Genomic DNA, 42601 nt, shown 5'->3' with positions numbered 1-42601 from the left:
GGTTCCCGAGGCCCGCCGGAAGGCACCGCGGCTCATGAGCGGTGCGGTCGAGGGGCCGTCAGCACCAGCGGACGGCGCTGCGGCTGTGCACGTAGTGGGCGGAGACATAGCCCTTCTGGTGGGTCAGCCGGTACCAGCGGTGGTTGCCCCGGACGCCGGAACCGCGCACCTTGCAGGTGACGGCCACCCGGGCGCCGGCCGGCCGCGAGCCGACGACGCGGTATCCGGTGCCCGGCCCCGACCGGACGTTCAGCCGCAGACCGCGCGTGGCGACGTTGCCCCAGGTGTGCGTCGCGACGATGTACCGGAGGCCGTGGAGGTGCCGGAGGTGGCGCTGGTGGCGGGCGCGGGTGGCCGTGTGGTGGCGCCGGGCGTGCTTCTTCAGGTGGGTGTGCTTCCGCAGGTGCCGGCCGTGCGGCTTCGCGTGCTGCCGACCGCAGTGCTTCGGCCGGGCGGGCGGCGTGGACGGCGTGCCGGACGGCTGCCACGGCACGGAGATGTGCGGGGGAGTGGAGTTCCAGGCGTGGGCCGAGGCGACCGGCCCGGCATCGGCGACGGCCGCCACCGGGAAGACGGCGACGACCGCGAACGCGGCCAGGAGACCACCGCGCAGTGTGCGTCGAATCATGGGATGTCCCTCCGAGCTGACCTGCGAATCACGGGCTGTGATCCAGTCAGCACGGAGCGTTTCCGGCGAACTTCACAAAGATGCCGTCCCACCCGTTCCTGGGACGAAGTGGGACGGCATCCAGGAGTTCACCGACGTCGTACGGCGCTGTCGTACGACGTCCCGGGACGCTGGGCCGGCCCGGGGCCCCGCACCGAGATCGTCGTGAGGTCGGCGCGGGCGCCGGCCGTCCGGCGTTCCCGAAGGCGCTACGCCAGCCCCGGGCCCCGCACCGGGATGCTGGTGAACGTCGGCTGGGGCGCGGGATCCTGGAAGAAGTCGTTGCCCTTGTCGTCCACCACGATGAACGCCGGGAAGTCCTCGACCTCGATCTTCCAGACCGCCTCCATGCCGAGTTCCTCGTACTCGACGACCTCGACCTTCTTGATGCAGTCCTGGGCGAGACGGGCGGCCGGGCCGCCGATGGAGCCGAGGTAGAAGCCGCCGTGCGTGTCGCACGCGTCCGTGACCTGCTTGCTGCGGTTGCCCTTGGCGAGCATCACCTTGGAGCCGCCGGCGGCCTGGAACTGCTCGACATAGGAGTCCATACGGCCCGCGGTCGTGGGACCGAAGGAACCGGAGGCGTACCCCTCGGGCGTCTTCGCCGGGCCCGCGTAGTAGACCGGGTGGTCCTTCAGGTACTGCGGCATCTCCTCGCCCGCGTCGAGCCGCTCCTTGATCTTGGCGTGCGCGATGTCACGGGCCACGACCAGCGGACCGGTGAGGGAGAGACGGGTCTTGACCGGGTACTTGGTCAGCTCGGCGAGGATGTCGTCCATCGGCTGGTTCAGGTCGATCTCGACCACGTCGGAGGCCTCGTCGAGGTGCTCGTCCGTCGTCTCCGGCAGGAAGCGCGCCGGGTCCGTCTCCAGCTGCTCCAGGAAGACGCCCTCCGGCGTGATCTTCGCGAGCGCCTGCCGGTCGGCGGAGCAGGACACGGCGATGGCGACCGGGCAGGACGCGCCGTGCCGCGGCAGCCGGACGACCCGCACGTCGTGGCAGAAGTACTTGCCGCCGAACTGCGCCCCGATCCCGATCTTCTGCGTCAGCTCGAAGACCTTCTGCTCCAGCTCCTTGTCCCGGAAGCCGTGCCCCAGCTCGGAACCCTCGGCCGGGATCTCGTCCAGGTAGTGCGCGGAGGCGTACTTGGCGGTCTTCAGCGCGTACTCGGCGGACGTGCCGCCGACGACGATCGCCAGGTGGTACGGCGGGCAGGCGGCCGTACCGAGCGAACGGATCTTCTCCTCCAGGAACTTCATCATGGAGGCCTCGTTCAGGACGGCCTTCGTCTCCTGGTACAGGAACGACTTGTTGGCGGAGCCGCCGCCCTTGGCCATGAAGAGGAACTTGTAGGCGCCGCCGTCGGTGGCGTACAGCTCGATCTGGGCCGGCAGGTTCGACCCGGTGTTCTTCTCGTCCCACATGGTCAGCGGGGCCATCTGCGAGTACCGCAGGTTGAGGTTCAGATAGGCGTCGTAGATGCCACGGCTGAGAGCCGCCTCGTCGCCGCCCTCGGTGAGCACGTTCTGCCCGCGCTTGCCCATGACGATCGCCGTACCGGTGTCCTGGCACATGGGCAGCACACCGGCCGCCGCGATGTTCGCGTTCTTCAGGAGGTCCAGGGCCACGAACTTGTCGTTGTTCGACGCCTCGGGGTCGTCGATGATGCGGCGCAGCTGCGCGAGGTGGGCGGGCCGCAGATAGTGCTGGATGTCGTGGATCGCCTCGGCCGCGAGCTTCCGCAGCGCCTCCGGCTCCACCTTGAGGAACGTCCGCCCGTCGGCCTCGAAGGTGGAGACACCCTCGGAGGTCACCAGCCGGTACGGGGTGGTGTCCTCTCCCATGGGGAGCAGATCGGTGTACGCGAACTCAGGCATCGCAGCCCATTCCTCACTCGACAGACGGCCGCCCGCCGACACTGGCGGGCGCTCACCAGCGTAGAACCTGCTTCGGACAACGAGCTTGTGAGGTTGTCCTCAGTTGCCCGGCAGCCGATCCCCGCTGTGGGGTAGTCGCGATCTATCGCGTTTCGCTACGCTGTCGTCGTGGACCTTCAGAAGCAACAGCAGGACACAGCAGCGCACGCATCCGAACTGCGTGCCTCGGACGCCGACCGTGACCGTATCGCCGACATCCTGCGCGAGGCCCTCGCCGAGGGCCGGCTGACCGCCGACGAGCACGCCGAGCGGGTGGAGGGCGTGCTCGCCGCCAAGACGGTCGGCGAGCTGGAGGTCTTCATCCGGGACCTGCCCGCCGCCCACCAGCGCCGCGCGGCCCCTTCGTTCGCCGCGGCGCCGAACAGGCCCCCGCTGGGCACCATTCCGGTCGACCCGGACGACAACGTGATCGCGGTGTTCAGCAGCGCCATGCGCAAGGGCCGCTGGCGCGCCGGTCGCCGGATCCATGCGTACGCGATCTTCGGCAGTGTCGAGATAGACCTCAGCGAGGCCCTCTTCGAGTACCAGCAGGTCGTCATCAAGGCGATCTCGGTCTTCGGCAACGTCGAGGTGCGCGTCCCGGAGAACGTGTCGCTGCGCGGCACCGGCGGCGGTGTGCTGGGCAACTTCGAGGTGGCGCCGCTGGACTCGCCCGACCCGGACGCCCCGGTGGTCTACGTCGACGGCTGGGCGGTCCTGGGCAACGTGGAGGCGAAACCGAAACGGGGCAAGCTCGTCGCAGACATTCTCGATCGTGTGCAGCACAAGGTCGATAAACATTTGCGCAAACACCTGGATCGTTGACGGTTGTGAACCTCGCGGCTTCGGAACTCAGTGCATAGGCACGCGCACAGCGGGTAGGCCTTGCTGCATCGTCGCTCGCTCGCGAAGCCGTCGTCAGGAGTAGACCGTGCTGCAACCGCCGCATTCGTCCCTGCAGGTAGCTGCCGTTCCGGCCCAGCGGGTGCCAGTGCCAGCCAGGGATCAGGACGCCCCTTGGCACACCGAGGCGGTGTGCCGCCGCGACGAGGCCGGCCTCTTCTTCGCCCCCTCCAAGGAACCCACGGCCGCCCGGCTCTCCCGCGAGGAGGCCGCGAAACGCGTCTGTGCCCGCTGCCCGGTCATGGTCGAGTGCCGCGAACACGCCCTGCTCCAGCCGGAGCCCTACGGCGTCTGGGGCGGCCTCACCGCGGCGGAACGCCGAGTCGTCCTGGCCCGACGCCGCCGTCGCGAGATGGAACTGAAGAAGACGGCACGGGCACAGGGCCGCATAGCGCAGGCGGGCTGACCCCGCTACGACGTGAAGTGGGCGCCCCCTACCGCACCAGGGGACGCCCATTTCTCGACGCCGGGCGAGGTGATGCCTTCAGTGGCGCGCGGCTGTGCCGCATGCGCGGCCACCGCCGCGTGGGCGCGACAAGGCCCCCGAGCTATTTGGCGCGATCAAAGTCAATCGCCGAGTAGGCCCGCAGCTTGCTGAGCCGGTGCTCGGACTCGATCCGCCGCACCGTCCCCGACTTCGAGCGCATCACGATCGAGTCGGTCGTCGCCGTCTCCGACCGGTACCGCACGCCCCGCAGCAGCTCCCCGTCGGTGATCCCGGTCGCGACGAAGAAGACGTTCTCCCCGGACACCAGGTCGTCGGTCATCAGCACGCGGTCCAGATCGTGCCCGGCGTCGACGGCCCGCGCCCGCTCCTCGTCGTCCTTCGGCCACAGCTTGCCCTGGATCGTCCCGCCGAGACACTTCACCGCGCAGGCCGAGATGATCCCCTCCGGCGTACCGCCGATGCCCAGCAGCATGTCGACGCCGGTGCCCTCGCGCAGCGCGTAGATGGACCCGGCCACGTCACCGTCGGAGATGAGCTTGATCCGTGCCCCGGCCTCCCGGATCTCTTTGATGATCCCCTCGTGCCGAGGCCGGTCCAGGATCACCACGGTCACGTCCTCCGGCGTGGACCGCTTGGCCTTGGCCACCCGCCGGATGTTCACGGAGACCGGCGCGTTGATGTCGACGAAGTCCGCGGCCTCGGGCCCGGTGACCAGCTTGTCCATGTAGAACACGGCGGACGGGTCGAACATCGACCCCCGGTCCGCGGCCGCCAGCACGGCGATCGCGTTCGGCATGCCCTTCGCCGTGAGCGTCGTCCCGTCGATCGGATCGACGGCGATGTCGCACTCCGGCCCGGTCCCGTCCCCGACCCGCTCTCCGTTGAAGAGCATCGGGGCCTCGTCCTTCTCGCCCTCGCCGATGACGACCACGCCGTTCATCGACACGGTGGAGACGAGGGTGCGCATGGCCCGCACCGCCGCACCGTCGGCGCCGTTCTTCTCGCCCCGCCCGACCCAGCGGCCCGCGGCCATCGCGGCGGCTTCGGTCACCCGGACGAGTTCCAGGGCGAGGTTGCGGTCGGGGGCTTCACTGGGAACTTCGAGTTCGGACGGCAAGTGATGATTCTCGGTCATCGAGGCGCACCTTTCTGATACGACGACGGCCGGATGAGGGTTCGACCCACGACTCTATCGTCAGTTCGACAAAATGAGCAGGGGACCCCACGGATGAGCGGACCGGGCACCTGCGACGATAGGGGATGTGGCAGGTTCGAACGGCAAGCAGAAGACGGTCCGGGACATGATTCTCTCCCTGGGCCTCATCGGGATCGCGGCGGCAGTCATCTACGTCTTCATCCCGCACGACGACTCGGCTCCGGATCTCAAGCGGGTCGACTACCGCGTCGAACTGCTCACGGCACGGCGCGCCGCGGCCTACCCCGTGGCCGCGCCGGAGGGTCTGCCCAGGACCTGGAAGGCGACGTCCGTCCGCTTCCAGGGCGACGACTTCGACTCCTGGCACCTGGGCTTCCAGACCCCCGACCGCCAGTACGTGCAGATCGAGCAGTCGACTCAGAAGCCGTCGGCCTTCATCGACGACGCCACCCAGGGCGCGGACGCGACGAAGGCCACCCAGCAGATCAACGGGCAGACCTGGACCCACTACACCGGCGGTCGCTACGACGCCCTGGTTTTGCCCGGCAAGCACGCGACGACGGTGGTCGCGGGCACGGGCTCGTTCAAGCAGCTGACGGAGATGGCCGAGGCACTGAAGACGTCGTAGCCGTACGTCACGCACGGGGGCCGCTCAGACGGTGGTGACGACCCGCTCGTAGACAGCCCGTGCCGCTGCCTACTCCCCTTCGTCCCCGCCCTGCCCCTCCCCGGCCGCTTCCTCTGCCTCCTCGGCGAGGGCCGCGTCCAGACGGGCCCGAGCCCCGTCCAGCCACCGCCGGCAGACCTTGGCCAGCTCCTCGCCCCGCTCCCACAGCGCCAGGGACTCCTCGAGTGTCGTGCCGCCCGCCTCCAGCCGCCGTACGACCTCGATCAGTTCGTCCCGCGCCTGCTCGTACCCGAGCGACTCTTCCGCCACCTTGCTGGTCATCCACTCACCCTATGCATCGACTCGTACGACCTTGACGGGGAACTCCCCCTCGGAAACCCGCGCCCGCAGCGTCTCGTCGGCAGAGACCTCGTCCGGGTCCCGCACCACGTGCCCGTCGGCCTTCTGCAGCACGGCGTACCCGCGCTTGAGGGTGGCGGCGGGGGAGAGGGCCACCACGCGTGCGTGCGTGTGCGTGAGCTCGGAGTCGGCGCGGTCCAGGAGATGCCCGAGCGTGCGCCGGGACCGCTCGACCAGCGAGGCCACGTGGGCGGCCCGCTCGTCGACCATCCGGTGCGGGTCCTCTATCGAGGGCCGCGCAAGGGCATGGGCCAGCCCACGCTCCTCCCGCGCGACGAGGGCCTCGACACACCGCCGCGCCCGGTCCCGAAGCAACCGCACCCGCTCGTACTCCTCCCCGACGTCCGGTACGACCTTCTTCGCGGCGTCGGTGGGTGTGGACGCCCGGAGATCGGCGACGTAGTCGAGCAGCGGGGTGTCGGGCTCGTGCCCGATGGCGGACACGACGGGCGTACGGCACTCGGCGACGGCCCGGACCAGCTGCTCGTCGGAGAAGGGCAGCAGATCCTCGACGCTCCCACCTCCCCGGGCGACGATGATCACATCCACGTCGCCCATCGCGTCCAGCTCCTTGACGGCCTGCACGACCTGCGGAACGGCGTGCACGCCCTGCACGGCGACGTTCCGCACCTCGAAACGAACAGCCGGCCACCGATGCCGGGCGTTCTCCAACACATCCCGCTCGGCCGCCGAGGCCCGCCCGCACACCAGCCCCACGAGCTGCGGCAGAAACGGCAACGCCTTCTTCCGCTCGGCCGCGAACAGCCCCTCGGCGGCGAGCGACTTCTTCAACTGCTCCAGCCGCGCGAGCAGTTCCCCGACACCGACGGGCTTTATCTCGGCGGCGCGAAGGGAGAGCTGGCCGCGGGGTGCGTACCACTCGGGCTTGGCGTGCACGACGACGCGGGCGCCCTCGGTGACGACGTCGGCAATGGCGTCGAACACCTGCCGATAGCACGTCACGCTGATGGAGATGTCGTACGAGGGATCACGCAACGTCAGAAACACGACCCCGGCACCGGGCCGCCGCGACAGCTGAGTGATCTGCCCCTCGACCCAGACGGCCCCCAGCCGGTCGATCCACCCCCCGATGAGCCGCGATACCTCACCGACGGGCAGGGGAGTTTCCGCGGACGTGTTGAGACCCATGCCGCGAGGGTAACGGCCACGACTGACAACGAGCCCGAGGCCGCTCGGTACCCTGCCGCGGGGGCCGTCGGTGGTCCGCGTCGCCGGGCGGCCGGTCTCCCCGTGGGCGCGATCTTCGACGCGCCCCACACGGCCTTACGATGGTTCGCATGACTGCTTCGCCTGGCCGCCGTGTCCTGCTCGCCGCTCCCCGTGGCTACTGCGCGGGTGTGGACCGCGCCGTGATCGCCGTCGAGAAAGCCCTGGAGCAGTACGGGGCTCCCGTCTATGTCCGGCACGAGATCGTGCACAACAAGTACGTCGTGCAGACGCTGGAGAAGAAGGGCGCCATCTTCGTCGAGCGGACGGAAGAGGTCCCCGAGGGGAACATCGTGATGTTCTCCGCCCATGGAGTCGCGCCCGTCGTCCACGAGGAGGCCGCGCGCGGACGGCTCGCCACCATCGACGCGACCTGCCCGCTGGTCACCAAGGTCCACAAGGAAGCCGTCCGCTTCGCCGACGAGGACTACGACATCCTCCTGATCGGGCACGAGGGCCACGAGGAGGTCATCGGCACCTCCGGCGAGGCGCCCGAACACATCCAGCTCGTGGACGGCCCCGGTGACGTCGCCAAGGTCGAGGTCCGCGACGATTCGAAGGTCGTCTGGCTGTCGCAGACCACGCTCTCCGTGGACGAGACCATGGAGACCGTCGACGCGCTCAAGGAGAAGTTCCCGCAGCTGATCTCCCCGCCGAGCGACGACATCTGCTACGCCACCCAGAACCGTCAGCTCGCGGTCAAGCAGATGGGCGCCGAGGCCGAGCTGGTGATCGTGGTCGGCTCCCGCAACTCCTCCAACTCCAAGCGGCTGGTGGAGGTCGCCAAACTGGCCGGCTCCCGCGAGGCCTACCTCGTGGACTTCGCGAGCGAGATCGACGAGGCCTGGCTGGAGGGCGTCGGCACGGTCGGCGTCACCTCCGGTGCCTCGGTGCCGGAGGTCCTGGTCGAGCAGGTCCTCGAGTGGCTGGCCGAGCGCGGCTTCGAGGACGTCGAGATCGTCAAGGCGGCCGAGGAGTCCATCACCTTCTCGCTGCCCAAGGAGCTCCGTCGAGACCTGCGAGAGGAGGCGGCGGCGCTGATCGCGGAGCGTAAGGGTACCTCCGCTGAGTGACTGTCAGTCGTCCGTCGTAACGTAGAGCCATGCAGATCTTCGGTGTGGACATCGGCGGTTCCGGGATCAAGGGCGCCCCTGTGGACCTAGACAGGGGCGACCTGGCCCAGGAGCGCTTCAAGGTGCTCACCCCGTATCCGGCGACGCCCGACGGCGTGGCCGACGGGGTGAAGCAGGTCGTCGACCACTTCGGGTGGTCGGGCCCGGTCGGGCTGACCTTCCCGGGCGTGGTCACGGACGGGTCGACGATCCGTTCGGCGGCCAACGTCGACAAGAGCTGGGTCGACACGGACGCGCGCGTGTTGTTCAGCGAGCGGCTCGGCGGCCTGCCGGTGACGGTGGTCAACGACGCGGACGCGGCGGGCGTCGCCGAGATGAACTTCGGCGCCGGCAAGGGCCGCAGAGGCACGGTCATCCTGCTGACCTTCGGCACGGGCATCGGCAGCGCCCTGTTCATCGACGGCGTCCTGGTGCCCAACACCGAGATGGGCCACCTGGAGCTGCACGGCAACGACGCGGAGAAGCGGGCCTCCAGCAAGGCCAAGGACGACGCCGGCCTGACGTGGGAGCACTGGGCCCGCCGCGTCACCAAGTACCTCGCCCATGTCGAGATGCTCTTCTCGCCCGACCTGTTCATCATCGGGGGCGGCGTGAGCCGCAAGTCCGAGAAGTTCCTGCCCTTCATCGAGGGCATCGAGGCGGAGATCGTCCCGGCCCAGCTGCAGAACAACGCGGGGATCGTGGGGGCGGCGATGCGGGCGGTCAAGGACGGCTGAGGAGCGTCGGGGGAGGGTCTGCAAGGCGGACGGGGCCGACGGGCGCCGCCGGTCCGTCGACCCGGGGCGCCACTTGACGGCTAGCGGGCGCTGGTCTTCCGTCGCGCGACCTGCTGGCGCATGAGCACGACCTTCCGTACGGTCACGATCACACCGGCGACCAGCGTGCCGCCGTAGAGCCAACCGGCCTGGGTGGCCAGTGCGGTCACCAGGCCCATCAGGCGGCCCAGGAGTCCGCCGCTGCTGTCGGTCACCGGGATCACGCCGACCGCGAAGGCGATCGGGACGACGACGGGGGCGGTCACCAGGTCGCCCTTGCGCACCCACACCGCGGTGAGCACGCACACCGGCAGGAACAGCACGCCGTACACCGTCAGCGAGCCGCCGAACAGCAGGTCGTCCAGGCAGCCGAGGACGAACATCACCGCCCCGCAGAACAGGCCGCCGCCCAGCCCGGTCAGCCGGGGGTTCGGCAGCCGTCGTACGGCCTCGACGAGCGGCGGACCGGGCTGCCGTACTGCCGAGGGGCGGGTGGCGGGGCGTTTCTGCACGGGCCTCTGCGCAGGTCGCGCACCACCGCCTGCCGTCCGGCCGCGGGCCGCCTGCGGGGGCAGCGGGGGTGTGCCTCGTCGCGTTCCGTTGTGCGGGGTTCGCGTCCTGTGTTGCTCCACTCGACCAACTTAGGTCGGTTTATGTGTCGAATCGCCCCTGGGACACGCCGTAGGGCGGACCTTGGCCATGCGTTCGATCGGTAGCCGGAGCGAGGTCGGGCACGCCGTAGACTGGTGGATCGGCCCAGCCCCTGAAGTGTCGCCTCCAGTCCTCCTCTCACGTACGGGAAGTCGCAACGTGTCGCTCACGATCGGAATCGTCGGTCTGCCGAATGTCGGCAAGTCGACCCTGTTCAACGCCCTGACCAAGAACGACGTGCTCGCGGCCAACTACCCGTTCGCCACGATCGAGCCGAACGTGGGCGTGGTCGGCGTCCCGGACGCGCGTCTGACGAAACTGGCCGAAATCTTCTCCTCGCAGCGCATCCTCCCGGCGACCGTGGACTTCGTCGACATCGCGGGCATCGTGAAGGGTGCCTCGGAGGGCGAGGGCCTGGGCAACAAGTTCCTGGCCAACATCCGCGAGTCCGACGCGATCTGCCAGGTCATCCGCGCCTTCAAGGACGAGAACGTCGTCCACGTCGACGGCAAGGTCTCGCCCAAGGACGACATCGAGACGATCAACACCGAGCTGATCCTCGCCGACCTCCAGACCATCGAGAAGGTCCTGCCGCGCCTCCAGAAGGAGTCGCGCATCAAGAAGGACGTGGCTCCGAAGGTGGCGGCCGTCGAGGCGGCGAAGGAGATCCTGGAGAGGGGCGACACCCTCTTCTCGGCAGGCATCGTCCAGGGCTCCGGCAACGAGGAACTCCTGCACGACCTGCACCTCCTGACGACCAAGCCCTTCCTCTACGTCTTCAACGTGGACGAGGACGAGTTGGTCGACGACGACTTCAAGGCCGAGCAGCGCGCTCTGGTCGCCCCTGCCGAGGCGATCTTCCTCAACGCCAAGCTGGAGGCGGACCTCGCCGAGCTGGACGAGGCCGACGCCATGGAGCTCCTGGAGTCGGTCGGCGCCGATGAGCCCGGCCTCGCCACCCTGGCCCGCGTCGGCTTCAACACCCTCGGCCTGCAGACCTACCTCACGGCCGGCCCCAAGGAATCCCGCGCCTGGACCATCAAGAGGGGCGCCACCGCCCCCGAGGCCGCCGGTGTCATCCACACCGACTTCCAGAAGGGCTTCATCAAGGCGGAGGTCATCTCCTTCGAGGACCTGGTGGAGACCGGCTCGGTGGCGGAGGCCCGCGCGAAGGGGAAGGCGCGGATGGAGGGCAAGGAGTATGTGATGCAGGACGGGGATGTGGTGGAGTTCCGGTTCAGTTCATGAACAACGCGGCTCGTCCGAGCGGGGGCAGCCCTGACCCCGGAGCGGCGACGCTGGAGGACCGAGGGCCTCGACTCCGACAAGCCGGTCGGGTCTGGGGAGTACGGCCGTGACCTGCCGGCTCTCGCTTCCGCGTGCTGATGTGTGTCGGCCACCCTGTCCGGGCCCGTCAGCCTGACGCGCTCGCGGTCGTGCTCGCTGCCCGTCGGTACGCCGACGGGGGCATGCCCGTCCACCTTCGTACGGCACGCGTGAACGCGGCCGGGGTGGCGAAGCCCATCCGCGCCGCGATGGCGGTCACCGGCAGTCCGGCGGGTTCTGGTTCCGCCAGCAGGGCCAGCGCCTGCTCTCGCTGCTCGGCGTCGACCAGGGCGGAGAAGGAGAACCCCTCCTCCTGGAGCCGCAACTGGAGTGTGCGCCGGCCGACCGCCATCGTTCGCGCCACGTCCGCGAGTCGCGGCGGACCGGCCGCGCCCGAACCCTGCTGCAGAACCGCCCGTACCTTCGAGGACCACGACGTGCGGTCCACCGAGAGCTGCCGCTGTGCATAGGGAGCGACCATCGCCAGCACCACCGGATCGGCGTGCCGTACCCGCGCGCGAAGCGCACTCGGCCCGAACACGCAGGCATCCGTCGGCTGCCCGAACGCCACCGGGCCCAGTGCACGGTGGTATGCCTGCGGCCGCGCCGGCTCGGGCCTTCTCAGCAGCACCCGGTCCGGCGCCACCCCCTCCCCGGCGAGCCGACGAGCGATGGCACACAGCATCGCGAAACAGGCGTCGACGGTCTCCGGGTGCGCCGCGCCACCGTCGATGTCCCGCAGACTCACCGAAACCGTGGCCGCCCCATCACGACTGGTGGACCGCCGGACGACCAGCTCGTTACGGCCGACGAGGGAGTGAAAGCGCCCGAGGCTGTCCAGCATCGCGCCGACGTCGGGGCTGTTGGCGAGGATCGGCGCCAGCACTCCGCCGAGCGCGGTGGCGTCGGACGATGCCGCGAACGCCAGCCCGGGGTGCTCCACACCGCCTTGTCCCAGGGCCTCCCACAGCGGTGCGAGCCACTCTCCCCGAGCATGGTCATCCGCCGGTGAAAGATCCGGATCGGCGCCCCGCCCGAGCGCGTACGCCCGCAGTTCCGTCTCCATCAGGGCGGTGCCTCCCGGACCTTGGGTGTCCTGGAGCGCGGATGCGCGAGAAGGCAAGAGGGGTACGCCCACGGGAAAGCCCGCCTCCCGGTTCGCTGCGACGTTGGCTGCATGGAACTGAAAACCCCGGCACGACCGGGTCTGACCTACGGTACCTACCCCGTGCTCGCGACAGTGACGGCCATCGTGGTCTGGGCCGCCGTCACCCGCCGTCTGGCGATATCGCAGGACGCCGTCCTCGCTCTGCTGACCATCGGCACCGTCGCCGTGGCCTTCACCGTGGAGCGCGTCAACCCGCTCCTGGATCGCTGGCGGATGACCCGGGACAGCCTCGTCGGCCGTGATCTGCCGTTCATCGGCCTGGCCTTCGTGGTCGAGCAGGTCGCGACGATGGGCGTTTCCCTGGTCGCGGCCCGCTTCGTCCCGGACGGGGGCTTCGGACCGGTCGCGCGCCTGCCGCTGCTCGTCCAGGCCCTGGTCGTGCTGCTCGCCCTCGACCTGCTCTGGTACGGCTACCATCGGGCCGCGCACACGCTCCCGCGGCTGTGGCGGGCCCACGGAGTGCACCACGCGCCGTCCCAGCTCTACGTACTCATGCACCCGGTCTTTCACCCGATCGACCTGCTGGTCTCCCGGTTCGTGATCTCCCTGCTGGTGTTCCGGTTCAGCGGCGCCAACCCCGATGCAGCGTTCCTGGCCCTGGTGGTGCTGAACCTTCAGCAGACGATCAGTCACATCAACTCCGATATCCGTACCGGACCGCTGAACTATCTCCTGATCGGCGCCGAGACCCACCGCTGGCACCACGGCGCGGGAGAGCGGGTCAACTACAGCTCGGTACTGGCGGTCTGGGACATCGCCTTCCGTACCTTCGTGTACCAGCCCGACCGGGTGCCTGAACGTCTCGGGCTCGACGACCCCGCCTCCTACCCCGACCCGCGCCGATTCCACGCCACCCTCGCCTGGCCGTTCCGCCGGGCACGGACCCCGCAGCCGGCCCCGGCCGAGTGACCTCCCCGTTTCGGCGCTCCGGGCGCACATGGCCCGGAGCGCCGGACCGCGCGAGATGCGCCGGGTTGCCCGGGACCCGGCCCTCCTCCTGACCTGCGACAGAGACGAACCGGGCTGGCCGACGCCTGGTGCGGACGTGGCGAAGCGGTCCGCGGGTCCGGGGCAGACATGAAACTCCTGCCCCGGCGACCCCGCCGCCCGCACCAGCCGGACACCCGCGATCCCGTACGGGTGGAGGCGGTGCTGACGGCGGTCGTACCGCGTGCGGTGATCGACGTGACGTGACTGGTGCACGTCGGCGGCGACGCCGTCTTCCCCGGCAGCCGTGTCCGCTACGACGGGACCGGCGCCCCGGACCCGATCACACCGGGCGGGCTGCGAAGGCGGCCGCCGAGACGGCTCTGCGGATCCTGTGTCCGTCGAAGGATCGCCGCTACCGGGTGACGGATCCCTCCCTGCGGTTCTGGCTGCACCTGCTCGGCCCCTCCATGGAGGAGATCGAGCGAGGGCGGGGCGATCTGACCTTGGCGCGGATCAGGGAGAACTGGACCAGCTGGCGTGGACGGGCCGTCGAGCCCCTCATCCGCGAGGCCCTGGCGCGGATACTGCCCGACGACCGGCTGCCTGCGGCCCCCGCGGCGGCTACTGGACCCGCACCAACGACGTCGAGATCGATATCGTCGGGGCGGACCGGACCCCCATTGCCAAGGAGCTGCTCTTCGTCGGCTCCGTCAAGTGGCTGGAGCAGTCGCCCTTCGACCGGCACGACCTGGCAGCTCTCCACCGCCACCGCGCTGCCCTCACCCACGAACCTCTTCCCGTCGTGGCGGTCTCGCGCAGCGGAGTCGACTGCCCGGGCCTCGATGCCGCCTACGGCCCAGGCGATTTGCTGACCGCTTGGCCGCTGTGAGCGGCGGATGCCGGGTGAGGCACGGGAGTCGGTGGGATCTCGGCCCGTGCGGGTGCCGTTGTGCAGCGTTGGCGGTCCCGAGCCTTCCCCTGTTCTGTCGCGCATCCCGTGCCGGCCGGAGAAGTCCCGGGGTCGCGCAGGCCGCTCCGGACGATGTCACCGACCGGTTCGTGCAAGGACGGACGACATTCTCCGGGTGACCACCGCCCACCCGGACGCCCCGCCCGTCGCCACCCTCGACGACGTGCGCGCACGGCTCCTGCTGGCCCGCGTCGGCGACGAACTCGGTCAGGAGCCACGCCTGAGACATCCCGGTGTCGCCGCCATGGTCGCTCATGACACCGAGAACGGCACGGACTTCGTCGTCTCGGTCCTCGCCTGGCTGGAAGCCGTGGGCAACGTCGCTGAGGCCGCGGCACGCCTGGGCGTGCACAAGAACACCCTCCGCTACCGCCTGCGCCGCAGCGCCGAGCTCTTCGACATGCCCCTGGAACAGCCCGACGACCGACTCTCGGTCTGGCTCCAACTGCGCCTTCTCCAGCGCTGAACGCGCACGGCTACGACAGCTACGAGGGATTCGCGTGCCCCGAAAAGTCACCCGGCAGACAGCAATGGGTGTGCGCAGAGCCGCTCGGCCGCGCGCGTGAAGTGCGGCTCCTCGGCGACCGCGACGAAGTACCGCAGGTCCCGCACTTGGACGTCCGTCGTAAGGACCATCGGTTGTCGGCGTGGGTCTTGGACGGGCGGCCGGTGCCCGGAGCAGGCTGGTCGATGACCGACCGAGGGAGGACACGTCTCATGAACAAGGTGTGGCTGATCACCGGAGCGAGCAGCGGGCTCGGGCGGGCGATCGCGGAGGCGGCCGTCGCCGCCGGTGACGTGGTGGTGGGCGCCGCCCGGCGGCCCGAGGGGCTGGACGACCTGGTGGCCGCCCACCCGGACCAGGTGGAGGCACTACGGCTGGACGTCGCCGACGTCACCGCCGCCGGGCCCGCGGTACGGGACGTGATCGCCCGGCACGGCCGGATCGACGTCCTGGTCAACAACGCGGGCCGAACCCACGTCGGCGCCTTCGAGGAGACCACCGACGCGGAGTTGCGCGACCTGTTCGACCTGCACGTGTTCGGACCGGCGGCCCTTGCGCGTGCGGTGCTGCCGCACATGCGCGAGCGGCGCTCGGGGGCGATCGTGCAGATGAGCAGCATGGGCGGACAGATGTCCTTCGCGGGCTTCTCCGCGTACAGCGGAACCAAGTTCGCGCTGGAGGGCCTGTCCGAAGGGCTCGCGGACGAGGTGCGGGACTTCGGCATCAAGGTGCTGATCGTGGAGCCGGGGGCCTTCCGCACCGCGCTGTTCGACACCAGCCGCGCAGGCGTCAGCGCGGACAGCGGGGTGTACGCCACGGTGAGCGCGACCCGAGGCGTGGTCTCCGGTGGCGACGGCACCCAGCCCGGCGACCCGGCCAAGGCCGCCGCCCTCGTCCTGGCCGCGCTCGACGCCGAGCGGACTCCGCTGCACCTGCCGCTCGGCGAGGACGGCGTCGAGGCCGTCCTCGGCAAGCTCGACCAGGTGCGCACGGAGATCGCGGCCTGGGAGAAGCGCACCCGCGCGACGGCCTTCGACGACTGACCTCCGCCGCCCTCGCCCACGAGCCGCTGGCGATGCCCGCTGTCAGTCCCCGGTGCGAAGATGTGCGTGGTGGGGCGGACGGCACGTGAGGGGTGGCATGGCGGACGTGGGGGAGGTGCGGGTACCGCCCGTGGGGCGGCGGGCCCGGGAGCTCTGCGGGCAGGGCACGCGGTTGTACGACGCCGCACGCGCCGTTCTCGACGATCACGCCCGCGCCCTCGACGCCGTCCGGTCCGCCCTCGCCCCGCTCCGGGACGAACTGGTCGCCGCAGAGCTCGAGTCGATCCCGGTGGCCCGGCTGAAGGACGCCACCGAGGGGCGGCTGCGGCTCGCGGCCGTCCAGGCGGCCGGGTTCGGGTCCGTGCGGGACGTGTACGCGGCGAGCCGGTACGAGCTGCGGCAGATCCCCGGCGTCGGCGCCCAGACCGCCGACCAGGCCCTCGCCGCCGCCCGCCAGATCGCCCGGGCCGTCGAGGAGACCGTCGCCGTACGGATCGACGTCGAGCACCCCGAGCCCCGCACCACGGCCCTCGTCGTCGCCCTGCACCGCCTCGTCGAGGCCGGACCCGAGCTGCGCAAGGCCGTCGACAGCGCCGATCAACTCCAGCGCGGACTCGCTGAGTTGCTGCCCGCCGCCCGGTCGGCTTCCAGTCGGCTCCGGCTCGCCCTCACCGGCCGCCACCGCAAGGCCGCCGCCCTCGCCGCCACGGTGGAGCTGCGCGAACTGGTCGCCGAGGCGGAAGCCAGGGGCACCCGCCTCCAGCTGGCCCAGGCGTCGACCGACCTGCTCCGCTCCCCGGCCGCCGACATCGAGGCCTGGGTCGACTTCGAGCTCCGTTCCGCCGAGTACTACAGCCTCCTCGCCGAGGTCTCCGAGCACCGCCCGGACGAGGCGGCGGCCGAGGGCTTCCTGCCCTCCGAGGTGGCCGAGCGGGTGCGCGCGCAGCCGCTCGACGACACCCACAGCCGGGTCTCGCTGCGCGGCTACCAGTCCTTCGGCGCCCGTTTCGCCCTCGCCCAGCGCAGAGTCCTCCTCGGCGACGAGATGGGACTCGGCAAGACGATCCAGGCCATCGCCGCCCTCGCCCATCTCGCGGCCGAGGGCCACAGCCACTTCCTGGTGGTCTGCCCGGCCGGTGTGCTGATCAACTGGACCCGGGAGATCCGCGCCCGCAGCACCCTGCGCGCGGTGCCGGTGCACGGCCCCGACCGGCAGGACGCCTTCGCCGAGTGGCGTGAGCGCGGCGGCGTCGCCCTGACCACCTTCGACCTGCTGCACACCCTCCCCGAACCGGACGGCACCAGGCCGGGCATGCTCGTCGTCGACGAGGCGCACTACGTCAAGAACCCCGACACCCGCCGCGCCAGGTCCATCGCGGCCTGGACGCGGACCTGCGACCGCGTTCTCTTCCTCACCGGCACCCCGATGGAGAACCGCGTCGAGGAGTTCCGTACCCTCGTCCGCCACCTCCAGCCGGAGCTGCTGCCCGCCATCCACGACAGCGACGCGGCGGCCGGACCGCACGTGTTCCGCAGATCGGTCGCGCCCGCCTACCTCCGCCGCAACCAGCAGGACGTACTCACCGAACTCCCGGCCCTGCTCCAGGTCGACGAGTGGGAGGAGTTCAGCGCGGCCGACGAGGACGCGTACCGCACGGCGGTCGCCGAGGGGAACTTCATGGCGATGCGCCGGGCCGCGTACGCCGACCCGGAGAAGTCCGCGAAGCTCCAGAGGCTGCGCGAACTGGTCGCGGAGGCGGCGGCCAACGGCCTGAAGGTCGTGGTCTTCTCGTACTTCCGTGACGTCCTGGCGGCCGTCCAACTCGCCCTGCGAGGCCAGGCGTTCGGCCCGATATCGGGCAGCGTCCCGGCCGCCCGCCGTCAGCGGCTCGTCGACGACTTCACGGCCGCCGGCGGGCACGCCGTGCTGCTCGCGCAGATCGAGGCCGGCGGTGTGGGCCTCAACCTCCAGGCCGCGTCCGTCGTCATCCTCTGCGAACCGCAGGTCAAACCCACCCTGGAGCACCAGGCCGTGGCCCGCGCCCACCGCATGGGCCAGGTCCGCCCGGTGCAGGTCCACCGTCTCCTCGCCACCGACAGCGTCGACGACCGCCTCCTGCGCATCCTGAAGAACAAGGACCGCCTTTTCGACGCCTACGCCCGCCGCAGCGACACAGCCGACGCCACCCCGGACGCGGTCGACGTCTCCGACGCCGGCATCGCGCGCCGGATCGTGGAGGAGGAACAGCGCAGACTCGCGGGGGAGCGGGTCGGCGGCCCGTCCGCTCAGGGCCAGAACTCCACGGAGTCGTCGAGATCCTCGGGGTAGGCCACCGCCCGGACAGTCCGATCAGTGAACGGCATTCCACCCCCAGCAGCCCCGTGCTTACCATGCGCCCAGTCGTAGTCCGGCCCCGCACGCAGGGACATACGGCTCCGCACCCCTCCGCGCAGCCCCCGCGGCGCCGCCTGAACCAGGAGCACGGTACCCGTGTCCATACCCCCGTCCCCAGGGCCCGGCCGGCCCCAGGAACCCCAAGGGCCGGCGCCGCAGGGCGAGTTCCCGCAGGGGCCCTACGCCCAGGGGCCGTACGGCTATCCCTACCCGCCGCCGCCCTATCAGGCCTGGGGGCAGGGGTACAGCCCGTACAACCGCCCCGCCCCGGTCAACACGTTCGCCATCGCCTCCCTGGTCCTCGGCATCCTCTGCTGTGTCCCCGGCCTCGGTCTGCTTCTCGGTCTGATCGGGCTCGGGCAGATCCGCAGGAGCGGTGAGCGGGGCAAGGGCATGGCGGTCGCCGGGTCGGTTCTGTCCTCGCTCGGGCTCGCGCTGTGGACGCTGCTGCTGGCGACGAACGGCATCTCCGAGTTCTGGTCCGGCTTCAAGGACGCCGCCCACGACAACGGCAGCGCGTACACCCTCACCAAGGGCGAGTGCTTCGACGCCCCGAGCGGTTCGCTGGAGGGCATGACCTACGACGTCGACAAGGTGCCCTGCACCGGACAGCACGACGGCGAGGTCTTCGCCTCCTTCGCGATGCGCGGCGGCTCCACCTACCCCGGGGACACCAAGGTCACCGATGTCGCCGACAGGCGGTGCTACGCGCTGCGCTACGACTACGCCATGGACGCCTGGGCCGTACCGGACGACGTCGACGTCTACTACCTCACGCCGACCCGGCAGAGCTGGCGGCTCGGCGACCGGGAGATCACCTGCGTCTACGGCAACACCGACGCCAAGGCGGGCCTGACCGGCTCGCTGCGCAACGACGGCCGCTCGCTGGACGCCGACCAGATGGCATACCTGAAGGCCGTGAACCTGGAGAACAAGGCCCTCGACAGCCAGCCCCAGGACACCCCCGACGACGACCTGAAGGCCAGCACGGACTGGGCGGGGCGGGTCTCGGACGCGCTCGGCAAGGAGACCGGTGCGCTGCGCGGGCACGCCTGGCCGACCGGATCGAAGGCCCCGGTCACGGCCGTGGCGGGACAGGTGGAGGCGATCCGGAAGGAGTGGGCGAAGGCGGCGAAGGCCCCCGACGCCGACGCCTTCTACAGCGCCCACGACCGGATCATGGTGCTGTCCACCCCGGGCAGGTCCGTCACCGCCCGCAAGGCTCTGGGGCTGGCCACCACCCCGCCCGCCGCCGGGGACGAGGACGGCGGAGGAGACGACACCGGAGGCGCTTCCGAACTCGAGGTGTGACGGCGGCCATAGTGGGCAGAAAGTGCCTGCGTAAAGCCCTCACCGGTCACATGTCATCACATCGAGTGATTCTCTGGCCTTTGCTTGCATGGTGGAACCCACGGTTGCCAGGCTGTTGCTGTCTGTACAACCTGATGGGAGCGGCCAGTGACTTTCGGTGAGCAGCCGGCGTACTTGCGTGTCGCGGGTGATCTCCGCCAGAAGATCGTCAACGGCGCACTGCCACCGCACACCCGTCTCCCCTCCCAGGCCAGAATCCGCGAGGAGTACGGCGTCTCGGACACCGTCGCGCTGGAGGCGCGCAAGGTGCTGATGGCAGAGGGCCTGGTCGAGGGCCGCTCCGGCTCGGGTACGTACGTCCGTGAACGCCCCGTCCCCCGTAGCGTCGCCCGCTCCGGCTTCCGTCCGGACGGCGGGGCGACCCCCTTCCGCCAGGAGCAGGCCGACGGCGGGGCGCGCGGCACCTGGGAGTCCAGCAGCGAGCAGACGGAGGCGAGCGGCGCCGTCGCCGAGCGGCTCTCCATCAAGGCCGGCGACCGTGTGATGTGCACCCGCTACGTCTTCCGCGAGTCCGGTGAGGCGATGATGCTCTCCACCTCCTGGGAGCCCCTCGCGGTCACCGGCCGCACCCCCGTGATGCTCCCCGAGGAGGGCCCCCTCGGCGGCATGGGCGTGGTCGAGCGCATGGCGGCGATCGACGTGATCGTGGACAACGTCACCGAGGAGGTGGGCGCCCGCCCCGGCCTCGCGGAGGAACTGCTCGCCCTGGGCGGCGTCCCCGGCCATGTCGTCCTGGTCGTCCAGCGCACGTTCTACGCCTCGGACCGCCCGGTGGAGACCGCCGATGTCGTGATCCCCGCCGACCGCTACCGGGTCGCGTACCACCTCCCGGTGAAATAGCGCACACCTTTACGGCGGTTACTCCCGGGAGCACCCTGCCGCACCTTCTTCCAATGGCGCCCGGAGCTGCCCGCGCGCCGGTGGAATCGAGCCGTATTCGCAGGTGGCCGCCCACCTGCCCGACATGCCCCTGACCGGATGCGTCGCCCTGCCCGGACGGCGCATCCGCCGTCGTGCGCCCCCTGGGGTCTGGCCGGTTGCGTACCTCTTTGTGAAAAGTCGTATTCGCTGCGTGAAGGTAAGGCGTAGGCTCGGGCATATGCGGATTGCGGTTTCCTTAGTGGGTGGGGCACGGCACGTCCCGCGAGCGACAGGCGGCGGTGCCGGGACGGGAAGGAGCGGTGGGGCTCGATGAACGACGGCACGATCACTCTTCCCTGGCTCGTCATACGACAGGACGACAACGGCAACCGCTACCGCGTGGGCCGCTACGCGACGAGGGCCGAGGCCCAGAAGATCGCGGACAGCCTCGACGACCGCGGTCACAAACAGCTCTACTGGGTCGAACGCATCGGCCAGAACGGTCACTCGGGCCAACACGGCACCAGCGCGGTCAACTGACCCCGCTGCCGTAGGCTCCCGCGCATGACGGAACGGATCGTGGTGGTGGGAGCCGCCCTGCTCGACGACGACCACCTCCTCGCCGCGCGCCGCAACGCACCACCGGCCCTGGCCGGCCGCTGGGAGCTGCCGGGCGGCAAGGTGGAGCCGGGGGAGACCCCGGAGGTGGCCCTGGTCCGCGAGCTGAGGGAGGAGCTGGGGGTCGAGGCGGAGGTCCTGGAGCGCGTGCCCGGGGAGTGGCCCCTGAAGCCCCCGTACGTCCTCCAGGTCTGGTCGGCGCGTCTCCTCCCGGGTTCCCCCGCTCCCAAGCCCCTCCAGGACCACGACGACCTGCGCTGGCTCAGAACTCCGGACGAACTCTGGGACGTCGACTGGCTCGACCAGGACGTGGAAGCGGTACGGGCCCTGCATACCGCTTTCTTCTAGAACCCTCGCTTTCTTCCGTGACCCCGGTTTCTTGTGGAACCCCCGGTACGCCGTTGGTGCCACAGCGCGCCCAGCCGGACGGTACTCACTCTTGAATATCGGGTATGTGCCCATTAACCCCACGAAATCGGACACGGGTGGGCACGTGATCGACACCGATGGCGACTGCGCCGAGTGGACGTTCCCGGCAGAACCCGGCGCCGTCCGCACCGCCCGCGCGGCGGTCCGCAGTCAACTGCGCACCTGGTCCCTCGACGCCCTGGCCGACCTCACTGCCCTGCTGGTCAGTGAGCTGGTGACCAACTCCCTGCGGCACGCCACCGGCCCCATCGGCGTCCGCCTGGTCCGCCCCGTCGGCCTCCCCGACGTACTCCTCGTGGAGGTCTCGGACCCGCTCCCCGACCCGCCCCGCGAGCGGGTCGCCCACCCCGAGGACGAGAGCGGCCGGGGCCTGCAGCTGGTCGCGCACTCCTCCCACCGCTGGGGCACGAGACCGGGCGCGGCGGGCAAAACGGTCTGGTTCGAGCTGGTGGTTCCGGGCTGAACGGCGGCCGAACACCGTGTACGCGGGCGTCCCGAATGTCGACGTACTGGTTCAGGCCAGTGGCGGTTGTCGTCCGGCGTGATTCGAGGGCGTGTTGGCTGGTTAGAAGACTGGAAGTGTTGTCACGGCCGGGACCGAAAACCGCCGGGAACGTGCTGTGATCGTGAACACCGTGTTGTGCGGCGCCGTAGTGCTGGATACTGCGGGCAGCCGCCCCCGGTGACCGGTGCCGGACGCGGTGAGCTGGAGGGGACGGTTCGCGTGAGCGAGATACCAGCGAAGGCCACGGAGTCCGAGGACCCGTCGGACGGCGCGAGGGCAAGGGGCGCGGGTGATGCCGCGGTGTCCTCGTCCGGGCTGTCCGCGTCGGGCAGGGCGGCCCGGGACATCGGCCTCGGTGACGAGCCCACCGGCGACGCCATCTGGCAGAGCAGTCCACCCGGCTCGATCTACGACTACATCAAGGTCGCGTCCTTCTCCATCGGCCCCGACGGCCTGGTCGACCAGTGGAGCCTGCGCGCCGAGCAGCTCTTCGGCATCGCCGCCGAGCGCGCCGTCGGCATGGACCCCATCGAGGCGTTCATCGACCCCGATCTGCGCGAGCAGGGCCAGCGCAAGATGGCCGAGATCCTCGACGGCCGGGAGTGGACCGGGGTGGTCCCGTTCCGGGCGCCGCTGCCGCCCGAGGACGGGGACGGCGTGCGGGAGGGGCTCGCCGAGGTCTACGTGATGCCGACGCGGACCGAGGACGGCGAGAAGGCCGCCGTCTGCATCGTCGTGGACGTGCGCACGCTGCGTAGCATCGAGACCGACCTTGCCGCCTCGCAGTCGATTTTCGGTCAATCTCCGTTCGGGTTCCTTCTGATCGACACCGATCTGCGGGTCCGCCGGGCCAACCAGCAGTTCGCCAACACCTTCGGCGGCGTGTTCGGCAACTCGCCCGACGACCACCGCGGCCGTGGCGTGCACGACTATCTGCGCAGCCCGGAGGCCGAGCGGGTCACCGCGACCCTGCGCCGGGTCCTGGAGACCGGCGACTCCATCACGGACATGCATGTCACCGGCTTCTTGCCGGGATCCGACGAACGCCGGCACTGGTCGATCAACCTCTACCGCGTGCACAGCGGCTCCGGCCGCCCCATCGGCATCGCCTGGCTCGGAACCGACATCACCTCGCGGCGTGCCGCAGCCCGGGAAGCGGCCGCGGCGCGGCGCAATCTCGCCCTTCTGAACGAGGCCGGTGCCCGCATCGGCAACTCCCTCGACCTGGAGACCACGGCCCGTGAACTCCTCGACGTCGTCGTCCCCGGCTTCTGCGACCTGGCCACGGTCGACCTCTACCAGGGTCTGCTGGCCGGTGACGAGACCCCGCCGGGCCTCGCCGACGGCAGCGCGGAGCTGCGCCGGGTCGCGTTCGCCAGCGCGGTCTCCGACGCCCCGTTCATCGGCTCCGGCCCGCCCGTCTCGGTCGGCGCGGTCCACCACTTCCCCTTCAACTCGCCCTGCGCGGACGCCCTGCGCACCGCCCGCACCCAGCTGGTCCCCGCCGAGGAGGGCGGCCTCGTCCAGTCCACGCTGGCCGTGCCGATGGTCGCCCACGACACCGTCGTAGGACTCGCGCAGTTCGCCCGTACGAAGGGCAGCGAGCCGTTCGGGGACCGGGACCGTGACCTCGCGGTGGAGCTGGCGGCCCGTGCGGCCGTCTGTATCGACAACGCGCGTCTGTACCGCCGCGAGCACGAGCGCGCGCTGATACTGCAGCGGTCGCTCCTCCCGCCGGGCGACCCGGTCGCCTCCGGCCTGGACATCGCCTGCCGCTACCTGCCCGGCAACTCCTCCTCCGACCGCCCCAGCGAGGTCGGCGGCGACTGGTTCGACGTCATTGAACTGCCGGGCCACCGTACGGCGTTGGTGGTCGGGGACGTCATGGGCCGGGGTCTACGCGCGGCGGTCGCGATGGGTGAACTCCGGTCCGCGGTAAGGACACTCGCCCTGCTGGACCTCGAACCGGCGGAAGTCCTGAGCGCGTTGGACGAGATCGCTCGGGGCCTCGGCGCACCGGGCGGTGTCCAGCAGGCGACGCGTGCGGCCCGCCGCCCGCGCGAGGCGGACCTCTCCGAGGTGTACCTCGCGACCTGCGTCTACGCGGTCTACGACTCCGTCACGCGCCGCTGCACCTTCGCCAACGCGGGGCATCTGCCGCCGGTGCTGGTCGAACCCGGCGAGGACGCGCTGATGCTGGACGTGCCACCGGGGATGCCGCTAGGTGTCGGTGGGGAGCCCTTCGAGGAGGTCGAGGTCGAACTACCCGAAGGTGCGCTGTTGGCGCTCTACACGGATGGACTGGTCGAATCCCGCGACCATCCGCTGGACGAGGGTCTCCAGGCGTTCGTGGGCGCGCTGACCGACCCCAGCCGGCCCTTGGAGGACGTCTGCGACCACGTCCTCAACACCCTCGACACGCATCACGGCGAGGACGACATCGCGCTGCTGATGGCCCGTGTGCAGGGGTTGCCGGTCGGTTCGGTCGGTGACTGGACGCTGCCGCGCGAGCCGCGGAGTGTGGGGCGGGCTCGGGAGTACGCCCGGGGGCAGTTGCTGTCGTGGGACCTCGAACCGCTCGTCGACACGACGGAGTTGCTGGTCAGCGAGCTCGTCACCAATGCCTTGCGGTATGGCGAGGGTGAGATCAGATTGCGGCTGCTGCTGGATCGGACGCTGGTGTGTGAGGTCTGGGACTCGGGCCTGGTCCAGCCTCGGCGTCGGCGGGCGCGGGATACGGATGAAGGGGGCCGTGGGCTGCAGCTGGTCGGGTTGCTGTCGGCGGCCTGGGGCTCGCGTCGCACCCCGCGCGGAAAGACGGTGTGGTTCGAACTGCCGTTGCCGGACGGGGAGACGGGGCTGGCGGATCCTGCGGAGGCTTTGCTCAGTCTGTTCTGAGGGAAGTCGTCCGTTTCAGGGCGTTGTTGTGGGCCGGCGATGGTGAGTGCGGGGGCCGCCGAAGCTTGTAGGCGTGCCCTCGGTCTGGTGGCCGTGCGTGCGGACGTCCTGTTCGGCCCGTTCGCGCGCCTGGCGCGCCAGGGTGTCGGCTGCCACGGTGTCGGCGGTGAGGAGGCGTTGGGCCGCTGCGAGTTGGATGCGAGCCGTGCTGTGGATGGTGCTCCGGTGCACGGCTACGAAGCCGTCCGCGCCGGCGACGGTGTTGCGGGCGACCAGCAGACCCGCGGCCGACAGGACGCCGCCCTCCGCCTCGACGGCCCGCACGATTCGGCGCAGGGCATCGAGGGGGTCGTAGGGCCCGGTGGTCAGTTCCTCTCGTACGGCGGCCAGGACGAGGTCGGCGCGTGCCGTGTCCGGTGCCCCCGCGCGTGCCGCCTCCGCGCCCGTCAGCGTGGCCGGGACCAGGGCCGCGGCGGACGTCAGGTCCGTCGCCAGGCGGTCGATGCCGGTCAGGAACTCCGTGGCCTGGGCCGTGGCGCCCTCGGCGGCGCGGAGGTGGAGGGCGGCGGCCTTGGCTTCGCCCCTGTCGGAGGCCTGGCGGGCCTGGTTGAGGTGAGTCGTGGCGTGCACCAGGCGGTCCTTGGCCTGTTCCACGTGGCCGGTGACGGAGTCGACCGCGGCGGGGCCGTACCGCCTGCCGAGGCCGGTCAGGGTCGCCTCCACAGCGCCCGTACGTCCCGCGAGCTCCCGGAAGCGGCTCTCCGCGACCGCCAGCGCTTGCCCCATCCCGGCGCCGGCCAGGTCCCGCAGCCGGTCGAAGCCGTCTGCCTCCGCGTCCAGCCGCCGCCCCGCCTCCTGGCACCGCCCGACGATCCCGGCGAGCACGTGCCGCCGAGCCGCCTCGTCCTCCAGGACCCCGCCGTCGTACTGCTGCCGTATCCGGAAGGCGGCCGCCAGCTCGGCCTCGGCGTCCCGCAGGGCCCGTGCGAAGGGGGCGACCGCCTCGGTCCCGGCCCGCGCCTCGGCGAACCCGAGCTCCTCGCGGCTGGTCCGCACCCAGTCGTCGGCCTCGACGAGCAACGCCCGTGCCTGTTCGTCCAGTTCGGTGAGGGGCGGTGATACGGCGGCCCCGGCGGGAGCGGTGCCACCACCGGGCGTCGTCCGCGTCCGGGCCCTCCGTGTGCGCCGCACATAGCCGTACCCGGCGAGGACGCCCACCGCCCCCACCGCGGCCAACGGCAGCACCAGATCGGTGGCCGACGTCTCGTCCGCCACGGCGGCGCCGGCGCTGGTGGTCGCCGGGTGCGCGCGCGTCTGCGGAACCGGGACGTCGTGGTTGACCGTCATCCCCGGCAACACCAGCCACGCCACCCCGGCCAGCCCGCCGACCAGGGTGTGCACGACCCGCACGGATATGTGCGACGGGGAGCCCCGCCGCGGCCGGCCCCGGATCAAGGATGACGTCACATTTCGGAGCGTATGGGTGGAAATGCGGGCGCGCGACCGGGGTGGGTCGGGGGCGTGACGGGGGTGGTGCCGGGGCGGGGGAGCCACGGATGAGGACCGGGCGAGGACGCTCCAGAACCGGCACGGACGGATGCGGACGGATGCGGACGGATGCGGGTGGACGGGGAGCGGGGATGGAGCGGGTGGAGGGGGTGCCGGGGCGGCTGAGGGGGCCGGCGTGAATGCGGGGACGGCAGCGGAGGCCGTCGTGGACGCGGGGGACCGGAGCGGAGGCGGGTGGCACCGTGGGCGGGGCGGACGAGGGCATCGCGGCCGAGGAGAAGGGCTGGACGGCGTACCAGGAGGACTGGGTGCGCTGAGAAAACCACCTGCCGTCGGCCGGGGCCGGATGCGAGGATCCGGCGAATGACCCGTACCCGCAGCCCCCTCACCCGCGACGACCTCGCCCCCCTCACCCGCGCCGCGCTCGGCCCCCACCGCACCCTCACGGCCGTCACCCGCCTGCGGGGCGGGACCAAGAAGGGCGTCTACCGCCTCACCTTCGATGACGACACGGCCGCGCCCACCACCGCCATCGCCTATGTCTGGTCCCCGGACGAGGACTACTGGGACGCCGCCCCGCCCGACCCCCGTGACCCCTTCTCCCACGGCACCGGCCTCGACCTGTTCACCGCGGCCCACGACCGCCTCACCGCCGCCGGCGTGCGCACCCCCCGGCTCCTGCACACCGACGCCACGCACACCCATCTCCCGGCCGACGCGGCGATCGTCGAGGACGTCACCGGCGGCAGCCTGGAGGAGGCGTTGGAACGCGACCCGGACGCGGCGCCCGTCCTGCTCGGGCGCCTCGCCGACACGCTCTCCGCCCTGCACGCCGTCCACGGCCCGACCTTCGGCAAGGTCGCCGTCGTCGACAACGGCGGTACCTCGGACGCCATGTCCTGCGAGCAGCGCGTCACCGACGGCGCCCTGCGCTCCATCGAGAAGATCGCCGTACGGGACCCGCGAGCCGCCGCCGCCCGCGAGCGACTAAGGGAAGCCGTGAGGACTTTGGCCGCCGAGGTTCGTCCCCGCAGCCGACCCCACTCCCTCATCCACGCAGAACTCGGCCCGGACCACGTGCTGCTGACGCCCAGCGGCCGACCCGCCCTCATCGACATCGAAGGGCTGCTGTACTTCGACGTGGAGTGGGAGCACGTCTTCCTCAGGATCCGCTTCGGTCCGCACTACGACGCCCTGCGCGTCCCCGGCCTGGACGAGGCCCGGCTGCGCCTCTACCGCCTGGCCATGCACCTGAGCCTGGTCGCCGGCCCCCTCGAACTCGTCGAGGGGGACTTCCCCGACCCGGACGGCATGCGGGCGATCGCGGAGCACAACCTCCAGCAGGCCCTCAGTCTGCTGCCGACCGTCTCCTGATCTTCGAACCCAGCCACACCAACGGGTCGTACTTGCGGTCAACCGCCCGTTCTTTCAAGGGAATCAGCGCGTTGTCCGTGATCTTGATGCCCTCGGGGCAGACCTCCGTACAGCACTTGGTGATGTTGCAGTAGCCGAGGCCGTGTTCGTCCTGGGCGGTCTTCTTGCGGTCCAGGCCGGTCTCGGCGGCCGCGTCGAGCGGGTGCATGTCCAACTCCGCGACCCGCATCAGGAAGCGCGGGCCGGCGAAGGCGGGCTTGTTCTCCTCGTGGTCGCGGACGACATGGCAGGTGTCCTGGCACAGGAAGCACTCGATGCACTTGCGGAACTCCTGCGAGCGGTCGACGTCCTCCTGCATCATCCGGTACTCGCCGGGGCCCACACCCTCCGGCGGCACGAACGCCGGGACCTCGCGCGCCTTGGTGTAGTTGAAGCCGACGTCCGTGACGAGGTCCCGGACGACCGGGAAGGCGCGCAGGGGCGTGACGGTGATCGTCTCCTCGCGGGTGAAGACCGACATGCGCGTCATGCACATCAGACGTGGGCGGCCGTTGATCTCCGCCGAGCACGAACCGCACTTGCCCGCCTTGCAGTTCCAGCGGACGGCCAGGTCCGGGGCCTGGGTGGCCTGGAGGCGGTGGATGATGTCGAGCACCACCTCGCCGTCGTTGACCTCGACCTTGAAGTCCTCCAGGCCGCCGCCCTTGACATCACCCCGCCACACCTTGAAGCGGGCCTCGTAGCTGCTCACTCGTACAGCTCCTCTTCGGCGAGGTACTTGACCAGCTCTTCCTTGTCGAAGAGGGCGAGCAGGTCGGCGCGGATGGGTTCGGTGGTCTCGCGGGTGAGGGCGATCTGGCCGCGGACCGGGTCCGTCGCCGCCAGCCCGCCCGTGGGATCGGTGAGCCCGCACAGCAGATTGATGTTGCGCCACTTGCGGTCCATCGTCGGGTGGTCCTCGCGGGTGTGGCCGCCGCGCGACTCGGTGCGCTCCAGCGCGGCCCGGGCCACACACTCGCTGACCAGCAGCATGTTGCGGAGGTCGAGGGCGAGGTGCCAGCCCGGGTTGAACTGGCGGTGGCCCTCGACTCCGGCCCGACGCGCCCGTACGCGAAGATCCGCCAGCTTCTCCAGGGCCTGCTCCATCTCGCCCTCGCGGCGGATGATGCCGACGAGGTCGTTCATGGTCTGCTGGAGTTCCTGGTGGAGGGTGTACGGGTTCTCGGGCGGGCGTCCGTCGTCCTCGCCGGGGGCGGGGCCCTCGGCGGAGAAGGGGCGCAGGGCCTCCGCGGCCGCCGTGTCGATCTGGACGTCGTCCACCGGCGGGCGCTGCGATGTCAGCCCCGTCGCGTACTCGGCCGCGTGCCAGCCCGCCCGCCGTCCGAAGACCAGCAGGTCGGAGAGGGAGTTGCCGCCCAGGCGGTTGGAGCCGTGCATGCCGCCCGCGACCTCGCCGGCCGCGAACAGGCCCGGCACCCCGCGTGCCGCCGCCGTGTCGGACTCGACCGCGATACCGCCCATCACGTAGTGACAGGTCGGTCCGACCTCCATCGCCTCCGCCGTGATGTCGACGTCCGCCAGCTCCTTGAACTGGTGGTACATGGAGGGGAGCCGGCGCTTGATGACCTCCGCGGGCATGCGGGTGGACACGTCGAGGAAGACGCCGCCGTGCGGCGAGCCCCGGCCCGCCTTCACCTCGGAGTTGATCGCCCGGGCGACCTCGTCACGCGGCAGGAGCTCCGGTGGACGCCGGTTGTTGTCCGGGTCCTCGTACCAGCGGTCGCCCTCCTCCTCCGACTCGGCGTACTTCTCCTTGAAGACGTCGGGGATGTAGTCGAACATGAAACGTTTTCCGTCGGAGTTGCGGAGCACTCCACCGTCGCCCCGGACGGACTCGGTGACCAGAATCCCCTTCACCGAGGGCGGCCAGACCATTCCCGTCGGGTGGAACTGCACGAACTCCATGTTCAGCAGGGGTGCGCCGGCCAGCAGCGCCAGCGCGTGGCCGTCGCCGGTGTACTCCCACGAGTTCGACGTGACCTTGAAGGACTTGCCGATACCGCCCGTCGCGATCACCACGGAGGGGGCTTCCAGGACGAAGAAACGGCCGGTCTCACGTTCGTAGGCGAAGACTCCCGAGACCCGGCTGCCGTCTTTGAGGATCCGCGTGACCGTGCACTCCTGGAACACCTTCAGGCGGGACTCGTAGTCGCCGGTCTCCTTCTTGTCCTCCTGCTGCAGCGACACGATCTTCTGCTGGAGCGTGCGGATGAGTTCGAGCCCTGTCCGGTCACCCACGTGCGCGAGCCGTGGGTACTCGTGCCCGCCGAAGTTGCGCTGCGAGATCCGGCCGTCCTTCGTGCGGTCGAAGAGCGCGCCCCAGGTCTCCAGCTCCCAGACCCGCTGGGGAGCCTCCTGGGCGTGCAGTTCGGCCATGCGCCACTGGTTGAGGAACTTGCCGCCGCGCATGGTGTCCCGGAAGTGGACCTGCCAGTTGTCGTGCTCGTTGGCATTCGCCATGGCCGCGGCGATGCCGCCCTCGGCCATCACGGTGTGCGCCTTGCCGAACAGGGACTTGCAGATCACTGCCGTACGGGCGCCTCGCTCGCGCGCCTCGATGGCGGCACGGAGGCCCGCGCCCCCGGCACCGACCACGACGACGTCCCACTCCTGGCGGTCGACCACGGACATCAGAAGGCCCCACTCATCTCAGTCAGAAGAAGCGCGGATCGTCGAAGGCACCGGACGCGACCAGATAGACGTAGAAGTCGGCGAGCGCCACGCTCACCAACGACGCCCAGGCCAGCAGCATGTGACGGGCGTTCAGCTTCCCGACGAACTGCCATGCCTTGTAGCGCACGGGGTGCTTGGAGAAGTGTTTGAGCTTGCCGCCGACGATGTGCCGGCAGGAGTGGCAGGAGAGCGTGTACGCCCAGATCAGCGTGATGTTGACCAGGAAGACGACGGTGCCGAGGCCCGTGTGGCCCCAGTTCTCGTCCGTGTCACGGAAGGACAGCACGGTGTCGTAGGTCAGCACGCCCGCCACGAGGAGCGCCGCGTAGAAGAAGTAGCGGTGGATGTTCTGCAGGATCAGCGGGAAGCGGGTCTCGCCGGTGTACTTCTTGTGCGGCTCGGCGACCGCGCAGGCCGGGGGCGAGGCCCAGAAGCCCCGGTAGTAGGCCTTGCGGTAGTAGTAGCAGGTCAGGCGGAAGCCCAGCGGGAAGATCAGGATGATGATCGCCGGGGAGATCGCCCACCAGCTGCCGAAGAGGTCGGCGTTGGGGCCCGAGGGCATGTTCTTGCAGTTCTCCGCCAGACACGGCGAGTAGAACGGCGAGACGTACGGCGCCGAGTAGTAGTCCGCGTTCGCGAAGGCCCGCCATGTCGAGTACACGATGAAGGCCAGCAGTCCGGCCGCGGTGACGGCGGGGGCCAGCCACCAGCGGTCGGTGCGCAGATGCGGGGCGTCGATCGCGGCGCGCGTACCGGTTCTGACGCCGCCGCTGTTCAGATGTGGTTCCGTACCAGTGGCCAACTCATGACTCCGGTCGGTGTCGGGGGGCGGCGCTCAGCGGTGTTCGGGCCCGTGGTGCGCGCCGAGACCCTCGTCGTCGGTGTCCGTCCACAGAGCGTCGTCGTACGGCTGGTCGGGGATGGTGACGAGTTCGGGCTTGCGGGGCGCGGTCTGGACCGAGGCCACCGCGCGGAGGAGCTGGACGCTCTCGCGCAGGTGATCGGCGTCGGCGCGGACCCTGCGCATGTCCAGGTTGGTGCTGCCGAGCTGCTGTTCCAGGCGGCCCACCGACCGGGACAGGTCGTCGAGGCAGCGCTGCACTGACGTCAGGTCGTCTTGCACGGACATGACGTGACCTCACTTCCATCGGCCGTCAGGCCTAGGTGGCAACGTTCATGCGCCTGCGAGTGTTGCGCGTCACACCTGTCGGTGGGAAGGGATGTGCAGCGATTGGCGGATTGCACTCCTCCGTTGCACGCCCGCATGCGCTTCTTGTGCGCCGGGGGCGCGCATTGCGCCGGACGGGTGACCTTGTCCGCCCGTGCCGCCGTGTCGTCCCCGGTCGGCGAACCCTTTCCTCTTCAGTGGGGCCGTAGATCTGATCAACTCCAAAATACCGCCAAATGTGTTCATAGGCCCCGTTTCGCGGGCGGGAGCGGCTCCCCGGAGGTAGCAGAGATGTCCCACGACCGTGTCGGACCGCGCGCTGTGATGCGATCGGTCGCCTTCCTGACCGCGGGCGCCCTCGCGGTGCCCCTGCTCGCGGGCTGCGGGTCCGACGACAAGGCGGGCAAGCCGCTCGCCGGGCAGGACATTCGTCCTGTCGGACGGGCGCTGGTCGCCGACGGGGGGACGCTGCGGTGGGCCGTGGACGACATGCCGGAGACACTGAACACCTTCCAGTCGGACGCCGACGCCGCCACCGGCCGGATCGCGCAGGCCGTACTGCCGTCGATGTACCGGACGGACGTGGAGGGGCGGCCGGTGCGCGACGCCGACTATCTGGAGTCCGCCAAGGTCGTCGACACCCAGCCCAAGCAGGTCGTGCTGTACAAGCTGAACCAGCAGGCCGTCTGGAGCGACGGGCGGGAGATCGGTGCCGCCGACTTCGCCGCCCAGTGGCGCGCCCTGTCCGGCAAGGACAGCGCCTACTGGACCGCCCGCAACGCCGGCTACGACCGCATCGAGAAGATCGAGCGCGGGGCGAACGACCTCCAGGTCAAGGTGACCTTCTCGCGGCCGTACGCCGACTGGCGCTCCCTCTTCTCGCCGCTGTACCCGAAGGACGTCATGGGCACCCCGGACGCCTTCAACGACGAGGCGCGGCGCAAGCTCAAGGTCACGGCCGGCCCGTTCTCCGTCAAGAAGATCGACCAGAAGGAGCACCAGGTCACTCTCGTGCGTAACCCCCGCTGGTGGGGCCGCCCCGCCAAGCTCGCCGAGATCGACCTGATGGCCGTACCGCGCGACAAGCGGGCCACCGCGCTGGCCGCCGGAAAGCTCGACCTGGCCGAGGTCGACCCCGCCGACGCCACCCGCATCAGCCTCGCGGGGCGCGCCAAGGGCACGGGCACCCCGCTCCAGGGCTCCTCCCCGCTGCTCGGCCCCGGCGGCGGACGGCTCGCCCCCAGGAAGGAGCAGCGCCGGCAGATCGCCGAGTACGACCAGCAGCAGGAGGCCCTGCGCGGCTTCCAGGTCCGCAAGTCGCTGGAGCCCGCCTACACCCAGCTCGCCCTCAACGGCTCCGAGGGCCCCCTCGCCGACGAGCGCGTCCGCCGGGCGGTGGCCCGCGCCCTGGACCGGGGGGCGCTCGCCCAGCTCGTCCTCAAGCCGCTCGGCCTGCCCGCCGTACCGGTCGGCAGCCACCTCGCCCTCTCCGGGCAGGCCGCCTACGCCGACAACAGCGGCGCGCTCGGCGGCCAGGACACCGCGGAGGCGCAGGCCCTGCTCGCGGACGCCGGGTGGGTGCTGGGCGGGCCGATCAAGCAGGACAAGAAGAAGAACAGCAAGGCCGCCGGGGCCCAGGGCAAGAAGGACGACGACCGGTCCGGGGGCGACGACGGGACGTACATCGTCGGCGAGGACGACAAGGGCGACCACCGCAAGGAGCACGACGGCGAGGACGGCGCCAAGCACCTCGCGGACGGCAAGCAGTACGGGGACAGACAGGGAGCGCAGGGTGCGTACGCGCCCAAGGGCACGGCGGCTCCGGCGGGCGCGGAGAACGGGATTCTGGCCAAGGGCGGCAAGCCGCTCGACCTCCGGTTCGTGATCCCGTCCGGGCCCGGCTCCGAGACATTGCGCACAGTCGCGGACCGGATCGGGCGGATGCTGGCGCGGGTCGGGATCGGTACGGAGATCACCAAGGTGTCCGACGACAGCTATTTCAAGGACCACATCGCGTCCGGGGAGTTCGACCTCGCGCTGTACTCGTGGCCCGCCTCGGCGTTCCCGGCGACCGACGCGCGACCGATCTACGCCAAGCCGGTGCCGGCCGCCGACGGGTCGCTGAATGTCGAGCAGAACTACACACGGGTCGGGACCGACCAGGTGGACCAGCTGTTCGACCAGGCGGCGGCGGCCCTGGACGACGACGAGAACCACGCGTTGATCCGCAAGGCCGACTCGCGGATCTGGGCGGCCGCCGGTTCCATCCCGCTCTACCAGCGGCCCCAGCTGACAGCCGTGAAGAAGGAGGTCGTGAACGCCGGGGCCTTCGGGTTCCAGACCCCTGTGTACGAGGACATGGGCTTCCTGAAGAAGGGGGCCAGGCCCTCCGCGAGCCCTTCCGGAGACTGAGCCGAACCGCCCTGCGGAGGTCTCCTGCCGCAGGGCCACGTAACATGGGGTGAGGCCGTGGCGTGTCAAGCCCGGCAGGGCCCGCGTCACACGAACGTACGCGAACGGCCTTCCTCACACTCCGGGAGTACGCCACACCATGGCCACGCGCCACGACATCCGCAACGTCGCCATCGTCGCCCACGTCGACCACGGCAAGACGACCATCGTCGACGGCATGCTGAAGCAGGCCGGTGCCTTTGCCGCCCATCAGCTCGAAGGCGTCGACGACCGCATGATGGACTCGAACGACCTGGAGCGTGAGAAGGGCATCACGATCCTCGCCAAGAACACGGCGGTGAAGTACCACCCCAAGGATGGCGGCGACGTCATCACCATCAACATCATCGACACCCCCGGCCACGCCGACTTCGGCGGCGAGGTCGAGCGTGGTCTGTCGATGGTGGACGGTGTGGTGCTGCTCGTCGACGCCTCCGAGGGGCCGCTGCCGCAAACCCGCTTCGTGCTGCGCAAGGCGCTGCAGGCCCGGCTGCCCGTCATCCTCTGCATCAACAAGACGGACCGGCCCGACGCCCGTATCGACGAGGTCGTCAACGAGACCTACGACCTCTTCCTCGACCTGGACGCGGACGAGGAGCAGATCGAGTTCCCGATCGTCTACGCGTGCGGCCGTGACGGCATCGCCTCGCTGACCAAGCCGGAGAACGGCACCGTCCCGGCCGACTCCACCAGCCTGGAGCCGTTCTTCTCGACGATCCTGGACCACATCCCGGCCCCGACCTACGACGAGGCCGCGCCGCTCCAGGCCCATGTCACCAACCTGGACGCCGACAACTTCCTCGGCCGTATCGCGCTGCTCCGCGTCGAGCAGGGCGAGCTCAGGAAGGGGCAGACCGTCGCCTGGATCAAGCGTGACGGCTCCGTCAGCAACGTCCGCATCAGCGAGCTGATGATGACCGAGGCGCTGACCCGCAAGCCGGCGGAGATGGCCGGCCCCGGTGACATCTGTGCCGTCGCCGGTATCCCCGACATCATGATCGGCGAGACCCTCGCGGACACCGAGAACCCCGTCCCGCTCCCGCTGATCACGGTCGACGAGCCGGCGATCTCCATGACCATCGGCACCAACACCTCGCCGCTGGTCGGCCGTGGCGGCACCGGCAAGGGCGCCGACGCCAAGTCGGCGGTCAAGGACCGCAAGGTCACCGCCCGCCAGGTCAAGGACCGCCTCGACCGCGAGCTGATCGGTAACGTCTCGCTGCGGGTGCTGGACACCGAGCGTCCCGACGCCTGGGAGGTCCAGGGCCGTGGTGAGCTGGCGCTCGCCATCCTGGTCGAGACGATGCGCCGGGAGGGCTTCGAGCTGACCATCGGCAAGCCCCAGGTCGTCACCAAGGACGTCGACGGCAAGACGTACGAGCCGGTCGAGCGCATGACGATCGACGTGCCCGAGGAGCACATGGGCGCGGTCACGCAGCTCATGGGTGTCCGCAAGGGCCGTATGGACAACATGTCGAACCACGGCTCGGGCTGGGTGCGGATGGAGTTCGTCGTGCCCTCGCGCGGTCTCATCGGCTTCCGGACCGAGTTCCTGACCAGCACCCGCGGCACCGGCATCGGGCACTCCATCCACGAGGGCTTCGAGCCCTGGTTCGGCACCCTCCAGACCCGCAACAACGGCTCCCTGGTCGCCGACCGCGCCGGTGCCGTCACCGCGTTCGCGATGACGAACCTCCAGGAGCGCGGTGTGCTGTTCACGGACCCCGGCACCGAGGTGTACGAGGGCATGATCGTCGGCGAGAACTCGCGCTCCGACGACATGGACGTCAACATCACCAAGGAGAAGAAGCTCACCAACATGCGGTCGTCCACGGCCGATGTGGCCGAGTCGATCGTCCCTCCGCGCAAGCTCTCGCTGGAGCAGTCGCTGGAGTTCTGCCGTGACGACGAGTGTGTGGAGGTCACCCCGGAGGCCGTTCGCATCCGCAAGGTGAACCTGGACGCCCGCGAGCGTGCCCGCGCCGCGAGCCGCGCCAAGCACGGCTGACGACAAGGCGTTTGGAGCCCGGGTGCCCCCAGCTTGGGGGTGCCCGGGCTTTTTGCAACCCATTTTCGGTCGGTTCCCGTCCGGAATACGGACCCCTGCGCCCGATAGCCATGTAACACGTCCGTTTCGTGGCCATCTTGTCCCGAACGGTTTGTCCAGTTTTTGGAAGATGTACGCGCCAGCTGTGACCGAATTGAGATTTGAAGACTGTGGTCGGCCCCTGGCTCATGGCAGATAGTTAGCCGCGTAGCGCTCGGGTCAATGGGTCTCGCGCCGTGGGGACGGCGCCGACTCACGAGCACCAGGGGGTGTCTGACCTTCCGTCAGGGGTGTCGGAGGACAGACACGCGCCCCCTCTTGTCGGTGAACACGTGGAGTCATGAGGAGGAGCCCCATGTGCGGTGTCGCGAACATCGGTTCGTTCAGCGGTTCATTCTGAGGATTTTGCCGGCCGTTTAGTGCGCCCTTACGCCTACGCGCGTCCGGCTGCGGGTTTCCCGCTCTTCCTCTACCCGGCTCACCTACACCCGTGCATCCGTGAAATGGATAAACCGTGACAAGTCCCATCGATGTTGAGGGCGGCGGCACCTCGGTCGTCGTCGACGGCGCACCGCAGGCCCCCGCCAAGCCCGAGGATCCGAAACTGGAGGGGCGTTCCCCCGGCCAGTTGATGTGGATCCGCTTCAAACGCGACCGCACCGGCGTGATCTCGGCGCTCGTCGTGATCTTCTTCTTCGTGGTCGCGCTGGCGGCGCCGCTCATCTCGAAGCTGTACGGCAAGGACCCGTACACCATCTACGCCGACGAGCGGCCGGAGCTCTTCGACAGCGCGGGTGTGCCGGTGCAGCCCAACGGCGGCATCAGCAGCGAGTTCTGGTTCGGACTCGAACCGGGCAACGGCTACGACGTGTTCACCAAGCTGATCTACGGCATCCGGACCTCGCTGATGATCTCCGTGGCGGTCACCGTCGCGGTGGTCGTGACCGGCATCCTGCTCGGCATCACGGCGGGCTACCTCGGTGGCAGGGCCGACTACGCGATCGGCCGGCTCATCGACTTCCTGCTGGCCTTCCCCTCGCAGCTGTTCTTCATCGCCAGCATGCCCGTCGTGGTCTCATTGTTCGTCAGCCCACGGGACGAGACGCCGACCTATGTGCGGGTGCTCGCGCTCATCATCGTGCAGTGGGTGCTCGGTTGGATGAGCCTCGCCCGGATCCTGCGCGGCACGACACTCGCCCTGCGGGAGCGGGAGTTCATCGAGGCGGCCAAGGTGAGCGGTGCCTCGCCCTGGCGGATCATCCGCAAGGAGATCCTGCCGAACGTGGTGACACCGCTGCTGGTGCAGGCCACGTACATGCTCCCCAGCTTCGTCACGATCGAAGCGGGCCTGTCGTTCCTCGGTGTCGGCATCGTCGAGCCCACGCCCGACTGGGGCCAGATGTTCTCCAAGGCGTCGACCGAGCTCGTGCTGCAGAACGACATCACCTACATGATCTTCCCCGGCGTCTCGATGGTCATCTTCGTCGTCGCGTTCAACCTGCTCGGGGACTCGGTCCGGGACGCCTTCGATCCCAAGTCGGCTCGCTGACCGAGAGTTTGGGCGTCCTCGCCCGGATACGCACAGCAATTTTCTTCGCATCAGGCGACACACAGATGGGTGGAGACTTCAGTGATGAGTAGGGGCGGACGCCATACATACGCCGCACTGTCGGTGCTCGCGGCCGGAGCACTCGTGCTCACCGGCTGCAGCAAGGGCGGCAGCAACGCCAACGACAACGAGAAGAAGGACCAGGAGAACGCCAAGCGGCAGCAGGCGTCCATCAAGTTCGGGACCGCCGCGGACTCCCAGGGGCCGGCTGCGGCCGTGCCGGGTGCCAAGAAGGGCGGCACCCTGGAGGTGCTGCAGCGTGACTCGTACGCCCACCTCGACCCGGGGCAGATCTACGTCTCCGACGAGGGCTCGCTGGCCACTCTGATCCACAGAGGCCTCACCGGCTACAAGGCGACCAGCAACGACGGCAGCAAGCACGAGGTCGTCGGCGACCTCGCCACCGACTCCGGCACCACCACGGACGGCGGCAAGACCTGGAAGTACACCCTCAAGGACGGCGTCAAGTTCTCGGACGGGACCCCGATCACGTCCAAGGACTTCCGCCAGACCTTCGAGCGGCTCTTCGCGTCGTTCATCAACCAGGGCCCCACCTACATACAGCAGTGGATGGCCAACACCTCGGGCTCCGACTACCGCAAGCTGCTGCCGGACGGCCCCTACAAGGGCAAGCACCTGCCCAGCAGCGTCCTCGAGACGCCGGACGACAAAACCATCATCTTCCACTTCAAGACGCCGCACCCGGACCTGCCGTACGCGCTGGCCATGGCGGGCTACGACGTCGTCTCCGCCAAGGGCGACACCAAGGAGAAGTACGACAAGGCCCCGGCGACGAGCGGCCCGTACAAGATCCAGTCGTTCAAGTCCGGCAAGTCGATGGTGCTGGTCAAGAACACCAACTGGGACCCGAAGACGGACCCGATCCGCAGCCAGTACGTGGACCAGATGAACTTCCAGTTCAACGTCCAGTACGAGGACTCCACCAAGTCCCTCCTCGCGGACACCGGCGCCGACCAGGCCGGCATCAGCTTCAACAACTCGGTGGACGCGGGCAACATCACCAAGGTTCTCGGCGGGGACGCGGCCGTCAAGGCCCGTACGGTCGCCGGCTACCAGCCCTACGTCGGCCAGATCAACATCAACCAGTCGCACGCGGCACTCAAGGACAAGACGGTCCGTCAGGCCATCGCCTACGCCCTGCCGATCACCCCGATCATCCGCGCCTTCGGCGGCAGCGCCGCCGCGGAGGTCGCCGGCGGCTTCATCAGCCCGACCGTCAGTGGCTACGACGCCTCGTTCGACCCGTGGGGCAAGAAGAAGAACCCCGGCGGTAACGCGGCCAAGGCCAAGGCGCTGCTGAAGAAGGCCGGCAAGCTCGGCCTGAAGCTGACCTACGGCTACCAGAACACGCCCGAGGGCCAGCAGTACTCCACGGCCATCGCCGCCGCGCTGAACAAGGCCGGCTTCAACGTCCAGCGCCAGGACATCCCGGCCGAGACGTACTACGACCAGATCGGCAAGGTCAACAACAACTACGACATCTACGCCTCCGCCTGGGGCGCCGACTGGCCGTCCGCCTCGACCGTGATCCCGCCGCTGTTCGACGGCCGCGCGGTCGCCGACGGCTCGCCGAACTACTCGCACGTCAACGACGCCAAGGCGAACGCGGACATGGACGCCGCCAACAAGATCACCGACCCGGTGAAGTCGGCCGCGGCGTGGGAGAAGATCGACCAGTACCTGGCCAAGGACGTCATCAACGCCGTCCCGACCATCTACTACAAGCAGGTCCAGATCGCCGGCTCCAAGGTCGGCGGCCTCGTCTACGACGACGTGATCGGCGGCATCGACCCGCGTCGCCTGTACATCAAGTAAGCCCATCTGTCCGACCGGTACCCGGTGTGTGAGTCCGCAGAGAGCGGCGGCGCACCGGGTACCGCTAGGGCCTGTCTTTCGGATCAGGTCGGCCGCAGGGAACCGCGCCGCCGGGCCGACGCCGAGCTGATCCGAAAGACGGGCCCTAGGCCCGCCGACGTCAGAAAGCCCCTCGCATGCTGCGCTTCCTCGTCCGCCGGTTCCTCGGTGCCGTCGTCATCCTGTTCCTGCTGAGCATCGTGACGTTCCTGCTGTTCTTCGGGATGCCGCGTGACCCGGCGCTGCTGATGTGCGGCAAGACATGCAACCCTCAGAGCCTCGCGAACATCCACCATGTGCTCGGCCTCGACAAGTCGATCCCCGAGCAGTACGGCATCTTCCTGCACAACCTGGTCTTCGGCAGCAACCAGTTCGCCCAAGGCCCCTGCCCCGCCCCCTGCTTCGGGTACTCGTACCACACCAACGACCTGGTCTGGGCCACCATGATGGACCGCCTGCCCACCACGCTCTCGCTGACGCTGGGTGCCGCTGTGGTCTTCCTGTTCATCGGTCTGGGCACCGGCATGGTCGCCGCGTGGAAGCGGGGCACGATGCTCGACAAGACGGTCACCGCGGGATCGATGGTGATCAGTTCGCTGCAGATCTACTTCCTCGGCCCACTGGCCCTGGCGGCCCTCGTCTACCAGTCGCACATCTTCGACAAACCCGCCTACAACGACTTCACCGCGAACCCGATCACCTGGTTCTCCGGGCTGATCATCCCGTGGGTCGTGCTGTCCACGATCTTCGCCTCGCAGTACACCCGTATGGCGCGCTCGTCGATGATCGAACAGCTCCAGGAGGAGCACGTACGCACCGCCCGCGCCAAGGGCATGTCCCGCAAGTACGTCTTCTTCCGCTACGCCTGGCGCGGCTCGCTGATCCCGATCGTCACCATCTTCGGCATCGACCTCGGCTCCCTGCTGGGCGGTGCCATCATCACGGAGTACACCTTCGGACTGCCCGGCCTCGGCCGACTCGCGGTGGAGGCCGTGCAGTTCAGCGATCTGCCGCTGCTGCTGGGCGTGATGCTGTTCTCCGCCGCCATGATCCTGCTGTGCAACATCATCGTCGACGCCTGCTACGCCTTCATCGACCCGCGCGTGCGGCTGTCGTAGGCCGGAGTACACCGGGTATTAGGAGCACTTTCGTGACCACTTTGACCAAGGAAGCCGGCGCCCCCGTACCGGCCGACGCGGACGCCTTCCTCTCGGTGCGGGACCTGCACGTCAGCTTCAAGACCGAGGACGGCGTCGTGAAGGCCGTCGACGGGCTCTCCTTCGACCTGGAGCGCGGCAGGACGCTCGGCATCGTGGGTGAGTCGGGTTCCGGCAAGTCCGTCACCAACCTGACCATCCTCGGGCTGCACAACCCGATGTTCACCACGATCGAGGGCGAGATCCTCCTGGAGGGACAGGAGCTGACCACCGCCCGGGAGTCGGAGCTGGAGAAGCTGCGCGGCAACAAGGCCGCGATGATCTTCCAGGACCCGCTCACCGCGCTCTCCCCGTACTACACGGTGGGCCGGCAGATCGCCGAGCCGTTCATGAAGCACACCGGCGCCTCCAAGAAGGCGGGTTGGGACCGGGCGGTGGAGATGCTGGGCAAGGTCGGCATCCCCAACCCGAAGGAGCGGGCGAAGGACTACCCGCACCAGTTCTCCGGCGGTATGCGTCAGCGCGCGATGATCGCCATGGCCCTGGTCTGCGACCCCGACCTGCTGATCGCCGACGAGCCGACCACGGCCCTGGACGTCACGGTCCAGGCCCAGATCCTGGACCTGCTCAAGGACCTCCAGCAGGAGTTCGGCTCGGCGATCATCTTCATCACCCATGACCTGGGCGTCATCGCCGACATGGCCGACGACATCATGGTGATGTACGCGGGCGGCGCGGTCGAGCGGGGCACCGTGAACGAGGTGATGCGCTCGCCGCAACACCCGTACACCTGGGGCCTGTTGAACTCCATGCCACGGCTGGACTCGGACCTCTCGGCCCCCCTCAACCCGATTCCGGGCGCCCCGCCCTCGCTCCTGACCCCGCCGTCCGGCTGCCGGTTCCACCCCCGCTGTACCTTCCAGGACCGGGTCGGTGGCACTCTCTGTGTCACCGAACGCCCGTTGCTGGCCCCCGACCGAGCCTCGGCGTGCCACCTCACGGCGGAGCAGAAGCGCACCATCTTCATCGAAGAGATCAAGCCCCGTCTGGGCTAGGAGGAGACGTCATGACAGAGGACCTCGTCCTTCCCGCCCCGAGGGAAGCCGGCGCCGATTCGGCCGGCGAACCGCTGCTCGAAGTCTCGGGCCTGACCAAGCACTTCCCGGTCAAGGGCGGCTTCCCGGTCCGCCGTACGGTCGGCGCGGTGCAGGCGGTCGACGGCATCGACCTCACCGTGCACGTCGGTGAGAGCTTCGGTCTGGTGGGGGAGTCGGGCTGCGGCAAGTCGACGACCGGCCGGCTGATCACGCGGCTCATGGAGCCGACGGCCGGCACGATCTCGTACCGGGGCCAGGACATCACGCACGCCTCGCGCAAGCAGCTGGCACCGATCAGGTCCGAGATCCAGATGATCTTCCAGGACCCGTACTCGTCGCTGAACCCCCGCCAGACGGTCGGCAAGATCATCTCCGGCCCGATGGAGATCAACGGGATCGAGCCGGAGGGCGGCCGCGAGAAGCGAGTCCGCGAGCTGCTGGAGATCGTCGGCCTCAACCCCGAGCACTACAACCGCTTCCCGCACGAGTTCTCGGGTGGCCAGCGCCAACGCATCGGTGTGGCAAGGGCGTTGGCCCTGGAACCGAAGCTGATCGTGGCGGACGAGCCGGTGTCGGCCCTGGACGTCTCGATCCAGGCGCAGGTGGTGAACCTGCTCCAGAAGGTCCAGCAGGAACTCGGCATCGCGTTCCTGTTCATCGCCCACGACCTGGCGGTGGT

General features: G+C 69.7%; 38 protein-coding genes and 1 pseudogene. 26 read left to right on the top strand and 13 right to left on the bottom strand.

Annotated features, from left to right (window positions below):
- Nucleotides 1-58 precede the first annotated feature (58 nt).
- Together ACWC09_RS43300 and ACWC09_RS43295 are read right to left on the bottom strand one after the other, a co-directional pair.
- Entirely contained in the window at nt 59-628 is a 570-nt protein-coding gene (locus tag ACWC09_RS43300; RefSeq protein WP_450856652.1) for an SH3 domain-containing protein, read from the bottom strand.
- A 248-nt stretch (nt 629-876) separates the two neighbouring features.
- Nucleotides 877-2544, bottom strand: coding sequence for a fumarate hydratase (locus ACWC09_RS43295; RefSeq protein ID WP_450856650.1), 1668 nt, complete (start codon nt 2542-2544; stop codon nt 877-879).
- A 168-nt stretch (nt 2545-2712) separates the two neighbouring features.
- Here ACWC09_RS43295 and ACWC09_RS43290 point away from each other — a divergent pair, with 168 nt between their 5' ends.
- Entirely contained in the window at nt 2713-3408 is a 696-nt protein-coding gene (locus ACWC09_RS43290; RefSeq protein WP_450856648.1) for a DUF1707 SHOCT-like domain-containing protein, read from the top strand.
- A 106-nt stretch (nt 3409-3514) separates the two neighbouring features.
- Nucleotides 3515-3892: a WhiB family transcriptional regulator gene (locus tag ACWC09_RS43285; protein WP_356353622.1), complete on the top strand. Its 378-nt coding sequence runs from the start codon at nt 3515-3517 to the stop codon at nt 3890-3892.
- Nucleotides 3893-4034: 142 nt separating this feature from the next.
- On the opposite strand, the gene glpX is transcribed toward ACWC09_RS43285, so the two are convergent.
- A complete protein-coding gene (gene glpX / locus ACWC09_RS43280; RefSeq protein WP_450856646.1) occupies nt 4035-5069 on the bottom strand; it encodes a class II fructose-bisphosphatase in 1035 nt (344 codons plus the stop codon).
- A 127-nt stretch (nt 5070-5196) separates the two neighbouring features.
- Here glpX and ACWC09_RS43275 point away from each other — a divergent pair, with 127 nt between their 5' ends.
- Nucleotides 5197-5718, top strand: coding sequence for a DUF4245 domain-containing protein (locus tag ACWC09_RS43275; protein ID WP_450856644.1), 522 nt, complete (start codon nt 5197-5199; stop codon nt 5716-5718).
- A 69-nt stretch (nt 5719-5787) separates the two neighbouring features.
- On the opposite strand, the gene ACWC09_RS43270 is transcribed toward ACWC09_RS43275, so the two are convergent.
- Nucleotides 5788-6039: an exodeoxyribonuclease VII small subunit gene (locus ACWC09_RS43270; protein WP_450856642.1), complete on the bottom strand. Its 252-nt coding sequence runs from the start codon at nt 6037-6039 to the stop codon at nt 5788-5790.
- A gap of 9 nt (nt 6040-6048) precedes the next feature.
- Nucleotides 6049-7266 carry an exodeoxyribonuclease VII large subunit gene (gene xseA / locus ACWC09_RS43265; RefSeq protein ID WP_450856640.1) on the bottom strand — a complete coding sequence of 406 codons (1218 nt, stop codon included), beginning with the start codon at nt 7264-7266 and terminating at the stop codon, nt 6049-6051.
- Between the two features lie 140 nt (nt 7267-7406).
- Between xseA and ACWC09_RS43260 the strand changes: the two genes are divergently transcribed.
- Both ACWC09_RS43260 and ppgK read left to right on the top strand, forming a co-directional pair.
- Nucleotides 7407-8417: a 4-hydroxy-3-methylbut-2-enyl diphosphate reductase gene (locus ACWC09_RS43260; RefSeq protein ID WP_450856638.1), complete on the top strand. Its 1011-nt coding sequence runs from the start codon at nt 7407-7409 to the stop codon at nt 8415-8417.
- Between the two features lie 29 nt (nt 8418-8446).
- Nucleotides 8447-9193, top strand: a complete 747-nt coding sequence (gene ppgK / locus ACWC09_RS43255) for a polyphosphate--glucose phosphotransferase (protein ID WP_450856636.1) — start codon at nt 8447-8449, stop codon at nt 9191-9193.
- An 80-nt stretch (nt 9194-9273) separates the two neighbouring features.
- Here ppgK and ACWC09_RS43250 read toward each other — a convergent pair whose 3' ends face one another.
- The gene (locus ACWC09_RS43250) at nt 9274-9744 is read right to left on the bottom strand and encodes a DUF6542 domain-containing protein (protein ID WP_450856634.1); all 471 of its coding nucleotides are present in this window, start codon (nt 9742-9744) and stop codon (nt 9274-9276) included.
- Nucleotides 9745-10042: 298 nt separating this feature from the next.
- Between ACWC09_RS43250 and ychF the strand changes: the two genes are divergently transcribed.
- Entirely contained in the window at nt 10043-11131 is a 1089-nt protein-coding gene (gene ychF / locus ACWC09_RS43245; protein WP_450856632.1) for a redox-regulated ATPase YchF, read from the top strand.
- 166 nt (nt 11132-11297) lie between these two features.
- On the opposite strand, the gene ACWC09_RS43240 is transcribed toward ychF, so the two are convergent.
- Nucleotides 11298-12275: an AraC family transcriptional regulator ligand-binding domain-containing protein gene (locus ACWC09_RS43240; RefSeq protein WP_450856631.1), complete on the bottom strand. Its 978-nt coding sequence runs from the start codon at nt 12273-12275 to the stop codon at nt 11298-11300.
- Between the two features lie 111 nt (nt 12276-12386).
- On the opposite strand from ACWC09_RS43240, the gene ACWC09_RS43235 reads away from it, so the two are divergent.
- The 3 genes and pseudogenes from ACWC09_RS43235 (at nt 12387) to ACWC09_RS43225 (ending at nt 14743) form a co-directional block, all read left to right on the top strand.
- Nucleotides 12387-13286 carry a sterol desaturase family protein gene (locus tag ACWC09_RS43235; RefSeq protein ID WP_450856630.1) on the top strand — a complete coding sequence of 300 codons (900 nt, stop codon included), beginning with the start codon at nt 12387-12389 and terminating at the stop codon, nt 13284-13286.
- A gap of 410 nt (nt 13287-13696) precedes the next feature.
- Nucleotides 13697-14196 (top strand): annotated as a pseudogene (locus tag ACWC09_RS43230) (DUF234 domain-containing protein); the annotation flags it as partial.
- Nucleotides 14197-14392: 196 nt separating this feature from the next.
- The gene (locus ACWC09_RS43225; protein WP_450856629.1) at nt 14393-14743 is read left to right on the top strand and encodes a PucR family transcriptional regulator; all 351 of its coding nucleotides are present in this window, start codon (nt 14393-14395) and stop codon (nt 14741-14743) included.
- Nucleotides 14744-14790: 47 nt separating this feature from the next.
- On the opposite strand, the gene ACWC09_RS43220 is transcribed toward ACWC09_RS43225, so the two are convergent.
- The gene (locus tag ACWC09_RS43220) at nt 14791-14913 is read right to left on the bottom strand and encodes a LysR family transcriptional regulator (protein WP_450856627.1); all 123 of its coding nucleotides are present in this window, start codon (nt 14911-14913) and stop codon (nt 14791-14793) included.
- An 81-nt stretch (nt 14914-14994) separates the two neighbouring features.
- Between ACWC09_RS43220 and ACWC09_RS43215 the strand changes: the two genes are divergently transcribed.
- From ACWC09_RS43215 to ACWC09_RS43180, 8 genes are all read left to right on the top strand, one after another.
- On the top strand, nt 14995-15825 hold the full coding sequence (locus ACWC09_RS43215; protein WP_450856626.1) for an oxidoreductase: 831 nt from the start codon (nt 14995-14997) through the stop codon (nt 15823-15825).
- 97 nt (nt 15826-15922) lie between these two features.
- Nucleotides 15923-18154, top strand: a complete 2232-nt coding sequence (locus ACWC09_RS43210; RefSeq protein WP_450856625.1) for a DEAD/DEAH box helicase — start codon at nt 15923-15925, stop codon at nt 18152-18154.
- A 162-nt stretch (nt 18155-18316) separates the two neighbouring features.
- A complete protein-coding gene (locus tag ACWC09_RS43205; protein WP_450856624.1) occupies nt 18317-19531 on the top strand; it encodes a DUF4190 domain-containing protein in 1215 nt (404 codons plus the stop codon).
- Between the two features lie 147 nt (nt 19532-19678).
- Complete coding sequence (locus tag ACWC09_RS43200) at nt 19679-20431, top strand: GntR family transcriptional regulator (RefSeq protein ID WP_450856622.1); 753 nt, start codon at nt 19679-19681, stop codon at nt 20429-20431.
- Nucleotides 20432-20782: 351 nt separating this feature from the next.
- Nucleotides 20783-20992, top strand: a complete 210-nt coding sequence (locus ACWC09_RS43195) for an SPOR domain-containing protein (protein WP_450856621.1) — start codon at nt 20783-20785, stop codon at nt 20990-20992.
- 24 nt (nt 20993-21016) lie between these two features.
- Nucleotides 21017-21418 carry a (deoxy)nucleoside triphosphate pyrophosphohydrolase gene (locus ACWC09_RS43190; RefSeq protein ID WP_450856620.1) on the top strand — a complete coding sequence of 134 codons (402 nt, stop codon included), beginning with the start codon at nt 21017-21019 and terminating at the stop codon, nt 21416-21418.
- Nucleotides 21419-21563: 145 nt separating this feature from the next.
- A complete protein-coding gene (locus ACWC09_RS43185; RefSeq protein WP_450856619.1) occupies nt 21564-21962 on the top strand; it encodes an ATP-binding protein in 399 nt (132 codons plus the stop codon).
- A 261-nt stretch (nt 21963-22223) separates the two neighbouring features.
- Complete coding sequence (locus tag ACWC09_RS43180; RefSeq protein ID WP_450856618.1) at nt 22224-24902, top strand: SpoIIE family protein phosphatase; 2679 nt, start codon at nt 22224-22226, stop codon at nt 24900-24902.
- 15 nt (nt 24903-24917) lie between these two features.
- Here the strand turns inward: ACWC09_RS43180 and ACWC09_RS43175 are convergent, their stop codons facing one another.
- Nucleotides 24918-26369: a hypothetical protein gene (locus tag ACWC09_RS43175; protein WP_450856617.1), complete on the bottom strand. Its 1452-nt coding sequence runs from the start codon at nt 26367-26369 to the stop codon at nt 24918-24920.
- A 221-nt stretch (nt 26370-26590) separates the two neighbouring features.
- On the opposite strand from ACWC09_RS43175, the gene ACWC09_RS43170 reads away from it, so the two are divergent.
- Nucleotides 26591-26728, top strand: coding sequence for a hypothetical protein (locus ACWC09_RS43170; protein WP_450856616.1), 138 nt, complete (start codon nt 26591-26593; stop codon nt 26726-26728).
- Between the two features lie 46 nt (nt 26729-26774).
- Nucleotides 26775-27785, top strand: coding sequence for a phosphotransferase (locus ACWC09_RS43165; protein WP_450856615.1), 1011 nt, complete (start codon nt 26775-26777; stop codon nt 27783-27785).
- Here ACWC09_RS43165 and ACWC09_RS43160 read toward each other — a convergent pair.
- From ACWC09_RS43160 to ACWC09_RS43145, 4 genes are read right to left on the bottom strand one after another with little or no spacing between them, the layout of a single operon-like run.
- Complete coding sequence (locus tag ACWC09_RS43160; protein ID WP_450856614.1) at nt 27760-28536, bottom strand: succinate dehydrogenase/fumarate reductase iron-sulfur subunit; 777 nt, start codon at nt 28534-28536, stop codon at nt 27760-27762. The two genes, ACWC09_RS43165 and ACWC09_RS43160, sit on opposite strands and share 26 nt — an antisense overlap.
- On the bottom strand, nt 28533-30476 hold the full coding sequence (locus ACWC09_RS43155; RefSeq protein WP_450856613.1) for a fumarate reductase/succinate dehydrogenase flavoprotein subunit: 1944 nt from the start codon (nt 30474-30476) through the stop codon (nt 28533-28535). The genes ACWC09_RS43160 and ACWC09_RS43155 overlap by 4 nt, the downstream gene beginning before the upstream one ends.
- Before the next feature lie 22 nt (nt 30477-30498).
- Nucleotides 30499-31320, bottom strand: coding sequence for a hypothetical protein (locus ACWC09_RS43150; RefSeq protein WP_450856612.1), 822 nt, complete (start codon nt 31318-31320; stop codon nt 30499-30501).
- Between the two features lie 33 nt (nt 31321-31353).
- Nucleotides 31354-31647: a hypothetical protein gene (locus ACWC09_RS43145; RefSeq protein ID WP_450856610.1), complete on the bottom strand. Its 294-nt coding sequence runs from the start codon at nt 31645-31647 to the stop codon at nt 31354-31356.
- Between the two features lie 330 nt (nt 31648-31977).
- Between ACWC09_RS43145 and ACWC09_RS43140 the strand changes: the two genes are divergently transcribed.
- The 7 genes from ACWC09_RS43140 to ACWC09_RS43110 all read left to right on the top strand — a co-directional run.
- Nucleotides 31978-34098 (top strand): ABC transporter family substrate-binding protein, encoded by a 2121-nt coding sequence (locus ACWC09_RS43140; RefSeq protein WP_450856608.1) that lies wholly within the window; start codon nt 31978-31980, stop codon nt 34096-34098.
- A gap of 139 nt (nt 34099-34237) precedes the next feature.
- Nucleotides 34238-36145: a translational GTPase TypA gene (typA, locus tag ACWC09_RS43135; protein ID WP_450856607.1), complete on the top strand. Its 1908-nt coding sequence runs from the start codon at nt 34238-34240 to the stop codon at nt 36143-36145.
- 553 nt (nt 36146-36698) lie between these two features.
- The gene (locus ACWC09_RS43130) at nt 36699-37733 is read left to right on the top strand and encodes an ABC transporter permease (RefSeq protein ID WP_450856606.1); all 1035 of its coding nucleotides are present in this window, start codon (nt 36699-36701) and stop codon (nt 37731-37733) included.
- 84 nt (nt 37734-37817) lie between these two features.
- Nucleotides 37818-39629: an ABC transporter substrate-binding protein gene (locus ACWC09_RS43125; RefSeq protein ID WP_450856604.1), complete on the top strand. Its 1812-nt coding sequence runs from the start codon at nt 37818-37820 to the stop codon at nt 39627-39629.
- Nucleotides 39630-39805: 176 nt separating this feature from the next.
- Nucleotides 39806-40786, top strand: a complete 981-nt coding sequence (locus tag ACWC09_RS43120; RefSeq protein WP_450856603.1) for an ABC transporter permease — start codon at nt 39806-39808, stop codon at nt 40784-40786.
- Between the two features lie 32 nt (nt 40787-40818).
- Nucleotides 40819-41880, top strand: a complete 1062-nt coding sequence (locus tag ACWC09_RS43115) for an ABC transporter ATP-binding protein (protein ID WP_450856601.1) — start codon at nt 40819-40821, stop codon at nt 41878-41880.
- 11 nt (nt 41881-41891) lie between these two features.
- Nucleotides 41892-42601, top strand: a 710-nt coding sequence (locus ACWC09_RS43110; RefSeq protein ID WP_450856599.1) for an ATP-binding cassette domain-containing protein, incomplete at its 3' end; no start/stop codon positions are given.

Source organism: Streptomyces sp. NPDC001617 (assembly GCF_053596855.1).
The sequence above is the reverse complement of the archived record's forward strand: the minus strand, read 5'-3'. Positions and strand labels throughout refer to the sequence as shown.

Excerpts from the sequence above, each read along its gene's own strand:
- typA (WP_450856607.1), top strand. The coding sequence starts at position 34,238 with ATGGCCACGCGCCACGACATCCGCAACGTCGCCATCGTCGCCCACGTC.
- ACWC09_RS43120 (WP_450856603.1), top strand. The coding sequence starts at position 39,806 with ATGCTGCGCTTCCTCGTCCGCCGGTTCCTCGGTGCCGTCGTCATCCTG.
- ACWC09_RS43260 (WP_450856638.1), top strand. The coding sequence starts at position 7,407 with ATGGTTCGCATGACTGCTTCGCCTGGCCGCCGTGTCCTGCTCGCCGCT.
- ACWC09_RS43240 (WP_450856631.1), bottom strand. The coding sequence starts at position 12,275 with ATGGAGACGGAACTGCGGGCGTACGCGCTCGGGCGGGGCGCCGATCCG.
- ppgK (WP_450856636.1), top strand. The coding sequence starts at position 8,447 with ATGCAGATCTTCGGTGTGGACATCGGCGGTTCCGGGATCAAGGGCGCC.
- ACWC09_RS43155 (WP_450856613.1), bottom strand. The coding sequence starts at position 30,476 with ATGTCCGTGGTCGACCGCCAGGAGTGGGACGTCGTCGTGGTCGGTGCC.
- ACWC09_RS43215 (WP_450856626.1), top strand. The coding sequence starts at position 14,995 with ATGAACAAGGTGTGGCTGATCACCGGAGCGAGCAGCGGGCTCGGGCGG.
- ACWC09_RS43190 (WP_450856620.1), top strand. The coding sequence starts at position 21,017 with ATGACGGAACGGATCGTGGTGGTGGGAGCCGCCCTGCTCGACGACGAC.
- ACWC09_RS43295 (WP_450856650.1), bottom strand. The coding sequence starts at position 2,544 with ATGCCTGAGTTCGCGTACACCGATCTGCTCCCCATGGGAGAGGACACC.
- ACWC09_RS43145 (WP_450856610.1), bottom strand. The coding sequence starts at position 31,647 with ATGTCCGTGCAAGACGACCTGACGTCAGTGCAGCGCTGCCTCGACGAC.
- ACWC09_RS43210 (WP_450856625.1), top strand. The coding sequence starts at position 15,923 with ATGGCGGACGTGGGGGAGGTGCGGGTACCGCCCGTGGGGCGGCGGGCC.
- ACWC09_RS43220 (WP_450856627.1), bottom strand. The coding sequence starts at position 14,913 with ATGGTCCTTACGACGGACGTCCAAGTGCGGGACCTGCGGTACTTCGTC.
- ACWC09_RS43170 (WP_450856616.1), top strand. The coding sequence starts at position 26,591 with ATGCGGGGACGGCAGCGGAGGCCGTCGTGGACGCGGGGGACCGGAGCG.
- ACWC09_RS43235 (WP_450856630.1), top strand. The coding sequence starts at position 12,387 with ATGGAACTGAAAACCCCGGCACGACCGGGTCTGACCTACGGTACCTAC.
- ACWC09_RS43125 (WP_450856604.1), top strand. The coding sequence starts at position 37,818 with ATGAGTAGGGGCGGACGCCATACATACGCCGCACTGTCGGTGCTCGCG.
- ACWC09_RS43195 (WP_450856621.1), top strand. The coding sequence starts at position 20,783 with ATGAACGACGGCACGATCACTCTTCCCTGGCTCGTCATACGACAGGAC.
- ACWC09_RS43270 (WP_450856642.1), bottom strand. The coding sequence starts at position 6,039 with ATGACCAGCAAGGTGGCGGAAGAGTCGCTCGGGTACGAGCAGGCGCGG.
- xseA (WP_450856640.1), bottom strand. The coding sequence starts at position 7,266 with ATGGGTCTCAACACGTCCGCGGAAACTCCCCTGCCCGTCGGTGAGGTA.
- ACWC09_RS43165 (WP_450856615.1), top strand. The coding sequence starts at position 26,775 with ATGACCCGTACCCGCAGCCCCCTCACCCGCGACGACCTCGCCCCCCTC.
- ACWC09_RS43300 (WP_450856652.1), bottom strand. The coding sequence starts at position 628 with ATGATTCGACGCACACTGCGCGGTGGTCTCCTGGCCGCGTTCGCGGTC.
- ACWC09_RS43140 (WP_450856608.1), top strand. The coding sequence starts at position 31,978 with ATGTCCCACGACCGTGTCGGACCGCGCGCTGTGATGCGATCGGTCGCC.
- glpX (WP_450856646.1), bottom strand. The coding sequence starts at position 5,069 with ATGACCGAGAATCATCACTTGCCGTCCGAACTCGAAGTTCCCAGTGAA.